This window comes from Calothrix sp. NIES-2100, assembly GCF_963875285.1.
In the GTDB taxonomy this organism is placed as follows: domain Bacteria; phylum Cyanobacteriota; class Cyanobacteriia; order Cyanobacteriales; family Nostocaceae; genus Aulosira.
In genome coordinates this window covers 115,344-173,014 of record NZ_CAWNLA010000001.1, presented here as the reverse complement: position 1 = coordinate 173,014, position 57,671 = coordinate 115,344, and the positions used below count along the sequence as shown (strand labels likewise).

Genomic DNA, 57,671 nt, shown 5'->3' with positions numbered 1-57,671 from the left:
TTGGGACGAATGAGCAGCACCAAAATCATGATTAATAGCGCTACACCTTGTTTATACTGAGAACCTAGCCAAGGGGTGCTGACTTCTTGAGCTATGCCAATGATAAAAGCTGCGGCGATCGCACCATAAGGATTTCCAATTCCCCCCAATATTACGGAAGCAAATAAGGGCAATATCAAAAACCATCCCATATTCGGGCGCACAGCCGTAATTAGCCCGTACATACTGCCCCCTAAGGATGTGAGTGTGCCAGCAATTAGCCAAGTCCAGAAAATCACTTGGTCTACATTAATACCAGAAACTCTTGCTAAATCCAGATCGTCAGCGACGGCTCGCATTGCTTTGCCAATTTTCGTGTTTTGTAAGAGGTAGTGCAGCGCCAAAATAGCCACTACTGCTAAACCCAATACCAACAATTGATTTTGCGGCACTTTTAAACCCAAAACGTCTAAAGCTGGGGTCACAGGGAGATTGTAATTTTGGTTCTTACCACCCCAGATGAGAATAATGCCATTACGTAAGAATAAGGCCAATCCGATAGATATAATAATCAACGTAGTGGAAGTAGCACGAAGATTGCGCATTCTTGACCACAGCAATTTTTCGGATAACAGCATTGTCACTACTGTTCCCAGCGCGGCTAGTATCATTGAAAACCAAATATTTATACCTGTGGTATTCACTAACAGGGTTAGGTAGGCTCCCAAAGTCAGAAAATCACCGTGGGCAAAATTTGACAACCGTAAAATCCCATAGGTAAGGGTAAGTCCGACTGCGGCTAGGGCAATAATACTGCCTACCGCAATGCCATTGATAATCAATTGAGCAATTTGTGTATCCATAAGTCTTAAGTTGATCTTAAGAAATTCCAAGCTGAGTGATTTCGTACATTAAATTGTGGGATCTTCGTCACATTCGACACTATTAGGCACTATAGGTTATGCTTTATAAATAAAAACAAATGTGCGCTAGTATACATGAAATCCTGTTCGCACTCTTGTGCGAAGCTAAACTTGTTCAGCGGTCTAGTTGACCATGCAGCAGTATTCAAGCTTACCAGAACAGAACTGTCAGATAGATGCAACTCCAACACTTTTGACCACAATCCAGCAACTTCGAGCGGAGTTGTGGCTAGAGAGCAGCTTGAACCAGTTGCAAAGCGATTTTAATGATTGCCTGCTTTCTGCTTGTACTACTTTGCCACAGCAAAGAAGCTCAGAAGCAGAAATTTTCCAAATTTTGGTCAACGATCTCAACCATGCTTTGAACAGCAGTAAGGTGGCGATCGCTCTGTTCCAACCACAAGAAATAACTGGTAAAGTCTGTTATGTTTCTCCTTCGCCAGAGAGGCACTCACAACTTCCACACCTAGAAGCTGTCTCCAAAAAAGGCAGAAAGCTTCGCTTGAAATTAGACGAGCCAATAGAGCTTGAAGATTTGCAGCACCTAGAGCATCAAGAAACGCCAAGTGCTTGGCAGTTGAGCGATGATTCTGGTGGGATGATAGCTTGGCTAATTATTGCTACGGCTCCTAAGAGATTGGATGGAGATTCCGCCAAAGGATTAGAAGCGCAAATGAAAACGCAATTAGTAGCACGGGCTGTGAAGTACTGCAATGTCGCCTTAGCAAAGCTCAGACAATTTCAATCTTGCCAGCAAAAGTCCCAATATTTGAGTAGTTCTAATCGGGAACTGGAGCGTACCAATCAACTGAAAAACCAGTTTTTGGCTAATACCAGTCACGAAATCCGCACGCCTTTGAGTTCGATCATCGGTTTTACGCACCTGCTGTTAGCTCAAGGCTACGATCCCACAAAAGACCGTCATCAAGAATATTTAAATATTATTCAATCCAGCGGTAAGCATTTGCTAGCGCTGATCAATGATATTTTGGATCTCTCTAAAATTGAAGCCAATCAGCTAGAAGTAGAGTGGGGAATCGTGAATGTGCCCACACTATGCCGTAATGTGATGGCATTAGTGAAAGAAAAAGCTGCCAATAAGGGTTTAAAACTGCTTTTTGATATCGACCCCAATGTGACAACTCTAGTAGCTGACTCTTTAAGGTTGAAACAAATGCTGTTGAATTTACTCTTCAACGCTCTCAAGTTTACAACTACAGGCAGCGTTGGTTTAAGGGTTGTGGCTAAAGGTAGTTTTGTACATTTTACCGTTTGGGATACTGGCACTGGTATCTCCCAAGCAGACCAGGCTCAACTGTTTCAACCGTACTTCCAAATTGCTAACTCCACAGTGGCTCGTCATGAAGGTACTGGTTTGGGTTTAGCTGTGACGCGCAAACTCGCAGAAATTCACGGTGGTTCTGTGGAAGTTGAATCTGAGGTAAATCGTGGCTCGCGATTTACTATCGTACTTCCCCTAAATCCCGTTGGAGATTTAGAAGGAATTGAAGGTGAAGTTGCTGACTTATCTTCCTTACCGCCTATAGTTCACGCTCCTAGTTCTTTTATAGAAATTTTGCTCGTAGAAAATGACTTAAACAATGCCAAATTGATGCAAATTTATTTAGAAAAATTGGGTTATCAGGTAACTTGGGCGAAGAATGCTGCCGAGATGTGGGAATCTCTGCAAAATATCAACCCAGCAGTGATTTTAATGGATGTGAATTTGCCGGATGATAATGGTCTGAACTTAGTGCGGCAACTGAGAGAAAATCAGCAGTACAGCCAGACTCCAGTAATTGCGCAAACAGCAATGGCGATGAGTGGCGATCGCGAAACTTGTTTAGCTGCTGGTATCAATGACTATATTTCTAAACCGATTGATTTACCTCTGTTAGCTAGTCTGGTGGCAAAATATAGCAACTCTGAGTAATTCGTAATTCGTAATTCGTAATTCGTAATTAATTGCTAATTAACTCGCAATTTGGAGTTGATGCTTTTGCTCAAACAAGGGACTCGGCTGGAGTTGTATTTTCTGCTCTAGAATGAGTTGGGAATTGACATATTCCATAACTAAAGGATGTAGCGAAAATCTAGCCCCCTTGGTTTCAATGAGCGATCGCGCTTGCAATGACTCCAGTACTTCCAATAAGATTTGGGGTGAGATGGAAGATGCTAGTTGCGATCGCAATTCGGCAAATGAAATCGCTTGGCAATGGGATGCTAAGGATTTGAGAATTTCCTGCGCCATATCTGATAAGCATTGCCATTGCTGTTCTAACAAGTTGGACACTTCACCAAAAACAGGGGTTTGTTGCTGCAAAAATTCACTGATATTGCCAGCAAATAAATTTTGAATGGTGGTGGAAGCAAGATTTAAGGACAGGGGATGGCCTGCGTAAGACTCTACTAATTTGTGCCAATCGTCTGGGGTTCCCGCAAAAGCGCCTTTGGCGTGGAAAAGTTCCTGAACATCTGGCATTTGCAAGCCGTTGAGATGAAAGACTCGCACTGGGAGGATTTCACCTTCCAAAGGTATAATCTCTTTCGGCTTCTTACGACTTGTGAGGATGAGACAGCTTTGATGGGCTGTTTCTCCCACCCGCTTAAAAAATTCCCGATACTCTTGATCTCCTTTTTGCGGAAACCAGATGCAACTTTTGCAAGGAGACTTTTGATTTGCACATTCTTGCAACACAGCATCAGCCCCATCTAACACCAGCAGACAACGGTGGCGTTGTAAATAATCAATAAACCATGACATTCTACCATGTAAGTTATCTGGTAAATTGGTGTCTTGTCCGTTGGATAGGAAGGCGATCAGGTCAGATAATAAATCTTTGAGAGGACGACGAGGTGAGAGCGATCGCCAAATCACGAAATCAAACTGATCCTGAAGCTGTTGAGTGAGTTTTACGGAAAACCAGGTTTTACCGATACCACCCATACCCAATAGAGTAAGGAGACGGCATGGTATTGCCTTATTTGTAGGAGACTCATTTAAAATCCACTGTTTCAAAGTTGCCAGTTCTTCAGTGCGTCCACGAAACAGAGAGACATCTGGTGCTTCTCCCCATGAGAGCGAATTTTGGATTTCTCTGTTATTGTTCTGGAGATTGCGATCGGGATGAGCAAATTGATAGTCTTCGGATTCAAGTTGCAGGTTAAATGCGCTGAAACAGTACTTTAGGGTTTGCTTATCTACCCCCGCTTCACAAGCAAATACCTTTGCTACCGTATCTGGATCTAACCTCATGCGAAAGCCCAAGGTTTCACGGCTATAACGGTTACCGAAATTTTCATTATTTTCTGATTGCGATTTTGCATGTTGGAGTTTTTGTAATCCTTGGGGAGTTAGGATTACACCACGTCTCCGGCTCCTTTGTTGGAATTTCATTGGAACACCGATGATAAATGTATTTTTTATGGATAGGCATGATCGTTTGTAATGCATTCCCAAGATGCACCAGCAAACAGCAGATGAGCAACACAAATCAGCAGTAAATAACTCAAGCTACTAAACCTACAAAGTTATCTACCACTCAATAAAGTTTTGATTGTAAAAAATGCACCCATTGAAAGGATTTTTTTAAATAATTTTTCCACAGAACACAGATGCAGCGCACCAATTCAGACTACAAGCACTTCAGAACTTAAAGACTGGATGAAGCAGATTGATCCAGCTAAATTTATGTTACCTGCTTTATTGCCGCATAGACATTAAGTAATTTTACGGAATGTGATTAAGTAGGCGATCGCAAATTGCTCAATTTTTAAGTCAGTTGCATAGCTGAGACTGGTTAAAACCACAGAGAAGTGTGTCACTTTGACTATATGGTTATGGTATTTGTTTTTTCCCATCAGTAGTTCAGGAAAAATCAGGAATATGAAAATTCAGTTAAATTCAGTTAAATTCAGGATACGGAAAAGTTGGGAGCATCCCAAATGTATAAATTGATTTTTTTGTAGTGATGGCTTCCTTGGCGCTTTTTTGAGCTTAGGGAGCAAGATGCTCCCACTACAAATTTATCTGTGTCCGAATGCGATCGCCTTTTTCTGTTGTTGTATTTTCGGAAAACAGCTTGCTCGGCTCAGGTAGACAGACAATCCAGTACCATATATATATTTGCTGCGGGCTACCCCACTGGTGAACAGCCATGTCAGAAACAATCCTACCTGTACCTTTAATTGAACTTCCACCCACCGAAGCAGAACTTCCCTATGATGATGGTGTGCCAATGGAAAGCGCACGGCACAAAACCCAGATGGATTTGCTGATAGATGCCTTAATCCCTTGGTTGTCACAACGAGAAGATGGGTTTGTCGGTGGGAATATGTTTGTCTACTACAGTCTGGCGCAGGTGCGAAACCAAGACTTTAGAGACCCAGACTTTTTTGTAGTGTTGGGTGTCCCCAAAGGTGAACGCAAAAGTTGGGTAGTTTGGGAAGAAGGGAAAGCACCGGATGTGGTGATTGAGTTGCTTTCCGAAAGTACAGCCGCAGCAGATAAAAACGAGAAAAAGCTGATTTATCAAAATCAAATGCGCGTGCCAGAATATTTCTGGTATGACCCGTTTAACCCAGATGATTGGGTAGGTTTTTCGATTCAACAGAGAGTTTATCAACCCCTGGTTGCTAATAAAGGCAATCAATTGGTGAGTGAATCCTTAGGGTTGGCGTTGCAGCGTTGGCAGGGTAATTATAAAGGGATTGAGGCGACTTGGTTACGCTGGGCGACTTTGGACGGAGAATTACTGCCAACCCCTGAAGAACAGGAATATCAACGGGCTGAACAGGAACGCCAACGAGCCGAACAAGAACGCCAACGAGCAGATAGAGCGGAGGCGCAGTTGTTACACACAGCACGTAATTTACTGGCTGGTGGGATGACCGTGGAACAGGTGGCGCGGGTTACAGGTTTGGATGTAGCGGTAGTTGAGCAATTGATTCCAACGTCTGAAGCGTGAATAAAAATGACATTACTGGGCCATCGCTGTTGGTGTAATGGGGGAATTGGGAAGCGATCGCCAATCTGGAGCATTGCTTTGGGGACTTAAATACAAGAAGCTTTGAAGTTATTTCTTAAGTTCGTTAACTTCGGTTGTGAAAACTGGATTCAAATGTATCGGCGATCGCACCATTAATACCAACGTCTGAAGCGTGAATAAAAATGATACTACTGGGCGATCGCAGTTGGTGGGATGTTGGAATTGAGAAGCGATCGCCAATCCGGAGCATTGCTTTGGGAACTTAAAGACAAGAAGCTCTGAAGTTATTTCTTAAGTTCGTTAACTTCGGTTGTGAAAACTGGATTTAAATGTATTGCTGATCGCACCATTAATACCAACTTCTGAAGCGTGAATAAAAATGATATTACTGGGCGATCGCTGTTGATGGGATGGGAGAGTTGGGAAGCGATCGCCAATCACTACCAAACTTACTTCTTTACTTCTTAAGTCCCTAAAATTCGGTTGTCAAAACTCGATTTAAATGTAGAGGCGATCACACCATTGATACCAAAATCTGAGGCGATCGCTGTTAGTGGGATGTTGGAATTGAGAAGCGATCGCCAATCTGGAGCATTGCTTTGGGGATTTAAAGACAAGAAGAGCTTAAGTTAGTTTTTAAGTTCGTTAACTTCGGTTGTGAAAACTGGATTTAAATATATTGGCGATCGCACAACTAATCCTAGTTAGTTCTTAAGTTCGTTAACTTCGGTTGAGTTAGCTGCTTTCAATCAACTATAGTTTATTTTGTAATAGATAGATTAACCCATTTGCAATGAGCTAATCCATTCTTGATTATAAGATGAATTATGAACACGCAACAATCGCAAAAATCGGCAATCAATTACTTTGTTTTAGGAAATGTTCACTGTCAAGCATTCGATGATTTTCGTGATGCTGTCAACATTCAGAAAGGAACTACAATTCATGATCAGATTAGCTTTGACTGCCTAGTTATAGATGTATCATATCATGGTGCTAATTCAATAACACTTGTAAATCAACATCTTGATATAGGTCTACCTATATTATTATGTAATATCAGTGAGCAGCATTGGCGAGAGCTAGGAACACTGACTGGCTTTTTCACACTTGGTGGAAGTCAAGCGTGCTTAATCATTCGGCAAACTGATGAAGCAGAACGACTTCATTACACTTTTATAGATTTGCCAGATTCTTCCAATCCAAAATTACGCCTACAGGCTGCTCCAATAAAGTCTGAAGTTTCTGAAAGCTCACAGGCAAATGTACAAAATTACCATGAATCATCAAGTGACCAAGATCCAGATATTGCCTTTTTCAGTTCAAATTTTCAGTCACCAGAACGTGAGTCCGAAAAAAACCAATCTTTTCAGACTTTAGTTGAAACCAATCTTCTTCGCACCAAAGCTCTTCCATCCAAAGTATCTGATGTTCCACCTGATTTGAAGTTTGTAACCTATACTTTCTCTCAATCAGTTCCACTACATCTTGGAAAACCAAACAACAACAATGGAGATCAAGTAGCCACCACTACTCATTCTTGGATATGGACTGTCTATTACAATAATTATGGTAATGAACTGTTCCAATATATTCATCTTCAGACATCAGCCACAGTTTCTCCTGGTAGTTTAGCTGTCAATAATGATGAAGAGCGTGCCTGGTCACAAAGCTATTTTGCATTGAGTATCAAACCACAAAGCGATCAAATTTTTTGGTTTCAATCCAGTCCTGAAACGATCAACAATTCAACAACTGTAACTGATTCTACTTCATTTACCATAAATTTCGATATTAGCGAGAGTCCATCTGGGGGTGGATCTTTTACCGCAGACAAATCAACAACACGGGACATAACGGATTGGAAAATAGTCGAGACAACTGCTGGCTCATGTGGCGCATGGCAATATTCTCAACAAAATCCGTACGATGCCACACAAAATAACTTGCAAGATCGCTTTACATTTTGGGGGCATGTTAAAGAGCTTCCTAATCTTTCTTTATATACCTTACAGTCACACACACAAATAGTTTGGCGCACTACTTTACCCACTCGTGGTTATGCACGTTTTGATTATAGAGCCGATTGGAAATTTGTTGATTCATGGAGTACAGATTGTGCATTAGGGCTTTGCTCGACTATTCATACTGTTTATGGATGGCATTGGTGGTGGGATGTACCTGGCTACTTTAATATTGACATTGGCAAAGTAATTGATGGAAACAGCCCCAATGTTCCCGACCCAGACGATTTATTTACTGTCGAATTAACCGAGGATGCAGAAGGTGAACCACTAGCGAAAGTATCGCCTCCAAGAGATGCCAAGCGCGGGGCTAAATTTGTCATTGTTGAGGAAGATGAACCACTAAAGAAAGTATCGCCTCCAAGAGATGCCAAGCGCGGGGCTAAATTTGTCATTGTTGAGGAAGATGAACTACTAAAGAAAGTGTCGCCGCCACGAGATGCCAAGCGCGGGGCTAAATTTTAGGACTTACGCACAGCCTCTATTTGTAGTGGACTGTTTCAGCTAAAATAGTGCATTAAAGAATTAACTTTGAGTCCAAAAAATAGAGCTTTTTGCTGATTTTCCATTGCCTCATTTTAGCTGTGTCAGTCCTGTAGCATAACTCACTAGTACCGCTATGTATAGTGCCGCTGCGTAAGTCCTGATTTGTCATTGTTGAGGAAGATGAACCGCTAGCGAAAGTACCGCCTCCACGGGATGGCTTGGGGTAAAGCAAAGTTTTGATGCAGAATTAGGAAGAGCAGGATATACAAGTGATCAGTCTAGATATTTACAAAGATGATCTCGTCGGAAATTGGGTGTTAGAGGGTGCAGAGTGGCATTGTGGTAGGTCTAGGATATCACCCTTCCTGCACCCAGCTTTGGAATATAGGGGTATCACAACCGCTGCTTATTCCGCCTTCTGGGTATGTGAAAGGCTCTCTGAAACTCAGTTATCACCTTCACTCTCTCAAATAGCTACCGTATCTCCAGCGAACTTTCAACAGCAATTAAATTATTTATATGAATGGCCGTTGGAATTTATTCTAATTTTGATTGATCGCCATAGTCAAGAAGTCACTTTAAGAGCTGGTCGCTGGGGAACTGCACCAGTATATATTGTTGCAGCTGATAATAGCCTTCATGTACATTGGAATCCAGTTCACTTATATGGTTTAATCAACCAAAAACTTGACTTGGCTCTAGCCGCACAGTTTCTAGTGAATTGTAGTATTCCATATTGCCATCAAACACTGTTCTCCGGCATCTTTCTTCTGACTGAACGAAGCTGTGCAATTTGGCGACCAAAACAGAGCAAATCTTTCCACTTAATATATCCAGATTCAATACCATCACCGAAGCCAAGACCTGTCAAAGTTGGAGTCGATGTGGTAGAGGCTTTACGTGTCATTTTAAGTTCCTCCATGCGTCGCTGGTTACATACTGGTACACAAAATATGCACGCTGAGTTGAGTGGCGGACTTGATTCTAGTCTTGTGGCTATTGTTGGAACGACTCTTGTTTCTGAAGATGTATATACCTATGGGCTTGAAATACAAGGTGAATTTGCCAAAGGACAAATCCACCGTCGTAATGCACTTGTACAAAAATATCACTTTCAAGATTTTGCAGTACCAGTGGATAATTATTTACCCTTAGCTATGCAGGGAAGTTTTGCACAAGACAAAACCGTTTTTCCATGGCAAGAGTGTTATAGGGAAGGTTTTGGCAAGCTACTCGACAATGTTGTGGCTAAGGGTGGGCATACTGTATTTACCGGGAGTGGTGGAGACGAATTAATGTACCCACACTGGAGAGAGCTTAAACCTCAAGAGCAAGAAGCCTATTACCATCAAGTCAAGCCAACATCTGATTCTTTTCCAACCTATCTAACTCAACAAGCACGAGAAGCTTATTTGGATAAAGTCGATCAGTACTACCAAGCACCAACAGCAGGTGTCCCAGCTTCCTTTTTTACTGCAAATGCTGCTGCTGCTCCACTTTATTTGGAGCGTGGACTTTGGCCTGTTAACCCACTGATGACACCGGAGTTGTATTGGTTCTGTCAAAGCTTACCCTTAAAGTTGAGAGCGAACAGATCGTTGCATCGCTTAGTTCTGACACGATTAGGATGTCCACAACACGTTGCTTATCCTACAGAAACAGAGGATTTCAGTACGGTCTTAAGCAATGCGATGAAATTAGCATCTGAAACTCTGTTTGACACTCTATTTACTGAACCAAGAATTGCGGAACTTGGATTGGTGAAAGCCGATATGCTGCGTACCGAGCAACAAAAATTCATGCACGACATCACGTTCCGTAAATCCAGTATGTTGTACGCTGCTGCGATACTAGAATTGAGTGTTCAGGCAATCCAATCAGCAAAAAGACCGTGATATACTTCTCGACTACACGAAGTTTTACCAATAACCTCAGTAAAATCATCATTCCAGCTAAAATGCTCTGACCAAAGCTGCTGACGAGGATGAAAGAGCACAACCTCTTGTTGGGTTTGTGGATCGCAATGGCTAGTTTTAGTGTGCTTTCGACTATTACAGTCAAAACACGACCAAGCTAAATTTTCTGCGATCGTTTCTCCTGACCGGGTTTGATATGTTCTCGTAGGTGATCGTTCCTTGATTAGCCTCTTTTGAAGTAGTGCGATCGCTTTTGCTAAGTAGCTCAACCTAATTAAACGTCAAATGTCATTACGAGCGGAACGCAGTGAAGCGAAGTAATCGCCAAGACTCTATTTTAAGTTTTTCAATGTTGACCTACTTAGTAGGGCGATAATGAATAGGTGATGTTTTCCTGGTCAGAATGTAGTAGCAATGACTGAGTTACTTGAACGTGCGATCGCCAAGTTGAAAACCCTACCAGCTAGTGAGCAAGACGCGATCGCATTTCTTCTAGTTACTAACTGTCTCTGTTAAAGTGCGATCGCTATTGCTAGTAGAGCGATAATGGATAGATGATGTTTTCCTTGTCAGAGTGTGATAGCAATGACTGAGTTACTTGAACGTGCGATCGCCAAGTTAAAAACCTTACCTGCCAGTGAGCAAGATGCGATCGCGGCGATGATTCTGGAAGAACTTGAAGACGATCAGCGCTGGGATGAATCATTCTCTCGTTCCCCAGATATTTTGGCTAAACTTGCGGCTAATGCAATGGCTGAGTATCACGCAGGCAAAACTCAAGAACTCGATCCAGAAACATTGTGAAGTCACGCACTACAATCGAGTTCCGTAAATTGTTTGCCGATCTACCCGAAGCAGTTCAAGAGCAAACACGGGTGGCATATCGCCAGTTTAAAGAAGATCCAAGTTATCCGAGTCTGCGCTTCAAGAAAGTGCATCCAGAGTTACCAATTTACTCTGCCCGAATTAGCAAAAACTATCGAGCGGTTGGTCAGTTGGATGGAGACACCGTAATCTGGTTTTGGGTTGGTTCACATACAGAATACGATAGGTTGCTAGAACAGTTGTAGCGGCACAGTGGCGATGTCTACGAAAAGCTCGCCTACGCATTTCTTCTCGTTACCAAAAAGGGGAAAAGGGGAAGGGGGAAGGGGGAAAGGAAAGGATAAAGAACTTTTCCCCACAAGGTACAAAGCCCCTATCTTAATTGGGGAGAATAAAAAAGAAGATTTTTAAGACACGTAGTGCGATAAAAATCAGTGCGGAGCCGGAGCCGCTCCGCCTCCGGTCCATATTTGAAACCCCTGCTTTTAAGTATGGGGAACCCTAAGACCCCTTTCCCCTTTCCCCCTTTCCCTTTCTTCATTGACTGTCTTTGTTAAAGTGCGATGGCCATCAAGCGCATCATTTCTCGTGCTTGGCGATCGCGTGCAGCAGGGGCAAAAAATATACTGCATCGACCTGCAATTGAGTTGCATCGACCTGCAATTGAGTTGCATCGCCCTGCAATTGAGTTGCATCGACTTGCAATTGAGTTGCATCGACCTGCAATTGAGTTGCATCGACCTGCAATTGAGTTGCATCGACCTGCAATTGAGTTGCATCAACCTGCAATTGAGTTGCATCAACCTGCAATTGAATCACTCCAATTTCAGTGCGATTGTAGCCAAAATCGCTGTTGATATATCTCAATAAATCCTCCCACTCTCAATTCGTTTATCATCAACTTCTCTAACTTTTTCTCGATTGACAAACTCTTCAAACAAGCTAAAAAAGCGCTCGACAGCACTGCGTTCATCTGCGGAATGGAAAAGCAAAATACTTGCCCATAATTGTCCTGTTTCTACCTGAAACTTCTGGCGTATCCATTGCAAAAACTCTTGAAATTCATTCTCTTGTTCCGTCAACGGTACGCCAAGTTCGCGCCTAGCAAAATAGTATCCATCCAAAAATGCCTGAAGACTAAAAATTGAATGCCTGCCCAAATACATAGCAGGTCTTTTTTTTATCTTTTGTAGCAAATCGTAAAAATTATCCATATCTAACTCGCAATAAGGGAACTCCAAAAAATAAATTATTCCGTTAAAGTCGTTGACTGTTGACTGTTGACTGTTAACCGTGAACCGTCAACCGTTAACTGTGAACAATAGCAATGGAATATTTTTTTACTTGGAAGTCCCTAAGTTAACGCTAAAACATCTTTTCTGTTACCTGAAATTCTTTACCAACTTCCAAAATAGGTGAATAGAGATTTTGCATCCAAAGCGAACGAAGAATTCCTTGTGGGTGAATGTTGTCAACCACAATTTCCTGTCCTTCAATTTCAATTAGAATTCCTTCATTATGTCCAGTCGTGGCAAGTAGTTCACCTACACTATCATCATAAATACGCCCGTATAGCGGATCTTGTGAACCTGTATCCAGCTTGATATGCTTTCCCTGAATTCCTTGTTCTCGTAAAAATTCTTTGATGGCTCTAGCACAGGGAATACAATCAAAAATTCCAAACCCACTGGCGATCCTAACAACTTCTTGAAAGACCGGATCGTTACTACTGAGCATTATCAAAACAATACAAAATTACTGCGATCGCGTAAACACGTATTACAAACAACCGTCACAGATACCCGACAGCGTTGAATTCGAGGATTTCTGCCTCAAATCTTACCACATCATCACATACCGGGATTTGCCGCCGTGCGATCCTGAATTGCCATGACTGTATCCAGCCTAACAGGTGAACTATGAGCATAGGTAGTGTGCGATCGCTCATCAGATATACTCATATTGAACTGAAAAAATAAGCCCCTCAACCCTCTCGCACCATCCAGACGAGAAAGCCCAAAATCTGGTCAACTGGAGGGAGTGCATAATCCATTAAATCGATTGTTACCGTTGACTCTTCCAATTTCAAAAACCGCCATTGGGTTCCATTACTAACCGCTCCATAAATTGTGGGAATATTCACCTGATTAGCTTGGTTGAATAATTGAGCCGCGATCATTTCCGCAATACATTGTCCCAAGCCTTCATTGAGGTTATCTCGTTTCGCTTCGCCCACAATCACAACAGGCGCTTCAATCTCTAGTTGTTCTGGAGAACGGCTGATGAGATAATCTATGTAGCCAGTCAAGCCTTTGTCTGCATCTACTGTAAAATCTCGCCCAGAAAACAAACTCACCTGGTTATTAACAATCCGTCTCACCTCTTGCAGAATCGGGTAAATAATTCCCTCAGACTTTGCTTTTTCCGAACCAACCGCGATCGCCCAAGGTAAATCTTCCAACATCACTTGTAAGCGAGAACTAGGTACCATCGCTTCTATCGCCGGTAAAAACCGTCCGGTTTCAACTGTGGTTAAACCAAACTCTTTTTTGACCTTCGCTAAGGTAAAACTACTGTATGGCATAGTTGTCACTGGTCATTTGTGATTTATTATTCCTCATTTAAGAGCGTCTTCCTCAAACTTCATTCCTAATTCTCTATCAATAGGCTACTCGCTTGTAAATTGTTACCAATGACTAAAATAGAATTTGTTGGGTGCTATAGGATTGCGGTAGGACTGGAAAATGACACAGAAAGAAAAACTTGAGCAACTAAAAGCTATCTTCGCCGAAATGGAGCAAGCGCTAATTGCTTACTCTGGGGGTGTGGATAGTACATTGGTTGCCAAGATTGCTTATGATGTTTTAGGCGATCGCGCTTTGGCTGTGACGGCTGTTTCACCGTCGCTATTGCCGGAAGAATTGGAAGATGCGAAAATTCAAGCGGCAACGATTGGGATTCCTCATCAAATTGTCCAGACAAACGAAATGGACAATCCCAATTACACTTCTAACCCTGTGAACCGCTGCTATTTTTGCAAAAGCGAATTACACGACACTCTCAAACCTTTAGCGAGAGAGTTGGGTTATCCCTATGTGGTGGATGGAGTTAACGCCGATGATTTACACGATTATCGCCCAGGAATTCAAGCCGCAAAAGAAAGAGGTGCGCGATCGCCTTTAGCGGAAGTCGGTGTGAGTAAAATGGAAGTGCGCCAACTTTCACAAGAACTGAGTTTACCTTGGTGGGATAAACCAGCTCAACCTTGTCTGAGTTCCCGCTTTCCCTATGGTGAAGAGATTACTGTTGCTAAGTTACAACGTGTCGGTAGGGCAGAAATTTACCTGCGAAAGCTGGGTTTAAAGAATTTGCGGGTGCGTTCCGAAGGCGATACAGCACGGATTGAATTACCGCCCGAACAAATCAAAGAGTTTGTGTTGACGACGGATTTACCGCAAGTAGTATCTGCTTTTCAAGAGTTTGGCTTTATATATGTAACATTAGATCTGGAAGGTTATCGTAGTGGCAAATTGAATCAGGTTTTATCGCCACAAGCCTTAAGCGTGAAAGCATAGATTTTGCTTTTGACTTCTTTTACTAAGTAAGCCGAAGATGACACTTGAAACTCTTACAAATGACAAATGACAAATGACAAACCCCGCCAGTAGTTTCAGTGCTTCGCCCTACTTAATTAATTTCCGCCTCCACAGGAATCAGAACGCACCCGTTAATCTTCCAGGTGGTATCAAGCTGCTTTTCCATGAGATACAATGCCCTGACAGGAACCCCATCAGGGCCAAGCAGCAGTACTAGTTGAGTGATCTTTCCGTGGATGGTTGTGATTTTCTCAAAGAAGACAGAACGCGGACGATACACGGACGGATAACCCAGCCGCACCATCTGCATAAAGTTGTCTGGGTTGCGGAATTGTGCTTGGATTTCCGGGCTGGCAAGGGCAAAAGCACCTGCGGTATCATCTTTTTGAAAGGCTTCTAATTGACTTTCGATTGTCTGACGTATGGCGATGGTATCACTATCAGTGATTTTCATAAATCTAAAATGGCGATCGCGATCGCTCAATTATGGCGCTGAGTCAACTTTAATTCTATTTCCTCTAGTGCTGCTCCCCAAACTTCATACCCTTCTGCCGACAAATGTAACCCATCTGTAGTTAACTCTAGGCGCAAATTGCCTTCAAAGTCTGTAAACCACTTATACATATTTATATAAGTAACTTTTTCTTGTTTGGCAATCAGTGCCAGTTGTGTGTTAAGATGACGAATTCTCTGGTTAGAAATTGTTGGTAGGCGAGTAGGCAATATTGACTGGACAATTATTTGCGAATTCGGGTGATTCTGGCGTAAGTTGCGCATAATTCGCCGATGATTGCGCAAAATTACTTCATCACTAGCACCCTTTCTTAAGTCGTTAATCCCAGCCATGAGATATATCACATCTGGTCGCGTTTGGGAAAATGCTGCCAATCTTTTTAAAACACCAGTGGAAGTATCTCCCGATATTCCCTGATTTAACCACACTTTACCAGCCGGCAGTTGTTCTTTAGGAAACCACATGCTTAAAGAATCACCGACTAAAATTCCCAGATGATTTGGGCTTTTGCTTTGGGCGATGGCTTTGGCTTCCAATGCTAATAAACGCTTCCAATCTTCATAAGTTAGTTGACGTTTCTTCGCTGACTCCAATGATTGCAAGCTATCTTGAAAAAGACGTTGATTAATTTGACCTGTTTTCAGAGCTGCTACTCTTTGATCATAAAGTTGACTTCCTGATACCAAAGTCCGATTAGCTTCTGGATAGGTAGAATTTAGTGATGGCTCTACTGGTGCTGCTAAATCCTGACTCGTAGCTTTTGATACAGCTAGCCCCAAGTTGGGGATGATTTTTTCCCCGACTACTGGCGGTGAAACATCTAAAGTTTGCAAAGCTTGGCTAGTAAATTTTGGTAAGGAGATATCAACACTGGGGATGGTTTGATTCCTGATTATTGGCTGCGAACCCTGTTGTAAATCCCAATGAAATCTCAAATTTTCTGGCAGTATAATCGACATCTGTGGAAGAGCCGATGCTGGTATTGCCAATACTGTTAACAAGCTTGCTGCCAACAGATAAGGGTCCCTCATCGTTTTTTCTCTCCTATACTCATTATTTTTACTTATAACTGTAATAACTGGCTAAATTAAGGAAATTTTATTTCGGTGTAATTTCTTATTTTGAATGACTCTGTCTATTTCTGTAAAGCAGGTAATGGGGTTCAATTTAACAATTTACAATCTCTTTAAACCGAATTTTTACCTTTCTCCAGCAAATTCTATCTGCGGGAATACTTTCATTACAAACAGATATTTTACTGAATCCTAGTGCTTTAGTGTTCTCTTGGCTCTCAAAGAAAGCCCAAAGGATATTATTATAGTAATTTATAGCACTTGTGTTATCAGTATTTATTCTAGTGATGATGGGTGAATGATTCTTTGACTTTCTCATCAAGGAAGCGGTTAGCTTTGATGTTGCTAGCATGAGAAATATCTAAGTCATCGCCGAAGGGAACTCTCAACAGTTTTCTCCATTCCCGCAACCCAATCCAGGAGTCAGAAACCCCCACTTCGCATTTGTGGTAAGTTGTGCTTTGGTGTACTGTCCAAAAATCCCTGTTTCCTTGTTCATGTGTCAAAGATTCGAGAACTAGCACAAGAGAAGGGATGGACGCCCTCAAGAGGATTGCGATCGCTAGCAGCGTAATTTACAGTACAGTGAGCAGCTATGCTCGCCGTGCGGGGATGACAATAGTCGATTTTATGGCTATCCCCAAATTGGCGCGGACATTTGATGTCAGGATTGAAGAGAAGAGTGGAAATTAGGGATAAATAGGCGATTTTTGAGAATATTATAACTAGAGGAATAGGAAAATTAGCTAATTTTCTGCTACTAGGATTTTGTCAGCAGCGCTATTAATGCATTATCTGCAAACTATGTATTTGAGAAATTCAAATCGATTATTATAGTTATATAGAATAAGCGGATGGGAAATGCTAAGATTTAGGCGAAGTCATTAATATTTACCTGTTATTTCGTGGCCAGAGCTAGTACTGCGATCGGTGTCAGTCCGATTATTAAGGAGATTGTGCAAAAACAGGCACATTCAACACGTTTGACTCTGAAAGAGGTGATACTTATGGGGATGTTAGCAATTGATAAACTCGATGATCAAAGTCGTCAGGAGCTAGCAGACGAAGTTCATAAAATGCAGGTTAACGGTGAGATCTGAATCTGCTTTTCAAAGTCAAGAATTAAAAGCCCAAAGTGAATATTTTAAATATTCAAAAAGTTTGAAGTGAAAATTCAGACTGCAAATAAATTATCATGTAGAATTGGTCATTGCTTGCTGACTGTTGATTAAAGAAGTGTGTCGTTAAAAGGATGAATGATGAAGTAAACACTCTGTAAATGCTAAATATTGTTCAATTTTCATACTCCATCCCCCTCTGGGTGGGGTAATTTCATCCTTAATACTTCATGCTTCATCTTTTACTTGATGAAAACGGTAACGACTTCCGTTGACATAATCCTGATTAATTTCAAAAGCCAGCCATCGGCGTTGCAAATTATCAGCCACAAATCCTGTAGTATTAGAACCAGCAAACGGGTCTAATACTATATCACCTTCATTAGTCAAAAATTTAATAAAGAACTCTGCGAAAGCTTGAGGAAATCTTGCTGGATGGGGTTTGATTCCTGCGGCTTTACAGCGTCGCAAATAAGCGCTATTTGATTCAGTATTGGCGATTTCTAGCAAATTCGGTGGAATTGCACCTTGATTATCCTTTTGGAATTTCTCAGAGATATCATGTCCGCTAGGACGGATTTTGGGTTGATAGCCATTTTTGAGTAATTGTTTCATACTTTGGCTATAGGGTTTTAAAATTTTTCTATTGTCTGCTTGAGGATTGGGTGTTTTTGATAACCACCAAACTACATTTACTGAATCTTTGACGCGAATTCGCCTGATTGTTACCCATTCAGCTGGGGTAGGTAATCTTGCTGGATTATAGTGATAGAATTCTTGGGCAAGAAAAAAGCCAACTTCTTTGCACAATCTCACTAAAAGTTCATATTGGTAAATACTGCGCACAGGATTACCAGGGAGATAAGCACCGCCTAAATCTAAAACAAATGAGCCATTCTCAGCCAGTACTCTTTTAAATTCGTAGGCGAAAGGTAAAAACCATTCTATATATTTTTCTGCGCTTTCATTACCATATTCTTTTTTGCGTGTCAAAGCAAATGGCGGTGAAGTGAGAATTAAATTAATACTGTTATCATCAATAAATTTAATCAGTTCTAGACTATCACCTAAATATACTGCCCCATTATTTTGGGTATAATAAGGGCTAAAATTACTAGATTTCTCTGTATTGTTTATTTTTGCTGTCAATATTAGCTATTTTTTCTACTTATATATTTTCTGTCCCAAAACTGAAAGCCTACCATTTTTTGTAGGGGAGAAATTTTCCAGACATAATAATTTTTACGCGATCGCCTTTGGGATCTTCTTCTTTTTCGATATCCAAAGTAAAATCAATTGCACTCATAATCCCATCACCAAATTTCTCCTGAATTACATCTTTAATTGGCAAGCCGTATACTTGCATAATCTCGTAGAACCGATAAATTAAAGGATCGGTTGGTACAACTGGGCCTAATCCTTTGACAGGATATTCGGTCAAATCTTTCATATAGATAGGGCCTAATTCCAATGTTTCCAGCAGCAACTTAGCCTCTGCTTCAGAAGCACTTGTTTGACGGTAGAATACAGCCGCAATCCAGACTTCATCCCGTCCGAGAATTTTTTCTAAATCAGCAAAGGTTAGTCCTTTCTGTTTCTTTGCTGATAATAGCGTTTGCGTAATTTCGGGAAGAGACATTTGGTAGTTATGTCAGTAAATTAAATTTGCTAGAGTCAGATTTTACCATGTTATCGGCTTGATTAAGTAAAAGAGGCGATCGCTCAATATTACCTACCACTGATAATACTCTTGTACCTATAATGTGTGGTTTACCATGACAGGTTTGAAGATTCATACTAATGTGTTCTTCTTGCCAGTTAGTCATGGTTTTGAGTGTTGTTGGTTAAGTTTGTTGATAAGCGATCGCTTTTTGCTGACTAGGATGTCAATTCAAACGCTTGCAGCATCAGTAAATTCAAGTGCTGAATTTGATTTACTCCTAATTTACCTATACGTCTGGTAATTAATCTACGCTCAATTGTAACAATTCGAGAAACTCTTACTTTAGAAATAACTTTTAATCCAGTATTAGCAAACTCGGTATCTGAAGGGTCTAAAATAAATTCTTCGTTAGTCAAATTAGTGACATTTTGAGAGGAAATAAAACACAGAGTTATATCATTCCCTACCTGATTTACCCATAAAATTTACTCAGGGCGCAATTTTACTCCAGTTAAATCTGTAAATGGGAATGGAACTAAGACAATATCTCCCTTTTGTAAAGGCATTAAATAGCCTCCCCGTCTTCTAAGGTATATAAATCTGGTTCATCATATAAAAAATCAAATACTTTATTTATCTGTGCACATTCCATAATGTCGCGTGTAGATGGATAGGAAGAATCGAAAAATAGCTTTTCTTCCAAAAGGGATCTTTCTTCTTCAGATAGAGACAAGATAACTTGTATTAGAGATTCTACGAGTTTAGTGTTCATTATTAATAAATAAACATTTTTACATTTCGTGTATAAAAAATCCCCCACCTTGCGGCAGGGGATTTTGGTTAATTACCTACAAAACTCGCAGTCGGATCAACCGAACTTACCAGCAGTTGAAGCAATTAGGAATGCTGCGTAGGTGAGAACATAGCCCACAGCGAAGTGAGTTAGACCAACCAAACGAGCTTGAACGATGGAGAGAGCAACGGGCTTATCTTTCCAGCGAACCAAGTTAGCTAGAGGAGTACGCTCGTGTGCCCAAACAAGGGTTTCAATCAACTCTTGCCAGTAACCTCTCCAGGAGATGAGGAACATGAAGCCTGTTGCCCAAACTAAGTGTCCGAATAGGAACATCCAAGCCCAAACAGACAAGTTATTCACGCCGTAAGGGTTGTAACCGTTAATCAACTGAGCGGAGTTAGCCCAGAGGTAGTCACGGAACCAGCCCATGAGGTATGTGGAGTTTTCGTTGAACTGAGCAACGTTACCTTGCCAAATACCCAGGTGTTTCCAGTGCCAGTAGAAGGTTAACCAACCGACTGTGTTCAATGCCCAGAACAGAGCTAGATAGAAGGAGTCCCAAGCGGAGATGTCGCAAGTACCGCCACGACCAGGACCGTCGCAAGGGAATGCATAACCGAAGTCCTTTTTATCGGGCATCAGCTTGGAGCCACGGGCATCCAAAGCACCTTTAACGAGAATCAAGGTGGTGGTGTGCAGACCTAGAGCGATCGCATGGTGTACCAGGAAGTCGCCAGGGCCAATTGTTAAGAACAGGGAGTTAGTGCCAGAGTTGATGGCATCTAACCAACCAGGTAACCAAACGTTACCGTAGTTGGGGTAAGCTGTGTAGGCTACGCTATCGGGGTTAGACAACAAGGTGTCTAAGCCGTAGAGTACTTTACCGTGAGCAGCTTGGATAAATTGAGCAAATACTGGCTCAATCAGGATTTGCTTTTCTGGAGTACCGAAAGCAACTACTACGTCGTTGTGAACGTATAAGCCTAGGGTGTGGAAGCCTAAGAAGAGAGATACCCAGCTGAGGTGGGAAATAATCGCTTCTTTGTGCTTGAGAACACGCTCTAGGACGTTGCCTTTGTTTTGTTCGGGGTCGTAGTCCCGAACCCAGAAGATAGCGCCGTGAGCGAAAGCACCAACCATCAAAAAGATGGCGATGTATTGGTGGTGGGTGTACAACGCTGCCTGTGTTGTGTAGTCCTTAGCGATAAACGCATAGGAAGGCAGGGAGTACATGTGCTGCGCTACCCAAGAGGTAAGAACACCCAAACAAGCTAGGTGCCAACCTAATTGGAAGTGCAGGGAGTTGTTGTAGGTGTCATATATACCTTGGTGAGGCATATTGAACGGGCCTTCAACAGGTTTGCCAAAGAAAGTTTTGGCATTCATCATTTCTTTGATGCTGTGACCAATACCAAAGTTGGTACGGTACATGTGACCAGCAACAATGAATAATACAGCGATCGCCAAGTGGTGGTGAGCGATGTCAGTCAACCACAGAGCTTCTGTTTGGGGATGGAAACCACCTAAGAAAGTCAGGATTGCAGTACCTGCACCTTGGGATGTGCCAAAAACATGACCTGCTGTGTCAGGGTTTTGGGCGTAAACACCCCAGTTACCTGTAAAGAATGGTTGTAAGCCTGCTGGGTGGGGTGGGGTACTTAAGAAGTTGTCCCAACCTACGTGCTGTCCGCGAGATTCGGGGATAGCAACGTGAATTATGTGACCAGCCCAAGCCAGAGAACTCACACCGAACAAACCAGCTAAGTGGTGGTTCAGGCGAGATTCAGCATTCTTAAACCAAGCTAGACTGGGACGATACTTGGGTTGCAAGTGCAACCAACCAGCAAACAGTAACACCGCTGCGAACAACAACAGGAAGATTGAACCTGAGTACAGGTCAGCGTTTGTCCGCATCCCTTGGGTGTACCACCAATGGTAAACACCTGAGTAGGCAATGTTTACTGGACCGTCAGCGCCAGCTTGGGTGAAAGCTTCGATCGCTGGTTTACCAAAGTGGGGGTCCCAAATTGCATGAGCAATAGGACGGATGTGAAGGGGATCTTTGATCCACTGTTCAAAGTTACCTTGCCAGGCTACGTGAAACAGGAGGCTGGAAGCCCACAGGAAGATAATTGCCAAGTGACCGAAGTGAGTTGCGAAAATCTTTTGGTAAAGATTTTCTTCCGTCATGCCATCATGGCTTTCAAAGTCGTTGCCTGTAGCGATCGCATACCATATCCGACGCGTAGTCGGGTCCTGTGCGAGATCCTGGCTAAATTTTGGAAATTTTGTTGCCATAGGTTTGATAATTCCTCTGACCTTTAGCCATCAGGTTTCAGTTTCTAGAGTACTGAGTATTGAGTTCTGAGTTTTTTTAGGGACTCAGCACCCAGCACCCAGCACTCCATATAGCTGGTTGCTAGCCTACTGAAAGAATGTGTGCGTGGAAGAATGCCCAGGTAGTAGCAATTCCTCCTAGGAGGTAGTGAGCTACACCTACTGCCCGACCTTGAGTGATGCTCAAAGCGCGAGGCTGAATTGCTGGTGCTACCTTCAGTTTATTATGCGCCCAAACGATGGACTCAATCAGTTCTTGCCAGTAGCCACGACCACTGAACAGGAACATCAAGCTGAATGCCCATACAAAGTGAGCGCCTAAGAACATCAGTCCGTAAGCAGACAGCGCACTTCCGTAGGAGTTGATTACCTGTGAAGCTTGCGCCCACAAGAAGTCACGCAACCAACCGTTGATTGTGATGGCACTTTGGGCAAAGTTACCACCAGTAATGTGAGTTACATTACCTGCTGCATCTACTGTTCCCCAAACATCAGATTGCATTTTCCAGCTGAAGTGGAAAAGTACAATTGAGAGGGAGTTGTACATCCAGAATAGTCCAAGGAATACATGGTCCCAACCAGAAACTTGGCAGGTACCACCACGACCAGGACCGTCACAGGGGAAGCGGAAGCCCAAGTTTGCCTTGTCTGGAATCAGACGAGAACTCCGAGCAAACAGCACACCCTTGAGCAGGATGAGGACGGTTACGTGAATGGTAAAGGCATGAATGTGGTGAATTAAGAAGTCTGCTGTACCCAAAGCAATGGGAGCAGCTGCTACTTTGCCGCCTACAGCCAAAATACCACCACCAAAGACATAGCTAACCGGTTCTAAGGCATTGGGTGCAGTTGTTCCAGGCGCTAAGGCGTGGATATTTTGTACCCACTGTGCAAACACTGGCTGCAACTGAATTGCCGTATCGGAGAACATATCTTGGGGACGACCCAATGCACGCATTGTGTCGTTGTGGATGTAAAGTCCAAAGCTATGGAAGCCAAGGAAAATAGACACCCAGTTTAAGTGTGAGATAATCGCATCCCGGTGACGAATCACTCGATCCAGTACGTTGTTTTGATTCACAACTGGATCGTAATCCCGAACCATGAAGATAGCTGCGTGAGCAGCGCCCCCAACGATTAGGAAGCCACCGATCCAAATATGGTGAGTGAAGATACACAACTGTGTTGCGTAATCAGTTGCCAAATATGGATAGGGAGGCATTGCGTACATGTGGTGCGCAATGATGATGGTCAAGGAACCCAAGAAGGCTAGGTTAGTGCCTAACTGAGCGTGCCAAGATGTAGTCAGGTTTTCGTAAAGACCTTTGTGGCCTTCACCAGTGAAGGGACCTTTATGGTTTTCGAGGATCTCTTTAATGCTGTGACCGATACCCCAGTTGGTGCGGTATTGGTGACCAGCAATGATAAACAGTACAGCGATCGCTAAGTGGTGATGAGAAATATCGGTCAGCCACAAGCCGCCTGTTACTGGGTTGAGACCACCCTTAAAGGTGAGGAAGTCAGCGTACTGACCCCAGTTCAAGGTGAAGAAAGGTGCTATGCCATTAGCAAAGCTTGGATAAAGCTCGGTCAACAAGTCTTTGTTCAGGATGAACTCGTGGGGCAAGGGGATATCTTTGACAGCTACCCCTGCATCCAACAGCTTGTTAGTTGGTGCGGACACATGAATTAAGTGTCCAGCCCATCCCAAGGAACCACAGCCTAGCAATACTTGTAGGTGGTGATTCAGCATTGACTCCACGTTCTGGAACCATTCCAGTTTGGGAGCTTTTTTGTGGTAATGGAACCAACCGGCAAACAGGAACAAGCCTGCTAATACCAAGCCGCCAATGGCAGTTACGTAGAGCTGGAAGGAATTGGTAATACCCCAGCCACGCCATACTTGGAACAAGCCAGAGGTGATTTGAATACCGTGGAAGCCACCGCCAACATCACCATTTAAAATGTCTTGTCCAACTATGGGCCAAACGACTTGCGCACTAGGCTTTACGTTTAGAGGATCGCTCAGCCAAGCTTCGTAGTTGGAAAACTTAGCGCCGTGGAATATCATCCCGCTCAGCCAAATCGTCACTACAGCTAAGTGGCCGAAGTGGGCTGCGAATATCTTGCGGGAGATGTCTTCGAGATCGCTGGTATGTGTATCAAAATCGTGGGCGAGGGCATGTAGGTTCCAAATCCATGTGGTGGTTTTGGGACCTCTGGCTAAAGTTCTGTCGAAGTGTCCTGGTTGTGCCCATCTCTCAAAAGAGGTAGGTACCGGATCGTTATCGACTATTACTCTTGCCTTTTTTTCCCCTCGCTCCGGAGGACTAATCGTCATTCGACCTCCTCTCTAGATAAGGAATGAGGAATCAGGAAACCACAAAGTTAACCATTATCGCACCCACCAGAATTTTCTGTGGGGGGCGATTCAGACCCGATGTGGAAGTTTGTTTCTGTTGAATTATAAAGTCTTAACTTGTACATTGTTGGCGATAATTTAACAATAATTCAAAATCACCAGAATAACTGTCCAATCTGCCTTTTAACTTCAAACTAATGGACAAAAAGTCAATAGATTATTCATTTAATTTACAAACGAACACAATTCGTAAAAATTATGGATTTCTACAGTACAGCAAGCATTTTGGCTGTTGCGGTTGTTACTGTCGGGTTTAAATTACGATTAGCAAAAAACTGTCAAACAAATGACATCTTCATGATATGTCTCCAAAAAGTTCGGATCGAAGTCAAGCCAGCGCAGCAGAGAAGGAACTTTCTGCAAATCTCTCCCTTGGCTACTTGGGAGTTCTGCAAAAACATTTTCCTGCGCTCAAAACGCTGTTACTGAGTACAAATGACACGAGTATGGCGTTAAAAATTCTTTAGGGTGAAGCAGATTTCACCTTTTGGGCTATAGTTCCCTATGGACAGTTTGAGCCAAAATAATTTGGCAGTTGTTAAAGACGATCGCTCGGTGGAAGGCATGAACTCTTGGCAGAAAAAAGTTTTAGAGAATCTCCTCCCCAGGAGGTTCGCTGTTGTGAGATGGCTAATGACATTGTTAATAGTCTTGAGTTTGACAAGCTGTGGCGGGAAAGCTGTCAGTCAAGATGTGTCTGTTGGTTATACAGATAAGCCACAACAGATAGCTAAAGAGTTTGCAGAAGTTTCCCCACCTGCTACGATTCAAGAACTACGCTCAGCATTGGAAATTTATCAGCCACAGGTGGCGATCGCTACACCTCAACCCGATCAAGTCCTGCTAGATAACAAAGTTACAGTCCGCTTTCAGGTTAAGGATCTACCAATATTTAAGAACCTGCAACTGGAACTAGGGCCTCATCTCCACGTAATTCTGGATAATCAACCTTATATAGCTGTTTACGACTTAAATCAGCCCCTGGTATTCTCAGATTTGGCTCCAGGTACTCACACTTTGCGTGTCTTTGCCTCACGCCCTTGGCATGAAAGTTTCAAAAATGAAGGTGCTTACGCCCAGACAAAATTTCACATTGTCACCAAAACCGAAGATAACAACCCAGATCCATCTCTACCTTTGCTCACCTACAGCCGTCCTAAAGGCGACTACGGCGCAGAACCGATACTACTGGACTTTTACTTAACAAATGCTCCCTTGCACCTCGTAGCTCAAGACAACCCCAAAGACAATATCAGTGATTGGCGGATTCGTTGCACGATTAATGGTGAAAGCTTCGTTTTAGACCGTTGGCAAGCAATTTACCTCAAAGGCTTCAAACCTGGTAAAAATTGGGTGAAACTGGAATTTCTCGATAACCAGGGTAATCCTGTCAAAAATGTCTTTAATACCACAGTTGGACTGATTAATTACCAGCCTAACGGTAAAGATACGCTTGCGAGAATTGTCAGAGGAGAACTTACAGCAGATGAGGTACGTGGCATTGTAGACCCGAACTATACCGCCAAAATACCACCTACGGAACCGACACCTACCCCTACAGCTACGCCCCAAACACAGCCAACTCCAGAAATTGAGGTTCCAGAAACACCGATAACACAGCCAACTGAATCGAAGCAACCAGAACAGCCAGCTGTACCATCACCAGAACCGACAGTAGAACCACAAACAAAGGTAACGCCAACCCCTGAAGCTACTCAGTTACCAGAAAAACCAACATCTGGCGGATATTTCCAGCGCCGTCCTCGTCCTGTGGCTACACCTTCTCCTAGTTTGTCGCCAAAGCTACCAGAGATTATTGAATCACCTCAACCAGAGGTAACACCAACACCGACTGTCACCGAATCACCTCAACTAGAAGTAACACCGACACCGACTGTCACCGAATCACCTCAACCAGAGGTAACACCAACACCGACCGTCACCGAATCACCTCAACCAGAGGTAACACCGACACCGACTGTCACCGAATCACCTCAACCAGAGGTAAAACAGCCTGCAAAGACGGGATTCAGCAGATATTTCCAGCGTCGTCCACGTCCTACGCCCCAAGCATCGCCCAGTGTACCGCCTAAACTACCAGAAATTGTTGAGTCTCCTGCACCTCAATCAATTACGCCGTCACCAGAGGCTACGCCCACACCTGAACCGCAGGTAAACCAAGCTGAAGAAAAATCGCCCAACTTGTTGCTTACCCAATAGCGTCAGAGAAATTATATTTTTTGCGCAAGTTGAAAAGCACTGAGGTAGGAAATCTGAATCTTACCTCCAAATTTTTTGTTTATCAGTTCGCTAATATCTGTAAACAAAGCATCTCTCGTCTGGGGTTCTAGCGCTAAGTAGGGGGAGTAAGTACTTAAAAGAGTTAGGTAATCTTTAGTATTTAAAGTGACTTCACACCCCCTATGTTCGCATATCAAGTTTTTGAATAAACCCGAATCTATGATATTCTGTCCAAAACCTCTGACTATTTCTGCCTGAGTTGCTCTATCTTCATATTGCGCTAGTGATGGGGCGTGTTGTTGATAAATCTCATGTAATGCTTGATAGATTTCATAGGGAGGCTGAGGTGTCATGTTCCATAACAAAATTAGATGACCAGCATCTTTTAAAGCATCAGCTGCTTTTTGATACCCAATATCAGGTTTTATCCAATGAAAAGCTGTTGCTGCTAAAACAGCATCAAATTTACTAGTTTCTAGCTCCCACTCTTCAAAGAAAGTATTATGAAACTGTAGAGATGAATACTGCGAACAGTTCTGTTTTGCTAAGCGACACATTTCCTGGTTTGGTTCAAGGCAAACTATGGAAAATCCTAGTTGAGCAAAGGCGACAGTTGCAATTCCTGTCCCGCAACCTATTTCAAGAATAATGCCATTACTGGGAAGATGGGCTAACTCGAGAGTACGACAAATTATATCTTGGGGATAGCGTGGTCTGGCTTGATTGTAGGCATCTGCTACTTTTGTATACCAGTTTTTTCTTTGTGTCGCATCTCTAGCATAATAATCGGGTTTTGGGGACAAATTTTTCATGATCAAGTTACCAACTGTGAAATCAGATCGCTCATCATCCAAAAATACTCAACTCTAGGTGTTGTGCTAAAGTTTCGACAAAAGCCAAACCTGCTACCGGATTACCCACTGTATCTAAAGCAGGGCTGTAACAAGCGATCGCTCCTTGGCCTGGTACTATTGCTAACAGTCCACCACCTATGCCTGATTTCATGGGTAACCCAATTCTGACGGCAAACTCGGCAGATGCTTCATACAATCCACAGGTTAACATGACAGCATTAACAATCTGGCGGTGTTTTGCTGATACTAAACCATCTCCAAAAGCTAAGAGTTTACCAATCAAAGCTAAATCTTCTACTTTTCCTGACAGACAGCATATTTGCTCGTAAGTGTCAAGAGCTATCTCCGGATTATCTAGATATTGGGTTTTGGTAAGATAATTAGCGATCGCCTGATTAGCTGGGGAACGAGTTAATCGAACGGAAGCTAGCATTAATTCATCTAACTTGAGCTGACAGCCTGCTAATTGGTTTAGCCATTGACAAAATTGTTGAGTGCGATCGCTAGGATTTTCTCCTGGTAATTTATCTGCTAGGGTAATCGCCCCACTGTTAATCATCGGATTGCGGGGGTATCCGCGATCGGCAATTAGTTGATCTAGAGAATTAAATGGTGCTTGTGATGGTTCAACGCCTACCCATTGCAAAACCCTCTCTGCACCGAAATTTTCTAGCAGATAGAGTAGTGAAAAAGCTTTGATTACACTCATTAGTGGGAACACACAAGCAGTATCACCAACACTGTAAGTTTGTCCCGTTACACAACAGATGTGAAGCGCAAACCAATAAGGATTAGCCATATTCAATCGCGGAGTGCGATCGGCTACTCGTCCACGATCAACATGGGATTTGGCTTGTTCTACCCAAGTTGATAATTCCGTCGGGGTGATTGCTGGAAGACTTTTCAAAATTGGTACAGATCTGAGTTTATGCTATGGCGAAGTTAGATTCAGTTTCTACTTCAGGTTCATAACCATGAGTCAGTTGTTCAATTGCGCGATCAATTAAATCTAAACCTTGACTAACAGTTTCCACTAAACTTAACTGTCCGCGCAAATCAGCAGCGCCGACAAAGCCTTTAGCATACCAAGTCATGTGCTTACGGGCTTGACGGACACCGCGATCGCCTTTATATTCCCATAAAGCTTGTAAATGTTCTCTAGCGCATTCCAACCGCTGAATGGGTGTAGGTGGCGGTAACAGTTCCCCAGTCTTCAAAAAGCGATCGACTTCTCCCACCAAAAACGGGTAACCCAAAGTTCCGCGAGAACACATTACCCCATCAGCGCCAGTTTGTTCTAAACATTTCACCGCCGCTTCTACTGAGAAAATATCGCCATTCCCAATCACTGGAATAGAAAGTACTTCCTTAACACGACCAATCCATTCCCAGCGAGCATTACCATTGTACCCTTGGGCACGAGTGCGTCCATGTACGGTGATCATTTTTGCCCCAGCATCTTCCATCCGCTTGGCAAAATCAAGAATGGTAATTTCTTGATCATTCCAACCAATACGAGTTTTAACTGTTACTGGTACATCAACAGCCTTCACCACCTCCCGCACAATTGCTTCTGCAACTTCTGGTTGACGTAACAGCGAAGAACCACCACCATTTTTGGTAATTTTATTAACTGGACAACCCATATTAATATCAACAGTATCAGCACCCTCTGCCACTGCTTTCATTGCTGCTTCTGCCAAAAAATCTGGACGACAGTCAAATAACTGGATACTAATTGGTCGTTCGTTAGGGTCTACCTCCATGATTTTGGGTAACTGTTTGACATAGTGCAACCCTGTAGCATTCACCATTTCCGTGTACATCATCGAATCCGGTGCATAGCGACGTACCAGACGGCGAAATACCATATCCGTCACCCCAGATAAAGGCGACTGCAAAACCCGGCTATTAACTGCAAGCGATCCAATTTTCAGGGGTTGGGAAAGTCTAGCTTGGAGACTAGGAGATAGAGTAAGCATAAAAATAAATCAAAATGCAAAATTAATGATATTTTTTAATCAAGATGCTTCTTTATTGAATTTAGCTTTAATTGAAGCGATCAGCCTTTGGCATAGCTTCTCTACGAGAGGCTGCGCCGTTTTCATGCCCGTTCGCGTAGCGTCTCCGACAGGAGAAGGGCTGTACGCTTACCGCCAAATATAACCCAATATAATTTTCGCCAAATCAAACCTAGTCCTGGTATGGGAATAATTCCTACCTGTTGCATTAAGCCTAGCAAGTCACTTTGACCCCAGTGTTCCCCAAGTTTACCATCGACAATGCGATCGATATGAAAAAATGGGATGGTGATTTGCTTACCTGTGGGCGGAATGCCTTGTAATTCTCCCCGATGAGTACCGCTAAAAGTGCCGCGTGTCACAACTTTATCACCTTCGGCAATGACATCTTCAAATTGGTGAATGCCATCAGGAAACGCAGAACGAAAAGCCATCAATACAGAATGCATGAATGCTTCGCGATTTAAAGGTTCGGTAGCACCAGGTATATGAGCCACAAAATTTGGTGCAAGCAATTCCTGGACTTTCTCTAAATTACCTTGGTCGAAGGACTTGTACATTTGCAGTACAATTAACTTGTTTTGTTCATCTGGAATGGACATTGCGGGATAACATTAAATAGTTCAACTTAATCAGATTTTGAATCTCCTCTCAATTCGTCATTTTGATAGTTTTGCTTGTGTGCAGATTGCTCAACTTGTGCAGCTTCCAAATTTAACACCTGTGCAATTTGTTCGACTGTCAACCCTAACATTAACATTCCAGATATAGCTTTTAAATTCGCTTCCTCTATACCTTCTTGCTTAGCTTCTTGATAAACTCGTGTCTGCTTCAACTCACTTAAACCGAACATACCTTTTATCTCCTCTCGACTCATAGCCGGAATTTGATTGTGAATGAGGGTAGTTTGAAATTTGGCGGTAAGCGTACAGCCCTTCTCCTGTCGGAGACGCTACGCGTAGCTTGCTTCCCCGTAGGGGTACGGGCATGAAAACGGCGCAGCCTCTCGTAGAGAAGCTATGCCAAAGGCTGATCGCATCCCATCTACCTAAACACCCCTTAATTACTCGCTGGCACTAATTCTACATCTGCACATGAGCCACCTGTCAGGCGATAATCATCTACCTGAACCCAACTATCCTGACCTAATGCCCAAAATCCGGTGAAAATATTGTACTCAGTTTGACTGCCTGTTCTAAATCCCAGTGTCAAAGGTGTGTAGCGAGGTAAGTTACCAAACTTGATTTCTGAAAATACTTTTTGCTGACTATCTCGCACACCAAAATAACCATCTGTAACATTTCCTGATGTCCGCACATAGACTGTCAACTGATACTGAGTGTTAGGCTGAAGTCTCACGCGCTGACGGATACCGTTCCATCCGGAAACATTTCGCATCCAAGCGTTATTTTTACCCCCATTGCTGTATCCCAATCCGCGATCAATACCAACTCTACCTTCAGGAACCCAAGGACTGGTAACCCTTTGGCTAGTCTGTCCTTCAAAATCTCCAGAAGAGAGGGGAGAGGCGCAGGAAGCTTGAGCTTGAATAGAAGATAAACTGAGGGTAAGGAGAGTGCTAATAACTACTGTAATTTTGCCGATCGCGAACTGTTTGCCAATCATTGAGGATAATTCCAAAAGCCTACGAGTAAACAATATGTTCGCATCATCATTTTTATGCAAATTTTAGTTAGATAATCCAGCGTTGCCCGTAGGAGTTGTCGGAGACATCTTGCGCAATCTCAATTACCAAGTAAAAAAGGTGGAAATAAACCATGTTCAAACTATCCCCTAAATTCTCTGTTGTACTGGTGATTATTACAGCGTTAATACTGATATGTTTGCAGATTTTTGAGGCAAAGCCTGTTTTATCTGAAAACTTAGATATACACTCTCTTAAGCAACCAACAATTATTGCAACTGCACCCCTTCCTCCTAGTCTTGTACCTGCCGTACTCGGAGGCAAACAAGTTTATGTTCTGTATGTTACTCGAACTCAAGATACTGTCTTAGTGCGTTGTTATCCAGGCTATGAGCCAACGATCGCAGTTCGAGCAATGGGCAGTAATCCCAATGCTAAAACACAGAAAGAAGGGGTGATGACCTGTCGTCCTTCGGCGTAGAAGTTGCGCGATCGCATTTTAATCCCAAAGTTTGCCTAATTCTGCCAGTTGATCGCGGTATTCAATGCGAATTACCCAATCTTCCGGCCAAGCCGCCATTCCTAAATAAGCGCCTGCAAATGCACCAGTCAAACAAGCAATTGAGTCAGAATCACCAGATGTGAGTGCAGCCCGACGCAGCGCTGCTAATGGTTCTTCGGGAAACAGCAAAAAGCACAATAGACCTGTGGCGAATGCTTCTTCTGCAACCCAACCATCGCCCGTTGCTAAACAAGGGTCAACTTCGCGGTTGGGGTTGGCTAATGCGGTGTTGAGACGGTCAAGCACAGCTAAACATTCATCCCACCCACAACTAATAAATTCTTCTGGTGTATTGATGTAGGGGCGTTGCCAAAGGGAACCTAGCCAATCGCTATGGTAAATTGAGCGCTGGCTTTGGGCATAGTTGTAAAGACGGGAAGGTAATTCTTGTAAATCGCCTCCTTGAGCAAGATCAGCGATCGCAGCTGCGGTTAAATCAGAAGCAGCTAATGCTGTAGGATGACCGTGTGTTAGGGCTGCTTGAAACTGAGCAATAGCAGCACGAGTTTTTGCGTCTAATGGCAACAAACCCACAGGCGCAACACGCATATTTGCACCACAACCTTTGGAGTTTGCCCTAGTTGCTTGCTGCCAAGGTATCCCAGTTTCTAAAGCTTTACAAGCCCCTAAGCAAGTCATACCAGGGGCACGATTATTATCTGGACTGTTCAGCCACTCAATAAAAGCACGTCTTAACGCTATTTCTAAACTAGCTAAATTGCAATTTGCTGATGAAGCCTCAATTAATGCCTGTGCCACAGATAAAGTCATTTGCGTATCGTCAGTCACGAGTGCTGGATGACCTACGGGTTATTGCGGCCCATTGGGTGGAAAACGACAACCAATTTCCGCAACCGTTAAAAATTCTGTCTCAGCACCCAAAGCATCACCAAGGGCAAGTCCAAATAAACATCCAGAAGCACGACACATAAAAATTTTTCCCTGCAAAGTAGAAGTAATTAAGTTGTGAGTATTTAGTTATGACTGGAAAGGGGGATGAGGGAAGGAAGACAAGGGAGACAAGGAGGACAAATGCCTAATGCCCAATAACTAATGACAAATGACAAATGACCAACGACAAATATTATAAAGACGGCAAACCCCACATTGATGTTACGGTTCACCCCAATTCCTGAAAGTATTAATTCTCATACATTAGTACAGTGTGCAATCGAATTAATCCATGAGCCGACTCAATACATCTTCAAGTTTAACCGTCCCTGATCAGGTTCGGGAAACCCCCTTTAACGAACTGACTACATAAGCTCAGTATATATATCAGCATAGTCTGGGATCTCATATCCCAAAAAACCCGACCAAAGGTATTCATGCTGAACTGGCTGCTTTAACTAACACAGTTGGTTCAAAAATTTAGTCCTTAATAAATCTCATTCATTTGTAGTTATACGGAGCCAGCACTTAAAATGGCAAAGGTAGTTGGAATAGACTTAGGTACAACAAACTCTTGCGTAGCAGTCATGGAAGGTGGTAAACCCACGGTTATTGCTAATGCTGAGGGTTTTCGGACAACACCATCGGTTGTAGCATTTGCGAAAAATGGCGATACTTTGGTAGGGCAAATCGCTAAGCGTCAAGCGGTGATGAACCCAGAAAACACTTTCTACTCTGTTAAGCGCTTTATCGGTCGTCGCTACGACGAAGTAACAAACGAAGCTACAGAAGTTTCCTATAAAGTGTTGAGCAGCAGCGGTAACGTTAAGGTAGACTCTCCTGGGGCTGGGAAACAATTTGCTCCCGAAGAAATTTCTGCTAAGGTTCTCCGCAAACTAGTAGAAGATGCTAGTAAATATCTGGGTGAAACTGTTACCCAAGCTGTAATTACTGTTCCAGCTTACTTTAACGACTCCCAGCGCCAAGCTACAAAAGACGCTGGTAAAATTGCTGGTATTGAAGTCCTGCGGATTATCAACGAACCTACCGCCGCTTCTCTAGCATACGGATTTGATAAGAAGAGTAACGAAACTATCCTGGTATTTGACCTTGGTGGTGGTACTTTCGACGTATCTGTATTAGAAGTTGGTGATGGCGTATTTGAAGTACTCGCCACATCTGGTGATACTCACCTTGGTGGTGACGACTTTGATAAGAAAATTGTTGATTACTTAGCTGAACAGTTCCGCAAAGCCGAAGGTATTGATTTACGCAAAGATAGGCAAGCCTTACAGCGTTTAACTGAAGCTGCTGAAAAAGCCAAGATTGAGCTTTCTAGCGTTACCCAAGCGGAAATTAACCTGCCATTTATCACCGCTACCCAGGATGGGCCTAAACACCTGGATACAACTTTAACCCGCGCTCAGTTTGAAGAACTCTGTTCTGACTTAATCGACCGTTCCCGCATCCCTGTAGAAAACGCTCTCAGAGATGCCAAGCTAACCAAAGACAATATTGATGAAGTGGTACTCGTGGGCGGTTCTACCCGGATTCCTGCAGTGCAACAGTTGGTTAAGAGATTGTTAGGTAAAGATCCTAACCAAACTGTTAACCCTGATGAAGTGGTAGCTGTTGGTGCAGCTATTCAAGCTGGGGTATTAGCTGGTGATGTTACTGGCATCTTGTTGTTAGATGTAACACCATTGTCTCTGGGTGTAGAAACCTTGGGTGGTGTGATGACCAAGATTATTCCTCGTAACACCACAATTCCTACCAAGAAATCCGAAGTCTTCTCCACAGCAGTAGACGGTCAAAGTAATGTGGAAATTCACGTTCTCCAAGGTGAGAGGGAATTTGCTAACGATAACAAGAGTTTGGGAACCTTCCGCCTAGATGGTATTCCTTCTGCACCACGCGGCGTCCCCCAAATCGAAGTTATCTTTGACATCGACGCTAACGGTATCCTCAACGTTACGGCGAAGGACAAAGGTACTGGTAAGGAACAATCCATCAGCATTACTGGTGCTTCCACTTTGGATAAAACAGATGTTGACCGGATGGTGAGAGAAGCTGAACAAAACGCTTCTTCTGACAAAGAACGTCGTGAGAAAATTGAACGCAAAAACCAAGCTGATTCCTTGGCTTACCAAGCAGAGAAGCAGTTGCAAGAATTAGGTGATAAAGTTCCGGCGGCTGACAAAACCAAAGTTGAAGGTTTGGTGAAAGACCTCCGCGAAGCTGTAGCCAAAGAAGACGATGAGCAAATTCAGAAGCTGACACCAGAATTGCAACAAGCACTATTCGCAGTTGGTAGCAACATCTATCAACAAGCTGGCGGTGCTGCGCCTGGTGGCCCTGGACCTGGTGATGGTGGCCCCACTCCTCCTCCTTCTGGCGGCGGTGATGATGTAATTGATGCTGACTTTACTGAAAGCAAGTAATTTTGATAGTGGTTGGGGATGCATCAGCATCCTTACCCTCCTTTTACCCATCCAAGCATTAGCCTGGGTGGGGATTTTTTTTGTTTGATGAATTGCTAACAAGTAATAATACCAATTTGAAAAAAGAATGCGACAAATGGTAGGGGCACGGCACTGCCGTGCCCTCTAGAATATATTGATGTGTCGCAAACATTATTTGAATTGGTATAAGCGGAGAATTTAAATCAAAAATTCCCAATCCAAAATCTAAAATCCAAAATCCAAAATTGATATATGTCTTATCCACAAGCACCTTGGAAACTGCAAGGCTACGCTATGCAAACGCTGCATTTGGTGAATATTAACCGAGTGCGTTCGTTAGTTCCTTTAGAGTTAGATATTATCTCTGTCTGGCCTGGTAAAACTGTGGCGAGTGTTTATTTATCTTATTATGGGTCAGGTTCCGAACTGGAGTACAGCGAATTAATTGTTGTTCCTGCTATTGTAGGTTATCAAGGAAAATTTGGTGCTTGGGTTTCTCACATTTATGTAGACCATGTGGATTCGATGGCTGGTGGTCGAGATATTTGGGGATTACCAAAGGAATTAGCTAATTTTGATTGGGAACAAGGACAGCGAATTACTGTTCGTCAGGGAAATCGCAAGCTGTGTACTCTCAATTATGGACAACAAGGTATGGCGTGGCGACAAAAGTTAGGCGCATCTAGTTTTAGTGCAATCGGTGCAAATTTAGTGATATTTCCGGCAGAGTTTGAATCACGCTTGGGTTTAATTAGTTCGCAGTTAGAAGTTCCTGCGGAAAGTCCCTTTTATGAGATAGGTTGCGGTCAGCCGTTTTTAACTACGCGTTATGAGGATTTGAATTTACAAATTGGTGCGCCGGAAGTGGTGGGACAGAGGAAGGTTGAAGTTGGTAGTTATCGGTAGGATTTAAAAATTATTTTCAGATAGTCGATTTGTTGCAGGGATAATTTTTTCTCACGCAGAGGAGGACACTTCCGTGGGCAGGTTTCCCGACTTGAGGAAAGTGTCCGTCACGCACAGACGCACAGAGGAATGCAGGAGTTTAGGTTAGTAGCGATCGCACTTTCTCCCATTCCCATCCCCAAAATCGTCTAAACTCAAAATGTCCGCTATCAGCCAACATCCCATGTCTCGCTGGTTTAACACCGCTGGTCCGTGCCAAGAAGATATCCACTATATGCTATCTCCAACAACACGATTGCCAGATTTGGAGGAGCTAATCCAACAACGTAGTTATTTTGTCGTTCACGCACCGCGACAAACAGGTAAAACAACCGCAATGCTAGCACTAGGGCAACAACTTACCGCAAGTGGACGTTATACCGCAGTTATGGTATCGGCAGAAGTGGGAAGCGCATTTAATCATGACCCCAGTGCCGCAGAATTAGCGATTTTGGGAAGTTGGCGTGATACAACTTCGATCCGCTTACCGCAGGATTTACAACCTCCAACATGGGTTTATGAGGAACCGGGACAGAGAATTAAAGCTAGTTTACAAGCTTGGGCACAGGTTTCCCCTAGACCTTTGGTAATATTGATCGATGAAATTGATTCTCTAGAAGACCAAACCCTAATTTCGGTGTTGCGACAGTTAAGGGATGGTTATCCCAATCGTCCAGAAAATTTTCCCTCGTCTGTTGGTTTGATTGGCTTGCGCGATGTCCGGGATTACAAGGTTGCATCCGGTGGTAGTGACAGATTAAATACAGCTAGCCCTTTTAATATTAAAGTCAGTTCCATCACCCTGAGAAATTTTTACGCCGCAGAGGTAGAAGAACTATACCAGCAACATACCCAAGAAACTGGACAAATTTTCACCCCCCAAGCAACAGCAACAGCCTTTGATTTGACTCAGGGACAACCTTGGTTAGTTAATGCTCTGGCTAAGGAAGTTGTGGAAAAACTGGTTAAGGATAGAAGTATTACTATTACCAAAGAGCATATTTTACAAGCCAAAGAAATATTAATTGCCCGTCAAGATACTCATCTCGATTCTCTAGCAGAAAAACTCAGAGAAAAACGAGTCAAAAACATCATTGAACCAATGTTAGCTGGACTTGCATTAGGGGATACTCCAGCCGATGACCGCCAATATTTAATCGATTTAGGATTATTGCGACGCGACCCTGCGGGGGGACTGGTTATTTCTAACCCGATTTACCGCGAAGTCATTCCCCGCGTCTTAGTGCAAGGAACTCAGGATAGTTTACCTCACATTAGCCCCAGTTGGTTAGCCCAGTCAGGAGAATTAAATACAGATGCGTTGTTAGAAGCGTTTCTTAAATTTTGGCGACAACATGGAGAACCATTACTTGGTAGTGCTGTTTACCATGAAATCGCACCTCATTTAGTATTAATGGCTTTCTTACATCGTGTTGTTAATGGTGGTGGAACTCTGGAGCGGGAATATGCGATTGGTAGTGACAGAATGGATTTATGTTTGCAATATAGAAGCGTTACTCTAGGTATAGAGTTAAAAGTATGGCGCGAGAAAAAGCGTGATCCTCAAACTGAGGGGATAGAGCAATTAGAATCTTATTTAGCACGTTTGGGATTGAATGAAGGTTGGTTATTGATATTTGATAGACGGAAAAATGCATTACCAATTGAAGAGCGGTTGTCAACGCAGGTTGTTGTGACGGAAAATCAGCGTTCTATTACTGTGATTCGTGCGTGACTATTTTACTCAATATCACACAAAGCGCGAGCGATCGCTTCTTCTGTTGTTATTGCTTCGACTCTAAAGTTGGGAAACTTAAAGATAGATGCAGCAAACTGACCATTTTTGAGGGTTGCTACTAGGAGTGTCACCTTCAGGTTTATGGCTGACTGGGATTGCGTTACATTCACATTTATAACCATATTTAAAACACTTTGAGTGTTTTTCTGATTCTACCGTACTCAATAGCTAATCAAGGCGATCGCTATTTTTTGTTGGGAGCGATCGCTGTTTTTGATATATGGATTTTTTTAAACAAATTATGAGTGCGATCGCCACAGCAAACCAGCCTATCCAGCGGGTATATTAGCGTAATACCAATTTGAAAAAAGAATGCGACAGATGGTAGGGGCACGGCAGTGCCCATTGGTGTCAACTTAAGCTAAAAGCTATATAGGGCAGGCGTTGTGCAAAACCCTCTCGCCCTCATCCCCTAACCCCTTCTCCCCAGGGAGAAGGGGAATTGGATCTCTAGCTCCCCTCTCCCCTGGGGAGAGGGGCTGGGGGTGAGGGCGAAACCTTGTCACCAAGCGGGTTTCACGTTAAGTTGACACGTATGGGCAGTGCCGTGCCCTCTAGAATATATTGATGTGTCGCAAACATTATTTGAATTGGTATAAGATTGTGGGGATTGGCTTTCTCGAAAAAGCGATCGCGCTACCCAAAATAAAATAAGCTCTTTTTTTAAAGTCTTTTCTGGAAGTGAACAGCTAAATCTTGATGGGGCTTACTTGTATACTGTTGCGATGTTTGAATAAGATTCAGTAGTTTTTTCTCGATACTGGCGGTTGGACGTTCTGAAGAAGGTACAATCCAGACATCTTGATAATTTTGAATATTACGCTGTAGCTTTTCGAGATTACTGTTTTTACTTAAAACAACAATCATTGTTTCCGGTGCTAGTTCGTAAATTACTGCACCTGGATGGCCACGACCAAAACCATTCCCAACTACTACTACATGAGACGATGAAGAAGCTTTTATGGTTCTAGCTAGGCTGCGGAAATTGCTTCCTGTCTGACTAGGAATTGTTTCTAAACCCCAATTAACACCAGTTAACTGGATACATAAAAGAATTGGTAATAGATAGCGTATCCACACTTTCTGGGAGAAAATAGGTTTGGTGATTCCATATGTGATTAGTACAGATAAAGCAGGTACAGCAAAGAAGAAATATCGATAACCATGAAGGTTTTTCTTCGATATAAAATCTAATAAAAAGATTCCTATTGATGGTGCAACAGCTAGACCTATAAAAAGCAACAATAGTTTTCGATTCGTTTGTGAATAATAACGTTGGATAGCAGCTATACTCAGCCCTATGAGGATAAGTACTACCACTATAAATAGTAGCATAAGCACTAACTTTAGTTCTTTATTTGTAAATGCTGGTGTCCATATAATAAACAAGTTCCTACTAATAATTTTGGCTATTTCTCGAAAAAAACCGAGAAAGCCTGTACTTTGATCGGGTCTTGCATTTAGTTGTGTTAGCCAAGTTTGAAGTCCAGTCAGGCAGATTGATATAGCCATTAAAGGAGATAAAATTGCCAGTAGCCTTGCGCCAAACCAAAGATTTATCGTAAACCATAAAAGTATGATGCCGATCGGAAAAAGACTTAGGTAGTTTGTTAAGAAGGCTAATCCACAGCATAGTGCCATAGCTGTGGAGTAAACTACGAGGCGGGTTTTATTTCGGTTTTTTGCTTCAGTAGCAAGATATGCAAAAAGAGTACCCATCCCTATTAACAGGGAAGCTAATGCATAGGGACGTGTGTCGTGTCCAGCAAAGATGGCAGATGAAGAGATTGCAAATACAAGACAAGGAATCAGGGGACGCTCAATTTGTCCAGCCTGTAATACCAGATAAAGTACTAATACATTTCCCAAAGAACAGACTACTGAAAAGATTCGAGAGGTTTCAATAGAAAAGCCTAGCCAGCGTCTCCACAGGCTTAGGAGCCAAAAGTAAAATGGTGGATGTACATCTGTCTGGCGTAGATATTCAGCAATTTTGCTGAGAGTTGGAGTACCTTTAAATTGTTTTTGAACCTCGCTAGCAGGTACAGGCTGGTATGGCCAGGAGGGTGGCACGTTACCTGCTGTTTCAAGTAGTGTAATTGCTTCATCGTAACTGATGGCACGGCTATACAGACCAGGTAGCCTGACTCCTAATGCAATAATCAATAGAATCACCAAAAGCCAAGTTTTCTGATGTTTCACACGCGAAATAATATTCATACTCTCAGATTGACTGCTTTCAAAAGTTGCGACCTAAACACAAAACTATTAATTAGATGACGAGAATAGTTTTGCGGCAAATTTTATGAGATTAGCAAGGATAAACAAAGATAACTTTGTCCTGTTAGTTTTTTTGTACCTGAATGATATTTTGGGCTGGTTGATTAAAAGATTCAGAACTGAAGCCATAGCATTCTCGTACTAAATAAAGTGGGCGTCCCTTTACCTGCTCATAGACACGACCAAGATATTCACCAATAATGCCAAGACTAAGTAGTTGCACTCCTCCTAAAAAGAGTACAGTCACCATTAAAGAAGCATAACCAGGAATATCAATTCCTAAAATTAAAGTTCTAATTATGAGAAAACTAGCGTATAAAAATGAAAGCAAAGATAAAGTCAGTCCAAAGTAGCTCCAGACTTTCAAGGGTACAAAACTAAATGAAGTAATACCGTCAAGAGCAAAATTCCAAAGTCGCCAATAATTCCATTTAGTCACCCCCCTGTAACGTTGAGGGCGATCATACAAAATCGAAGTTTGATTAAATCCCACCCAAGCAAACAAACCTTTCATAAAACGATTATGTTCTGGCAATTGCTTGAGAGTATCAACAACACGTCGGTCAAGCAAACGGAAATCCCCCGTATTGCGAGGAATTGGCACAGGACTCATACGCTCTATAGTTTGGTAGAACATTTTAGCTGTCAGGCGTTTGAGCCAACTTTCTCCTTGACGTGAACGACGAGTTGCATAGACTACATCATAACCTTCACGCCATTTAGCAATTAGTTCCGCAATTAATTCCGGTGGATCTTGCAGATCAGCATCTATTGGTATCACTGCTGCGCCTATTGCGTAATCAATACCAGCTGTGAGAGCTATTTCCTTACCAAAGTTACGAGATAAGTTAACTACTTTAATTGCAGGGTTACGGCGATGATGCTCAATCAAACACTTCAGAGTATTATCTTTACTACCATCATTCACACAAACAATTTCGTATTTTATTTTTAAAGGATTTAGTGCGGCGATTAATCGCTCAAACAAGTAATCTATATTTTGTTCCTCATTGTACATGGGAACGATCACAGAAAGCTCTACATCATCTTGGTCTACGAGCATATATCAGACCTCATAGTTCACTAAATATTCAAACGGATATTTACAATTTCGGTGCTTATGCTTGAGAAAAGAATTATTTTTCTTGATTTTCCGAGTCTGTTTTATCTAATGTTTTTGATGACTTATAAACTTCAACGCTTTTTTGGGGAAAGGAGCGACGATGGCGATACCAGGTAGCGGCTGCTAATAGTATTCCTGTTAGCGATAAAGCTCCTATTAATGGTAAGAAATCTCCTGTTTTCAGCGCCTTTAAACCGTAACTGCCTAGCAAGACAAAGGGTAAGACACCAGGAACAGTTCCTAAGGTTGTACCGAGAACATAATCTTTTGAGCTAACCGACGTTAGCCCGGCGACGAAATTCACCAAACCATAGGGCATGATTGCTATCAAGCGAATAGCAAACATGTAGAAAAGTCCCCCTCGTCGCACCTCAGCATCCATAGCTTGCCATTGTCCAGCTAGTCTTTTGGCGACTGCGACACGTCCAACTGTGCGAGTAAACGCAAATGTGACAATGGCTGCAATAATTGCCCCCAGGCTAGCCCAGACAGTACCAAGCACTGGCCCAAATATTGCACCGCCAGTTAAGTTAAGTGCCGTTGAAGGCAAAATCAGAACTGTTGCGACAATATACAAAGCAATATATATAACTGGTGCCCAGATACCAGCCGACTTGAGCCAAGCTTGAATTATGTCTGAATTCACACCTCCAAGCAGATATACTGCTAGACCAGTTGCCAGAATGCAGATAACTGTAAGGATGAAAATACCTGTCTTCATTTTAAAAAAGAATTAATCGCCATCATTTTTTAGTACTTCGTGGCAATTCGCAGTTACTATAGCGGTTCCCACTCGGTTGCACTACAGAAATTTGCTCCGAGGAAAATATTTATCTCTGACTTTTTTCCGGAAAAATCCATGAATCTATCATCGGATTAAGAAAGTTAAATTTCTTCCTATGCCGATGTGGTAGATATACTTTGACTTATATATCTATCTTTGCAAGTTTAAAGATGCACTGAATTTTGATTGAAAACCGCGAAAATTTTATTTTGTTTTGAATCTGCCTATCAATATGGCAGATGAGAGACTTCTGGTAGTAAACACCACAAATTATCCTAATTAAATAGGATCAGCCCAATATGGAAAGTCTTAAATATTGCGTCAGTATTTTAAAATACTACGATAAAGCTTTGCCTCTATTAATAATTACTACAGGATTATTGTTCAAGTCAATCTATCTGAGGATATAAATTATGTAATTTTATAGAGTAAATTCATTGTATAGAACTTACGCACTTATGACGAAAAAGTAAGCTTTTGCAATTACTACGCTGTGCTGGTAATGACGTAAAATCGTAGTCCGGGCGTAAGTCCTGTTGTCTTGAGGAAATGTCAAGTAATTTAAAAATTTAACTTTAATAAAGTAGCGATAGTAGCGATCGCCCGCCTCAATAGTTTACCAAGAATTTTCTTTAAGAAAAGATAATACTCCACATTTTTGAGTGACTAAATTGCGATCGCCAAACCAATATAGCCTGAAAATGCTAGCCTTATCAAGGGTACGTTTAATTTGTGCAGCTCGATGCAATTTAATTGCAGGTCGATGCATTAATATAACAAGGCGATGTTATGGCATAACATGGCGACGTATTGATATAACAGACCGATGTTATGGCATAACGTGGCGACGTATTAACATAACAGGGCGATGTTATGGCATAACATGGCGACGTATTAATATAACAAGGCGATGTTTTGGCATCACAGCAGGATTGCACTAATCTATTAAGCCATGTTCAGTACTTTCCGTAATAGTACTTGGTCTTCTAACTTGGCTTTTAAGCGCCCGTTTTCGATGTCGCGAATCCAGCTTTGGCTTTTACCTGTCAACTTTGCTAATTCTCTCTGAGAGAGATTGAGATTTTTTCGCGCTGCTAAAATCTGTTCGCCTAGTAAATCGCCTGTGGTTTTGGGCTTCCTTCTCGTTTTATTCACAGTGCGCCGCTGTTTTTTGTCTGAGTCTGCGGTTTGTGGCTCCCATTCTGTTGGTAAGTTAAAGGATAAAATCCGCGCATTCATCAGCAAATTCCACTTACCACGGGGGCCTGTATCTGTTAATCTGGTATCGCCACCACCGTCATTTGTCCAAAATTCTAAGGCGGCTTCTGGATCTTCGGGGATATCAGCTAGTTTTGCCCATAAAGGTTGAATGGCTATAGGATAAGTAACTGGATCAAATATAGGTTTAATTCCATAATGATTGAGCATTTCTAAATCGCTTTCAAATGTCCGTAGCAGACGTTTGCGTTCTTCTCTTTGTCTAGCGGCGATGGTGACTTTTTCTTCACCGTAAGCAACACGTAATAAGGTAGGAACTGTAATGCGTTGTTCTCTGCCCATTTTGGTTTTAAACAGCAACCACAGCATGAGTCTGGCTGCGCCTTCATGTTGCTGCCAAATACTCATAATAGTAGTTAATAGTGTTCTCGGTAAAATACCATATTGATAAAATGCTGTGCGTTCTTTACATGCTTGTTTATTTAAGAAATGCTGCGCCCAAAGTCCGGCTTTGACTTTAAAAGTTAATCCTATTAAGTATTTGCATCCTTGATCGTCTTCTTGAAAGTGGTGTTCGATGTTTACTAAATGCCACAAGCGAGTTCCAGCAATTGAAAATCCGTTGACTCTTCCTTGTGGGGGCCAGTCAATGGAAATTATTAATGAACAAGCTTGTTGGACAATATTTTTCATTAAAGCTAGTTTGGCATTTTTGCTTAGGTCTTTGCGTTTTTCTAAGCCTAAATATTTCTCTAGCTGACGTTCATCAATGGCAAATTCTTGCTCCCAAGGTTGTTCTAAAGCAGTTGCATGAGCTGCAAAAATTAAATGGATGCAAGCAGCTCTAATATCTAGGGCTTCAATTGCGGCTATTTCTGTTGTCCGAGTGCTAATCTTGCATGGATCTTGGATATGAAATGCGATCGCACCTTTTCCCTGATTAACTTGTCGGCTATAGGATAAATACCCAGCTTCATCGATTTCCCAATGTAAAGAAGTGCGCTGTGCTAGTACGTTACAAGCTTCCCAAATCACAATCGCTGAAGCAAAGGGGTTGTTCTTCCCATTAGAAAATAAATCTGGGCTGGTAGCATCTCTCGGTTCTACTTTACATCTTCCTTTTTTCGCTTGCCACGGAATTGGTGATTTTGTCGGACAGGCGACTACACATTGCGGTTCGGAATAATAACCTTCGCAATTGTTACAAAGACAAGGATCGATCCAATATTCATTGTTTTCGATTTTAATTGCACCCGTCGGACATTGGGGACGACAATTGTCACATCCAACGCAACTGTTGTTAGGAATTGTATACGGCATAATGCACTTCTAACTATACTCGTTGAGATGTTTGGCTCAAATCTCCCCTGGATGTGTCCTCTGTATTCATAACATCCACGACTCACTACCACTTGATTTTGCTAACAAGAAAGATTTTTCTTGTTTGAGAATCTGCTCATATTCAGAAGGAGGACATTGCATCCACTTGGAAGCTACTTAAGGCTTATCGCTTGAGCCTCATATTACTTCTTTATTAACTATACATTTCATAATCATTGTGATCAGTTTGTTCACAATGAGCCTGGGGAGCTTTCTTAAGGATTTTATTTCCAGAGATTCAAAGAATATTTTTTTTAGACCTTAAAACCTTAACCAAAGTGTTTTTGGCGAACACCAAAGCCTATCATTAATAGTATTCAACTTGTTTATTAATACTTTTAATATTTTACATTAGTTTATATTCTGCCATAAGTATTACAGTTTTTCAATTAGCCAAGTTATGATTTATTATTTGCTGTAATGTGCAAAAATAACATTTGCTTTTTATGGGTTTGTATCAAGAATTAACTTAAAATTAGTGAGGCAATAATTTGCATACTAATTATTTGCTTGCTAAAGGCGATCGCGCTGAATTTAAAAATCATCTGTATATCTAAATACTGTTCCATAAGCCTGGATTCAACAAGCAAAAAAATATTTATTTGACAAGAGCATCAATTGTATAAAAATAGATTTTTTTACTCATGCCCTCTTCATGTAATTGATTTTTACTGCTAGCAGTTGCAGTTGTTAATCCTAAAATAAAGAATGTCTGATTATCGCAGATAAAGCGGCAATATATGTTAAGTAGGCATGACTTAAACAATATTTGAACATAATTATTGCCAAAAGCTTTCAATTAACAGTGTCAATAAATAAATAAGTGGTACATGCTAAAAAGTCAGAAAATTTTGATGATAGACAAATAATGCTTTAATAGCACAAATAAACTATTAAGATTAGGTTAGGATGATGATTAAAGCACCAACATATTTTTAGGCATAATTGCCGAGGATTTATCATGGCACAACTAACAGGATTAACCTTTGGAGGTAAAACTTGGACACCAAAATTTGCCCAAGCAATTGATAAAGATAAATGTATCGGCTGTGGCAGATGCATGAAAGTATGCGGGTATAATGTGCTAGATCTCAAAGCTCTCAACGAAGAAGGCGAATTTGTTGAGGATGAAGATGATGAAGAAATCGAACGCAAAGTAATGGTGGTTGCTACCCCAGATAATTGTATTGGTTGTGAAGCTTGCTCACGGATTTGTCCTAAGAATTGCTACACCCATGCTGAATTAAACAACTAAGATTGTTTGGCATTAGTCAATTTTTTTACCTGTTCCAGGAGAGGCTAAAAAGCAAGGTAATTTGAGGGGAAGTTTAAAAGGCAGATGGCAGCACTTCGACTGCGCTCAGTGACCTGGCAGATGGCAGAAGGTAAGCTTTATCACCTTTTTTATCTGTGTAGTTATTTTTGCTGTATTGTACTAAATGTTTACTCGAAACTGGCAAAAAGTTCGTGGTAAACAAATGCGTAAATCTTAAAGTGTTATCTATTAACAAATCCATACTTGCGGCTCATCTAGCTAAATTAATATTAAAGCTAAAAGTCCTCTCCTGAACTAGGTCTTCGTCAAAAGACGAGATATTTTGTCATCAGAAGTAAGATATAAATCAAAATATTTTTGGGGGAAAGATGTGAAAAGATCTGGAAAATTCCCCCATTTTTTATAGGGGTAAGTTAGAAAAAGAGAAAGAAAACAAAAACGCTGCCCTGTAGATGAAGGGAAGAGGGGCAGGGGGGCAGGGGGGACAAGGGAGATGAGGAGGATGAGGGAGACATAGAGACGCGGGGACGCGGGGAAATGCCCGATGCCCAATGCCCAATGCCCAATGCCCAATACCCAATACCCCTTGGGCTGAGCGAAGCCGAAGCCAATTCCTTTTGACGGCGTTTTACAGAGCAGGTGGTATGTATGGAACAAATTCCCGTTTCACTATGGACTTTGGTTGCTGGGATATTAATTTCCGCAATCAGTATTTGGATTGGTCAACATCACAATCTACTGCCAGAGCAGGCGTCATTACAAGCGCCGATGGTAGATGGATTTTTTAATGTCATGTTTACCATTGCGATCGCTCTTTTCTTGGTAGTGGAAGGAACGATTGTCATCTTCTTGTTTAAGTACCGTCGCCGTCGGGGAGATAATACCGATGGTGTGCGGGTTGAAGGTAACGTTCCCCTAGAAATTTTCTGGACAGCAATCCCCACATTGATTGTCTTCTGTTTAGGCATCTACAGCGTAGATGTTTTTAACCGTATGGGCGGTTTAGATCCAGCCGGTCATCCTCATGGTGGGGCGCATGTGGCGCACATGAAGGGTAGTGCAATTGCTGCAACTTTGGATCATCCTTCAGAATCTCAAGCTGCACCTAACATTGGGATTGGTGCAACATCCACAACCCAAGACAAAGCAGCCGATTTGGTTGTTGATGTACAAGGGATGCAGTACGCTTGGATATTTAATTATCCCGAAAGTGGCATTACTACTGGGGAATTGCATGTTCCCGTTGGTGCTGATGTTCAGCTTAATCTTTCAGCCCAAGATGTAATTCACTCATTCTGGGTTCCGAACTTTCGCCTCAAGCAAGATGCAATTCCTGGTATTGCTACCCAATTGCGATTTGTCGCCACCAAACCTGGTACATATCCTGTAGTTTGCGCTGAACTGTGTGGTGGTTATCACGGTTCCATGCGATCGCAGGTAATTGTCCACACACCAGAAGAGTATGAAACCTGGCTGACAGAAAACCAAATTGCCCAAAAGCAAGATTTGCATCAAGCGATCGCCCTTAACCCAGCTGATTTATCAACATCAGAGTTTCTTGCACCTCATGTTCACGATATGGGAGTGAGTGCAGCAACTCTAGAGTCAATGGTCAAGAGTCATTAGTCAATGGTCATTGGTCATTGGTCATTGGTCATTAGTCATTGGTCATTAGTCATTGGTTATCGGATCAAGGACAAAGGACAAAGCACGAATGACAAACCACAAATGACAAAGGACAAACCACAAATGACAAACCACAAATGACAAATGACAAAGGACAAAGGACAAAAAGATGACAAAAGTAGAATTTCCTCGGAATACTCCACCAGATAAGGATAAAGGCAAAAATCTGGTGGTTGCTCACACTGCGCACCCCACGGCGTGGAAATGGCAGGATTACTTCACATTTAATGTTGATCACAAGGTAATTGGGATTCAATACCTAGTGACAGCATTTGTTTTCTATATCATTGGTGGCTTGATGGCGATGGCGATCCGGGTTGAATTATCAACACCGGCAGCAGATTTCCTCGACCCCAATCTTTACAATGCTTTCATGACTAACCACGGGACGATCATGATCTTCCTGTGGATTGTCCCCAGTGCGATCGGGGGATTTGGTAACTTCCTAGTACCGCTGATGGTTGGTGCTAGGGATATGGCTTTCCCCAAATTGAATGCAGTCGCTTTTTGGTTAAACCCACCCGCAGGTTTACTGCTGCTTGGTAGTTTTATCTTTGGCGGTTCTCAATCTGGTTGGACAGCTTACCCACCTTTAAGTTTAGTCACAGCACCCATCGCTCAAACCATGTGGATTTTGGCGATTGTGTTGGTGGGTACTTCCTCAATTTTGGGTTCGCTGAACTTTGTCATCACCATTTTGATGATGAAGGTTCCGAGCATGAAATGGGATCAATTACCTTTGTTTTGTTGGGCAATTTTAGCAACTTCCGTGCTAGCACTATTATCTACACCTGTGTTAGCAGCTGGTTTGGTGCTGTTATTGTTTGACCTCAACTTTGGTACTTCCTTCTTTAAACCAGATGCAGGCGGTAACGTTGTACTTTATCAACACTTGTTCTGGTTCTATTCTCACCCGGCAGTATATTTAATGATTCTGCCTATCTTCGGCATTATGTCCGAAGTTATTCCCGTTCACGCTCGTAAGCCAATTTTCGGATATAAAGCGATCGCTTATTCCAGTTTGGCTATTTGCGTTGTCGGGTTGTTCGTTTGGGTTCACCACATGTTTACCAGTGGTACACCCGGTTGGATGCGGATGTTCTTCACCATCTCCACCTTACTGGTTGCAGTTCCCACCGGCGTGAAGATTTTCGGTTGGGTTGCCACATTATGGGGTGGTAAGATTCGCTTTACCAGCGCCATGTTGTTTGCGATCGGTTTGTTGTCCATGTTTGTCATGGGTGGTTTAAGCGGCGTGACAATGGGTACAGCTCCCTTTGATGTTCACGTTCACGACACATATTATGTAGTGGGACATTTCCACTACGTTCTGTTTGGCGGTTCAGTATTTGGGATTTACGCAGGTATTTATCACTGGTTCCCCAAAATGACTGGACGCATGTTGAATGAAACTTGGGGACGGATTCACTTTGCTCTTACTTTCGTCGGTACAAACCTCACCTTCTTACCTATGCACGAATTAGGTTTGCAAGGAATGCCCCGTCGAGTAGCAATGTACGATCCTCAGTTTATTAATCTTAATCAGGTTTGTACCTTTGGTTCAATCATTTTGGGAATTTCCGTGATTCCCTTTGCCATCAACATCATTCAAAGCTGGATGAAAGGGTCTTTGGCAGGTGATAATCCTTGGGAAGCTTTGACCTTAGAATGGACAACCAGCTCACCCCCAGCAATTGAAAACTGGGAAGTATTACCCGTTGTCACCCACGGCCCTTACGACTATGGTCACGATCACAGTAAGGACGTTCAGCTATCTGCAACACCGGAAGTCGGCACTTAATTAGTCAAGTGGAAGCTTCTATTCCTGTCAAGGTAAATGCAAATGCTGTTGATTTGAGTTTGGAACTCGGAACTTCAAGCTAAGAACTCGGAACTTCGAGATGAGAACTCGAAACTTCAAGCTTGGAACTCGGAACTTCAAGTTCATAACACGAAACTTCAAGCTTGGAATTCGGAACTTTAAGTTCAGAACACGAAACTTCGAGTTCAGAACACGGAACTTCAAGTTCAGAACACGAAACTTCAAGTTCAGAACACGGAACTTCGAGTTTGGAACACGAAACTTCGAGTTTGGTAATGGTACAGCTACATTTTTCTCACCAGCTTCCAGCTTCACCTAGACAAGACTAGCAGCACGCACATCACAGATGCAGGATTTTGGATGAGGAATAGAAATTTTACCGCTTCAAACCTCATCCTTGATTCCTTTATTCAAACTTCCAGCACCAACGTAGCAGAGATATTGCCCATAAATTTATGACCATAGCGACAACAACAAGCGAACAGCACCAAGAACATCATCCAGATTTACGAGTCTGGGGATTGTTAACCTTCCTGATTTCTGAATCCCTGATGTTTGGGGGATTTTTTGCCACTTACTTGTATTTGAGAGGTGGTACAGAAGTTTGGCCTCCCGAAGGAACTGAGGTAGAGTTATTTTTGCCGACGATTAACACCATTATTCTGGTGTCCAGCAGTTTCGTCATTCACTTTGGTGATAAGGCGATTAAAAAGAATAACGTCAAGGGTATGCGGTTTTGGTACATCCTCACCGCAATCATGGGCGCAATCTTCTTAGGTGGTCAAGTTTATGAGTACGCCACATTAGGATATGGCTTGACTACCAACGTCTTCGCCAACTGCTTTTACCTAATGACAGGGTTCCACGGTTTACACGTTTTTGTGGGACTGTTATTAATCTTAGGTGTGTTGTGGCGATCGCGCCACGAAGGCCATTATTCTGCTACCAAACACACTGGTATTGAAATGGCAGAAATTTACTGGCACTTTGTAGACATCATCTGGATTATTCTCTTCACTCTAGTGTACATTCTCACCTTGTTTTAAATGAGGGGGTAGAGGCTAGGGGCTAAGGGCTAGGGGCTAGGGGCTAGGGACTAGAGACAAGGGACAAGGGACTAGGGAAGGGGAAAATAGCAATATAGCGTTTGCTAATCAAATGAGGTATATCATAGCCCCCTCCTTGCTTGCGGGGAGGGGGTTGGGGGTGGGGTTCTTGTACCTCACTCAATTGAGAAACGCTATAGCAATCTCTAATCTAATCCCCCATCCCAGTACCCAATCCCCTAGCCTCTAGCCTCTAGCCCCTACAAAAGGAGATTATTATGCAAGTAGATGCGAATAAATTTTCATGGTTCCAAGTTCCTGAGGACATCAAAAAGCTATTAATTTTAGCTACACAGACTTGGGAAAACACTGCCGAATCTGAGAAATATATGCAACAGGCTATTGCTAAAACAGGCGATTATACAGATGTTTTAGTAGCAGCATATAGGTACTTTTATTACAAAAATAATTATTCATTAGCGCTGCAAACAACAAGGCAATTATTAGATAAAATTAAATCAGCAGAAAAATTTCCTGATGAGTGGGAACAACTCCAACCGATTTTAGTTAGTCGGAAAGAAGACCCACAAATTAGGCTATATTTGAATGCTTATGCTGCTTCGGGATTAGTATTAGCCAAGCTTGGAGATATCGAGCAAGCTAAAATAATCAGTAGTAGAGTCAAAGAGATAGACCAAAATAACGATTTTGGCGCAGGAATTCTGCTGGATATCCTTACCCGTCCGCCGGAAGAAGAGGATTGACAATTGCTAATTATTGTGTCAAAAACTATGAGCCATTTTTTATCCCATAACTTTCTTAGCTTATCTGCCATAAATCCGCCGACATTGATTCCTGCTCCTATCGTGATCATTCAGCCTCTACCGATTATTAGTCCGATTAATCCTCCCGCACCTGTTATCCCGCAAAATTATTTTCGATTCATGGTTTAAAATTTATGCAAGGTAGGGATTTTCTGGTAACTGGCGATGGCAAGTTACAACTGTGTAAATCTGCGAGAGCATGGGATTTACTGCGAGAGAATTATCGTCTTTATCGGTTTTTGACTGAAGTGGAAGATGTTCTTAATGATGTTGATGATGAATCCAGTCGTTTACCAGAATTGAGAATGCTGGTGAGGCGTTTAATTGTCAATTCCTACTGGGTAAATAGTCAATATTTAGAACCTGATGCAAAAACTGGAACCTCAGTTTTACTCATGTATGATGAATTAGGTTTTCCCTTAACCGTGCAAACAGTCACATTTGCACCAGGGACAGCATCGACAATTCATAATCATGGAACCTGGGGAATTGTTGCTGTGTTAAAAGGTGAAGAAAAGAACACATTTTGGCGGCGAAATCCTAGCCCAGATGCAGAAAATAAAATTGCAGCAACGGGAGAAGTTCACCTCTTACCAGGAGATATTATTAGTTTTACTCCCGATGCAATTCATTGTGTGCAAGCAGTAGGTGATGAACCAACTGTGACTTTTAACGTCTATGGCGAAACCGATCCCAAAGAAAGATTTGAGTTTAATCCGGTGACTCATATCGCGAAAAAGTTTTAGGTTGATACCAAGATAAATGAACCGCCCTTCGGGTGACGCTCCTTCGTCGCTAACGCTGCGCTAACAGCAGTTCCTCATGGGGGAAACCCCCAAGACCGGACTGCTTCACCAAGTGCGCCAAGTACGCCAAGGAACAGAGAGTTGATATTAGTACAGGAATTTCAAGTTCTTGATGAAGAGAATCAAAAACTCTGCATACCTCTGCGTTTAAAATTACCAACCTTATAGATATAACTAGGAGATGACCCAATGGCTAGAGTAATTTTTTATGAAAAACCAGGCTGTAAAGGTGGTACTCGGCAGAAAGTGTTATTAACAGCCGCAGGACATGAAGTCGTAGCCCAAAGCTTACTAGCAGAACCTTGGACAGCGGAAAGATTGCGCTCATTTTTTGGCGATCGCCCCGTTGCCGAATGGTTTAATCCGAGTGCGCCCAGGGTAAAATCTGGTGAGGTGGTTCCTGAAAAACTGGATGCAAACACCGCCTTATCGTTAATGCTGCAAGATCCGCTATTAATTCGCCGTCCCTTAATTCAAGTAGGCGATCGCCGTGAGGTAGGATTTGAGGTAGATAAAATTGACGCTTGGATTGGTTTACAGCCTGTGGATGAGTCCTTCCGGGAAATGGCTGAAAACCTCATGAGCAAAGATTTACAAGGCTGCGCCCACGGTGGAAATCATGAACACCACCATCACGAAGGCGGTTGTAAAGGTCATGGTCATGAACAGCACCATCAGCAAGGTAGCTGTAAACATTAGAAATCGCGGCTATACAAAAATAATGTAGGGGCACGGCACCAGTAAAATTATTGCACACACCGCAAGATTCTGGATGCCGTGCCCTTTGTTCATCTTTTAACAAGTTGGCATCACAGGAGCATCTCGCTTGGGAAAGTTTAGAAAGCGCAAATTTTCATAGTGATTAATCCCCACCACAATCGCCCAATTCCTACCCATCTTCAACTACCAATCATTTCCGCTTAAATTTAAAAGTCATCGCTCCTTTTCCTCCGGCTTTACCACCACCAAGCCCAAATAAGCTGACTTGTCCTTCGCCATTGATTTCTACTGAAAGTTCAACTTCATCTAACTGCATTTTGGAATTGGGTTCTTCTGCTTCATCAAGCATTTCCCGCATTGCTTGCAGAAATCCTTTCATTTCTTGCTTGAGTTTAGTTACCTCTACTTTGCGTCTAGTAATTACTAGTTCGCCTTTTTGTTGGCTGATAACTATTTCTTCCTTGGTTTGAACACCGCCGATTAGTGGGCCTATATCGTTAGTACCGCTTCTGTCTCCACCTCTGGTGATGGTATCCGTGTAGGTTTCAGTGGTGGTATTTGAAGTTTCCGCTACTTCTTCCGTAATAATCCAGATAGCTTTTGGAGTAGGATTTTCTGCTGACATAATTTTAATTAATTATTGAAATTATTTGTGATTTAACTAGCTGTTGGCTGAGCGTGTTGGCTTCGACTTCGCTCAGCCAACACTGTGCCCTGAGCGAAGTCGTTCGCGTTAGCGTCTCCGAAGGAGAAGGGCACAATCAGGATTGATACAATATTTTCTAGAAATCTCCTTACCATTATTCAGTAGTAACACCTAAACTGACAAATAAGACGAGCATACCAAGGCAGAATGGCTAAAAATTGGGCGATCGCGATCGGCATTAATCAATACAATAATCTCCAGCACCTCAACTACGCCAAACTAGATGCTCAAGCTATGGGCGATTGGTTTGGGAAGGAAGCCAGATTTGACCAAGTTTTCCTCTTTACTGACGATTCTCCCCCAATTCCCACCAATCCACCTATACCTACTCAGCCGACTTACGGTAACTTGCGGCGATTTTTACGGGCAAACTTTGAAAAGCCATTATTGTCACCAGGGGATAATCTCTGGTTTTTCTTTGCTGGTCATGGTTGTCGAGAAGCTGACCGAGACTATCTTATGCTGATAGATAGCGACCCAGGCGACGTAGAACATACAGCAATTCCTGTTGATTATGTAACCCAAAGATTGCGCCGCAGTGGAGCTGATAATGTAGTGTTATTTTTAGATGCTTGCCGCGATGAAGGCAGCAGGCTGGGAAAGGGTATTGGTGAAGAACATCAGGGAGTAGTCACCTTTTACTCTTGCAGTCCCAGTCAAAAAGCTTATGAAATTGAGCAGTTGCAACATGGCTCATTCACCCAAGCTTTGTTAGAAGGGTTGAGGATAGCAGGTGAAGGAAACTGCGCCACAGTGGAAAGATTGGACAGATATTTAAAATCAAGAGTACCCACAATTAATCAAACACACCGGAAAATTCTGCAAAATCCATATGCTATAGCTGAACCTGCGACAAAATTACACCTAATTTTGTTACCTGACTACGCGACGCTGAATGATATTAACCAATTGAAACTAGATGCTTATCAAGCAGAAGTTAAAGGAGATTGGGAATTAGCCAGACAATTATGGTTGCGGGTGAATGTGGCTGCTAGGGGGTCAGATATCCAGGTAATTGAAGCATTTATCAGAATTGCCAATAAACAGGGAGTTTCTTCAGTACCCCCAACCCCTGAGCCTGTTACTTCATCCAGGGGAGAAAGGTCAGTAACTCCTGAAAACCCAACATTTAACTTCGATGTGGTGACGGTAAATGCTAAAGGTGAGGAAGTTAAACGAGAAAAACGTCAAGCTGAATATTTTACAGAAGACTTAGGTAATGGTGTAACTCTAGAAATGGTTGCAATTCCCAGTGGCAAATTCCTCATGGGTTCACCATCAGGGGAAGGACTTGATGATGAAAAACCTCAGCATCAAGTAACGGTTGAATCATTTTTAATGGGTAAATATCCAGTCACCCAAGCGCAATGGAGAAAAGTAGCCGCATTACCTAAAGTTAACCATGACCTGCAAGCAGAACCATCTAATTTTAAAGGAGACAACCGACCAGTAGAGCAAGTGTCTTGGTATCATGCAGTTGAGTTTTGCTCCCGCCTTTCAAAACATACAAACAAGCAATATCGCCTACCTAGTGAAGCAGAATGGGAATACGCCTGTCGAGCAGGAACAACAACACCATTTCACTTCGGTGAGACAATTACAACTGAGTTAGCCAATTACGATGGCGATTACACTTATGCTTCTGAGCCAAAGGGCAAAGAACGTGAAGAAACAACAGCAGTAGGAAGTTTTCCACCCAATGGCTTTGGATTATACGATATGCACGGGAACGTTTTAGAGTGGTGTCAAGATGATTGGCATAGCAGCTATCAAGAAGCACCAACAGATAGTAGTGCGTGGTTTGATAATGAAAATAACCTTTCTCAAAAACAAGGAATAGCCGTGGTGCGGGGCGGTTCCTGGAACAACACTCCTGAAAACTGTCGTTCCGCGTCTCGCTATGAGAATCTTGAGGCGGAGCGAGACCTCGACATTCTTGACTTTATTAGTTTTCGTGTTGTCTGCGCGTTCGGGAGGATTCTTCAGTAGCCCTTTATGCTTTAGTCCTTTTTCCCTTTACGCTTGTTCTTTTTTCCTTTTAGAGTGTGGCGGAACGATCGCATTTTTTTAATTGGTATAGCATTTGCGACTTGTAAACTAGCATTTGCGACTTTTAAACTAGCATTTGCGACTTTTAAACTAGCATTTGCGACTTTCAAACTAGCATTTGCGACTTTCAAACTAGCATTTACGACTTTCAAACTAGCATTTACGACTTTCAAACTAGCATTTGTGACTTTTAAACTAGCATTTGCGACTTTTAAACTAGCATTTGTGATTCACAAACTAGCATTTGTGATTCGCAAACTAGCTTCACGAGTGATAAACCTGCTAATCTAGACGAATTATCTTAAAAATAAGCGTAAATACCCTGTTTGCTCCTTACTGTGCCTTAAAGGTTATTTTAGCTTCTAAGTAAGTCGGTGAGAAAAATTCAATGTATATGAAAAAATATAAATTATCCGTAGGCTGGAATGTCGCTTAATTAAGCAAAAGTTGAGGCTCAGATCCCCGACTTTTTCAAGAAGTTGGGGATCTGAGCCTCAGTAAGTGCCATTCAAGCGTAGCCTAACGCACTACAGCCGGTTCCACAGTCAAATCTTGAAACATCAACGTACTGAGGTAACGTTCGCCAAAGGAAGGCTGAATCATGACGATGAGCTTTCCGGCATTTTCGGGACGTTTAGCTACCTGAAGCGCCGCACATAAAGCCGCACCGGAGGATATCCCCGATAACAAACCTTCTTCCTTCGCCAACCGTCGCCCAAATACCATCGCCTGTTCATCGCTGACGCGAATCACCTCGTCAACCAATTCCAGCTTGAGAACATCAGGAACAAAGCCAGCGCCAATCCCTTGAATTTTATGTGGCCCAGCTTCCCCACCTGATAATACAGGACTATTGCTCGGTTCAACTGCGATCGCCTGAAAAGTTGGCTTACGTTGTTTGAGTACTTCGGCAATCCCTGTAATTGTCCCACCAGTACCTACCCCAGCAATCACAATATCCACTTCCCCATCCGTATCCGCCCAAATTTCTTCGGCGGTGGTTTCTCGGTGAATTTTGGGATTAGCTGCATTGCGGAACTGTTGCAACATATATGCATTGGGAGTGTTAGCCACAATTTCTTCAGCTTTACGAATTGCTCCCCGCATTCCTTCGGGGCCTGGTGTTAACTCCAAAGTTGCACCATAAGCCCGTAACATCGCCCGTCTTTCGTTGCTCATGGTTTCCGGCATTGTTAAAATCAGACGATAGCCCCGTGCAGCTGCTACCATCGCTAAAGCAATACCTGTATTGCCTGAAGTTGGCTCGACTAAAATAGTTTTTCCTGGCTCGATGAAACCATCAGCTTCCGCCGAAAGTACCATACTCAAGCCAATTCGGTCTTTAACTGAAGCCGCTGGGTTCATTCCTTCGAGTTTGACAACTATCCTCGCTTGTGCGCCTTCGGCTTGGGGAATCTTATTGAGTTCAACTAAAGGAGTTCTTCCAATAAGTTCTGTTACATCTTTAGCAATCCGCATTAATTAACTCCTAAAATTCTAAATCCGGTACAACCCTAGATATTTTTTACTTATAACAGCAAGCTTGGATGTATTTTATTAATAGTTGAGTCTCAGTGAGTGCATGAGGTATGTACTATTACTAAACCACAAAATGGTAACTATGTGAGATAGCTATTGAGAAAATATTCAGATTAATTCAATTCCCAATTCATCGCTTCCCTAATTGGGAATTGAATATTCGGGAATTGCTGACCATGCAGTTTTTAGCAAAAAATCTCGCCATCAGGTTGTATAGAACTCCTAAATGATTTGAATTGTGTATACAGGTTTGTTAACCGTTGACAGTCAACAGTCAACAGTCAACAGCCAAAACCGATATTTTTCACAACTGAAATAGGATTGCTATATTTG

The 57,671-nt window shown here is 42.5% G+C and carries 58 protein-coding genes and 1 pseudogene (1 of these 59 only partly in view); 23 read left to right on the top strand and 36 right to left on the bottom strand.

Translation table 11 applies throughout. The annotated features are described in order from the left end of the window. Positions 1 to 842, bottom strand: the 5' portion of a protein-coding gene (locus tag AACU32_RS00800; RefSeq protein WP_096596942.1) for a branched-chain amino acid ABC transporter permease. It extends 25 nt beyond the left edge of the window; 842 of the gene's 867 nt are visible here — the first part of the coding sequence; its start codon is at positions 840 to 842; its stop codon lies off the left edge, out of view. 193 nt (positions 843 to 1,035) lie between these two features. On the opposite strand from AACU32_RS00800, the gene hrmK reads away from it, so the two are divergent. Then, a complete protein-coding gene (gene hrmK / locus AACU32_RS00795) occupies positions 1,036 to 2,835 on the top strand; it encodes a hybrid histidine kinase/response regulator HrmK (RefSeq protein ID WP_096596940.1) in 1,800 nt (599 codons plus the stop codon). Positions 2,836 to 2,874: 39 nt separating this feature from the next. Here hrmK and AACU32_RS00790 read toward each other — a convergent pair whose 3' ends face one another. The 3 genes from AACU32_RS00790 to AACU32_RS00780 form a co-directional block, all read right to left on the bottom strand. Further along, positions 2,875 to 4,299: an NB-ARC domain-containing protein gene (locus tag AACU32_RS00790; RefSeq protein WP_339377384.1), complete on the bottom strand. Its 1,425-nt coding sequence runs from the start codon at positions 4,297 to 4,299 to the stop codon at positions 2,875 to 2,877. Positions 4,300 to 4,622: 323 nt separating this feature from the next. Beyond that, a complete protein-coding gene (locus tag AACU32_RS00785; protein WP_339377383.1) occupies positions 4,623 to 4,763 on the bottom strand; it encodes a hypothetical protein in 141 nt (46 codons plus the stop codon). A 157-nt stretch (positions 4,764 to 4,920) separates the two neighbouring features. Then, positions 4,921 to 5,061: a hypothetical protein gene (locus tag AACU32_RS00780; RefSeq protein ID WP_339377382.1), complete on the bottom strand. Its 141-nt coding sequence runs from the start codon at positions 5,059 to 5,061 to the stop codon at positions 4,921 to 4,923. On the opposite strand from AACU32_RS00780, the gene AACU32_RS00775 reads away from it, so the two are divergent. Next, the gene (locus tag AACU32_RS00775) at positions 5,060 to 5,869 is read left to right on the top strand and encodes a Uma2 family endonuclease (protein ID WP_096596936.1); all 810 of its coding nucleotides are present in this window, start codon (positions 5,060 to 5,062) and stop codon (positions 5,867 to 5,869) included. The genes AACU32_RS00780 and AACU32_RS00775 overlap by 2 nt on opposite strands. A gap of 124 nt (positions 5,870 to 5,993) precedes the next feature. On the opposite strand, the gene AACU32_RS00770 is transcribed toward AACU32_RS00775, so the two are convergent. Then, a complete protein-coding gene (locus AACU32_RS00770; protein WP_339377381.1) occupies positions 5,994 to 6,140 on the bottom strand; it encodes a hypothetical protein in 147 nt (48 codons plus the stop codon). Between the two features lie 214 nt (positions 6,141 to 6,354). After that, entirely contained in the window at positions 6,355 to 6,507 is a 153-nt protein-coding gene (locus tag AACU32_RS00765; protein WP_339377380.1) for a hypothetical protein, read from the bottom strand. A gap of 210 nt (positions 6,508 to 6,717) precedes the next feature. On the opposite strand from AACU32_RS00765, the gene AACU32_RS00760 reads away from it, so the two are divergent. Beyond that, on the top strand, positions 6,718 to 8,379 hold the full coding sequence (locus AACU32_RS00760; protein ID WP_096596933.1) for a hypothetical protein: 1,662 nt from the start codon (positions 6,718 to 6,720) through the stop codon (positions 8,377 to 8,379). Between the two features lie 290 nt (positions 8,380 to 8,669). Then, complete coding sequence (locus AACU32_RS00755; protein ID WP_096596931.1) at positions 8,670 to 10,295, top strand: hypothetical protein; 1,626 nt, start codon at positions 8,670 to 8,672, stop codon at positions 10,293 to 10,295. Here AACU32_RS00755 and AACU32_RS00750 read toward each other — a convergent pair. Next, a complete protein-coding gene (locus AACU32_RS00750; protein WP_339377379.1) occupies positions 10,265 to 10,585 on the bottom strand; it encodes a hypothetical protein in 321 nt (106 codons plus the stop codon). The two genes, AACU32_RS00755 and AACU32_RS00750, sit on opposite strands and share 31 nt — an antisense overlap. 316 nt (positions 10,586 to 10,901) lie before the next feature. Here AACU32_RS00750 and AACU32_RS00745 point away from each other — a divergent pair, with 316 nt between their 5' ends. Further along, on the top strand, positions 10,902 to 11,120 hold the full coding sequence (locus tag AACU32_RS00745) for a hypothetical protein (protein ID WP_096596929.1): 219 nt from the start codon (positions 10,902 to 10,904) through the stop codon (positions 11,118 to 11,120). Next, positions 11,117 to 11,386: a ParE family toxin-like protein gene (locus tag AACU32_RS00740; protein WP_096596927.1), complete on the top strand. Its 270-nt coding sequence runs from the start codon at positions 11,117 to 11,119 to the stop codon at positions 11,384 to 11,386. The genes AACU32_RS00745 and AACU32_RS00740 overlap by 4 nt, the downstream gene beginning before the upstream one ends. A 334-nt stretch (positions 11,387 to 11,720) precedes the next feature. Here AACU32_RS00740 and AACU32_RS00735 read toward each other — a convergent pair whose 3' ends face one another. From AACU32_RS00735 to AACU32_RS00720, 4 genes are all read right to left on the bottom strand, one after another. Beyond that, the gene (locus AACU32_RS00735; protein WP_096596925.1) at positions 11,721 to 12,008 is read right to left on the bottom strand and encodes a hypothetical protein; all 288 of its coding nucleotides are present in this window, start codon (positions 12,006 to 12,008) and stop codon (positions 11,721 to 11,723) included. Continuing rightward, positions 12,005 to 12,355, bottom strand: a complete 351-nt coding sequence (locus tag AACU32_RS00730; protein WP_096596922.1) for a hypothetical protein — start codon at positions 12,353 to 12,355, stop codon at positions 12,005 to 12,007. The genes AACU32_RS00735 and AACU32_RS00730 overlap by 4 nt, the downstream gene beginning before the upstream one ends. 151 nt (positions 12,356 to 12,506) lie before the next feature. Then, complete coding sequence (locus tag AACU32_RS00725; protein WP_096596919.1) at positions 12,507 to 12,878, bottom strand: papain fold toxin domain-containing protein; 372 nt, start codon at positions 12,876 to 12,878, stop codon at positions 12,507 to 12,509. Positions 12,879 to 13,125: 247 nt separating this feature from the next. After that, positions 13,126 to 13,725, bottom strand: coding sequence for a hypothetical protein (locus AACU32_RS00720; protein WP_096596916.1), 600 nt, complete (start codon positions 13,723 to 13,725; stop codon positions 13,126 to 13,128). A gap of 160 nt (positions 13,726 to 13,885) precedes the next feature. Here AACU32_RS00720 and larE point away from each other — a divergent pair, with 160 nt between their 5' ends. Then, positions 13,886 to 14,716 carry an ATP-dependent sacrificial sulfur transferase LarE gene (larE, locus tag AACU32_RS00715; RefSeq protein ID WP_096596914.1) on the top strand — a complete coding sequence of 277 codons (831 nt, stop codon included), beginning with the start codon at positions 13,886 to 13,888 and terminating at the stop codon, positions 14,714 to 14,716. 112 nt (positions 14,717 to 14,828) lie between these two features. Here larE and AACU32_RS00710 read toward each other — a convergent pair whose 3' ends face one another. From AACU32_RS00710 to AACU32_RS00700, 3 genes are all read right to left on the bottom strand, one after another. After that, on the bottom strand, positions 14,829 to 15,191 hold the full coding sequence (locus AACU32_RS00710) for a DUF4864 domain-containing protein (RefSeq protein WP_096596911.1): 363 nt from the start codon (positions 15,189 to 15,191) through the stop codon (positions 14,829 to 14,831). 26 nt (positions 15,192 to 15,217) lie between these two features. Then, entirely contained in the window at positions 15,218 to 16,282 is a 1,065-nt protein-coding gene (locus tag AACU32_RS00705) for an SGNH/GDSL hydrolase family protein (RefSeq protein ID WP_096596908.1), read from the bottom strand. Positions 16,283 to 16,605: 323 nt separating this feature from the next. After that, positions 16,606 to 16,848 carry a hypothetical protein gene (locus AACU32_RS00700; RefSeq protein ID WP_339377377.1) on the bottom strand — a complete coding sequence of 81 codons (243 nt, stop codon included), beginning with the start codon at positions 16,846 to 16,848 and terminating at the stop codon, positions 16,606 to 16,608. Between the two features lie 10 nt (positions 16,849 to 16,858). On the opposite strand from AACU32_RS00700, the gene AACU32_RS00695 reads away from it, so the two are divergent. Next, positions 16,859 to 17,017 carry a hypothetical protein gene (locus AACU32_RS00695; protein WP_339377376.1) on the top strand — a complete coding sequence of 53 codons (159 nt, stop codon included), beginning with the start codon at positions 16,859 to 16,861 and terminating at the stop codon, positions 17,015 to 17,017. A 212-nt stretch (positions 17,018 to 17,229) separates the two neighbouring features. Continuing rightward, positions 17,230 to 17,424 (top strand): hypothetical protein, encoded by a 195-nt coding sequence (locus tag AACU32_RS00690; protein ID WP_015130880.1) that lies wholly within the window; start codon positions 17,230 to 17,232, stop codon positions 17,422 to 17,424. Positions 17,425 to 17,670: 246 nt separating this feature from the next. Here AACU32_RS00690 and AACU32_RS00685 read toward each other — a convergent pair whose 3' ends face one another. The 7 genes from AACU32_RS00685 to psaA all read right to left on the bottom strand — a co-directional run bounded on the left by AACU32_RS00685 (position 17,671) and on the right by psaA (position 24,579). Next, positions 17,671 to 18,591, bottom strand: a complete 921-nt coding sequence (locus AACU32_RS00685; protein WP_096596904.1) for a DNA-methyltransferase — start codon at positions 18,589 to 18,591, stop codon at positions 17,671 to 17,673. Positions 18,592 to 18,640: 49 nt separating this feature from the next. Further along, entirely contained in the window at positions 18,641 to 19,081 is a 441-nt protein-coding gene (gene cynS / locus AACU32_RS00680; protein ID WP_096596901.1) for a cyanase, read from the bottom strand. A gap of 7 nt (positions 19,082 to 19,088) precedes the next feature. After that, positions 19,089 to 19,268, bottom strand: coding sequence for a hypothetical protein (locus AACU32_RS00675; RefSeq protein ID WP_339377374.1), 180 nt, complete (start codon positions 19,266 to 19,268; stop codon positions 19,089 to 19,091). Between the two features lie 52 nt (positions 19,269 to 19,320). Continuing rightward, positions 19,321 to 19,590 (bottom strand): type II toxin-antitoxin system PemK/MazF family toxin, encoded by a 270-nt coding sequence (locus tag AACU32_RS00670; RefSeq protein WP_339378663.1) that lies wholly within the window; start codon positions 19,588 to 19,590, stop codon positions 19,321 to 19,323. A gap of 80 nt (positions 19,591 to 19,670) precedes the next feature. Further along, entirely contained in the window at positions 19,671 to 19,877 is a 207-nt protein-coding gene (locus AACU32_RS00665) for a hypothetical protein (protein ID WP_096596898.1), read from the bottom strand. Between the two features lie 96 nt (positions 19,878 to 19,973). Beyond that, positions 19,974 to 22,199 (bottom strand): photosystem I core protein PsaB, encoded by a 2,226-nt coding sequence (psaB, locus tag AACU32_RS00660; RefSeq protein ID WP_096596895.1) that lies wholly within the window; start codon positions 22,197 to 22,199, stop codon positions 19,974 to 19,976. Positions 22,200 to 22,320: 121 nt separating this feature from the next. After that, entirely contained in the window at positions 22,321 to 24,579 is a 2,259-nt protein-coding gene (gene psaA, locus AACU32_RS00655; RefSeq protein ID WP_096596893.1) for a photosystem I core protein PsaA, read from the bottom strand. Positions 24,580 to 25,224: 645 nt separating this feature from the next. On the opposite strand from psaA, the gene AACU32_RS00650 reads away from it, so the two are divergent. Beyond that, entirely contained in the window at positions 25,225 to 26,880 is a 1,656-nt protein-coding gene (locus AACU32_RS00650) for a hypothetical protein (RefSeq protein ID WP_339378662.1), read from the top strand. 11 nt (positions 26,881 to 26,891) lie between these two features. Here AACU32_RS00650 and AACU32_RS00645 read toward each other — a convergent pair whose 3' ends face one another. The 6 genes from AACU32_RS00645 to AACU32_RS00620 form a co-directional block, all read right to left on the bottom strand. Continuing rightward, positions 26,892 to 27,713, bottom strand: coding sequence for a methyltransferase domain-containing protein (locus AACU32_RS00645; protein ID WP_096607802.1), 822 nt, complete (start codon positions 27,711 to 27,713; stop codon positions 26,892 to 26,894). Positions 27,714 to 27,747: 34 nt separating this feature from the next. Beyond that, entirely contained in the window at positions 27,748 to 28,662 is a 915-nt protein-coding gene (gene glsA, locus AACU32_RS00640; protein ID WP_096596891.1) for a glutaminase A, read from the bottom strand. 19 nt (positions 28,663 to 28,681) lie between these two features. After that, positions 28,682 to 29,737 carry a tRNA dihydrouridine synthase DusB gene (gene dusB, locus AACU32_RS00635; RefSeq protein ID WP_096596889.1) on the bottom strand — a complete coding sequence of 352 codons (1,056 nt, stop codon included), beginning with the start codon at positions 29,735 to 29,737 and terminating at the stop codon, positions 28,682 to 28,684. Positions 29,738 to 29,859: 122 nt separating this feature from the next. Then, complete coding sequence (locus tag AACU32_RS00630) at positions 29,860 to 30,378, bottom strand: ester cyclase (protein WP_339377373.1); 519 nt, start codon at positions 30,376 to 30,378, stop codon at positions 29,860 to 29,862. A 26-nt stretch (positions 30,379 to 30,404) separates the two neighbouring features. Next, positions 30,405 to 30,629 (bottom strand): hypothetical protein, encoded by a 225-nt coding sequence (locus AACU32_RS00625; RefSeq protein WP_339377372.1) that lies wholly within the window; start codon positions 30,627 to 30,629, stop codon positions 30,405 to 30,407. A 206-nt stretch (positions 30,630 to 30,835) separates the two neighbouring features. Next, complete coding sequence (locus tag AACU32_RS00620) at positions 30,836 to 31,402, bottom strand: hypothetical protein (protein WP_096596885.1); 567 nt, start codon at positions 31,400 to 31,402, stop codon at positions 30,836 to 30,838. A 152-nt stretch (positions 31,403 to 31,554) separates the two neighbouring features. Here AACU32_RS00620 and AACU32_RS00615 point away from each other — a divergent pair, with 152 nt between their 5' ends. Then, positions 31,555 to 31,902, top strand: coding sequence for a hypothetical protein (locus AACU32_RS00615; RefSeq protein WP_096596883.1), 348 nt, complete (start codon positions 31,555 to 31,557; stop codon positions 31,900 to 31,902). Between the two features lie 18 nt (positions 31,903 to 31,920). Here the strand turns inward: AACU32_RS00615 and AACU32_RS00610 are convergent. Continuing rightward, positions 31,921 to 32,913, bottom strand: a pseudogene (locus AACU32_RS00610) (ADP-ribosylglycohydrolase family protein). Between the two features lie 494 nt (positions 32,914 to 33,407). On the opposite strand from AACU32_RS00610, the gene dnaK reads away from it, so the two are divergent. The 3 genes from dnaK (at position 33,408) to AACU32_RS00595 (ending at position 38,016) form a co-directional block, all read left to right on the top strand. Beyond that, positions 33,408 to 35,315, top strand: a complete 1,908-nt coding sequence (gene dnaK / locus AACU32_RS00605; protein ID WP_096596881.1) for a molecular chaperone DnaK — start codon at positions 33,408 to 33,410, stop codon at positions 35,313 to 35,315. Between the two features lie 273 nt (positions 35,316 to 35,588). Next, positions 35,589 to 36,242 carry an acetoacetate decarboxylase family protein gene (locus AACU32_RS00600; protein WP_096596879.1) on the top strand — a complete coding sequence of 218 codons (654 nt, stop codon included), beginning with the start codon at positions 35,589 to 35,591 and terminating at the stop codon, positions 36,240 to 36,242. Between the two features lie 223 nt (positions 36,243 to 36,465). Continuing rightward, positions 36,466 to 38,016, top strand: a complete 1,551-nt coding sequence (locus AACU32_RS00595; protein ID WP_096596877.1) for an AAA family ATPase — start codon at positions 36,466 to 36,468, stop codon at positions 38,014 to 38,016. Positions 38,017 to 38,021: 5 nt separating this feature from the next. Here AACU32_RS00595 and AACU32_RS00590 read toward each other — a convergent pair whose 3' ends face one another. The 5 genes from AACU32_RS00590 to AACU32_RS00570 form a co-directional block, all read right to left on the bottom strand. Next, positions 38,022 to 38,201, bottom strand: a complete 180-nt coding sequence (locus tag AACU32_RS00590; protein WP_096596875.1) for a hypothetical protein — start codon at positions 38,199 to 38,201, stop codon at positions 38,022 to 38,024. A gap of 541 nt (positions 38,202 to 38,742) precedes the next feature. After that, positions 38,743 to 40,299 carry a glycosyltransferase family 39 protein gene (locus tag AACU32_RS00585; protein WP_096596873.1) on the bottom strand — a complete coding sequence of 519 codons (1,557 nt, stop codon included), beginning with the start codon at positions 40,297 to 40,299 and terminating at the stop codon, positions 38,743 to 38,745. 124 nt (positions 40,300 to 40,423) lie between these two features. Further along, positions 40,424 to 41,422, bottom strand: a complete 999-nt coding sequence (locus AACU32_RS00580) for a glycosyltransferase family 2 protein (protein WP_096596871.1) — start codon at positions 41,420 to 41,422, stop codon at positions 40,424 to 40,426. 73 nt (positions 41,423 to 41,495) lie between these two features. Next, a complete protein-coding gene (locus tag AACU32_RS00575; protein WP_096596869.1) occupies positions 41,496 to 42,203 on the bottom strand; it encodes a TVP38/TMEM64 family protein in 708 nt (235 codons plus the stop codon). A 1,008-nt stretch (positions 42,204 to 43,211) separates the two neighbouring features. Further along, the gene (locus AACU32_RS00570; RefSeq protein ID WP_096596867.1) at positions 43,212 to 44,804 is read right to left on the bottom strand and encodes a helix-turn-helix domain-containing protein; all 1,593 of its coding nucleotides are present in this window, start codon (positions 44,802 to 44,804) and stop codon (positions 43,212 to 43,214) included. A 1,021-nt stretch (positions 44,805 to 45,825) separates the two neighbouring features. On the opposite strand from AACU32_RS00570, the gene fdxB reads away from it, so the two are divergent. The 8 genes from fdxB to AACU32_RS00530 all read left to right on the top strand — a co-directional run bounded on the left by fdxB (position 45,826) and on the right by AACU32_RS00530 (position 53,023). After that, positions 45,826 to 46,119 (top strand): ferredoxin III, nif-specific, encoded by a 294-nt coding sequence (gene fdxB, locus AACU32_RS00565; RefSeq protein ID WP_096596865.1) that lies wholly within the window; start codon positions 45,826 to 45,828, stop codon positions 46,117 to 46,119. 669 nt (positions 46,120 to 46,788) lie between these two features. Next, complete coding sequence (locus AACU32_RS00560) at positions 46,789 to 47,766, top strand: cytochrome c oxidase subunit II (protein WP_096596861.1); 978 nt, start codon at positions 46,789 to 46,791, stop codon at positions 47,764 to 47,766. A 169-nt stretch (positions 47,767 to 47,935) separates the two neighbouring features. Beyond that, positions 47,936 to 49,627, top strand: coding sequence for a cytochrome c oxidase subunit I (ctaD, locus tag AACU32_RS00555; protein WP_096596859.1), 1,692 nt, complete (start codon positions 47,936 to 47,938; stop codon positions 49,625 to 49,627). 476 nt (positions 49,628 to 50,103) lie between these two features. Beyond that, positions 50,104 to 50,694 carry a cytochrome c oxidase subunit 3 gene (locus AACU32_RS00550; RefSeq protein WP_096596857.1) on the top strand — a complete coding sequence of 197 codons (591 nt, stop codon included), beginning with the start codon at positions 50,104 to 50,106 and terminating at the stop codon, positions 50,692 to 50,694. Positions 50,695 to 50,972: 278 nt separating this feature from the next. Next, on the top strand, positions 50,973 to 51,458 hold the full coding sequence (locus AACU32_RS00545) for a hypothetical protein (RefSeq protein ID WP_096596855.1): 486 nt from the start codon (positions 50,973 to 50,975) through the stop codon (positions 51,456 to 51,458). 27 nt (positions 51,459 to 51,485) lie between these two features. After that, complete coding sequence (locus tag AACU32_RS00540; protein ID WP_339377370.1) at positions 51,486 to 51,647, top strand: hypothetical protein; 162 nt, start codon at positions 51,486 to 51,488, stop codon at positions 51,645 to 51,647. Positions 51,648 to 51,652: 5 nt separating this feature from the next. Then, entirely contained in the window at positions 51,653 to 52,264 is a 612-nt protein-coding gene (locus AACU32_RS00535; protein ID WP_096596853.1) for a cysteine dioxygenase family protein, read from the top strand. Between the two features lie 249 nt (positions 52,265 to 52,513). Next, positions 52,514 to 53,023 carry an ArsC/Spx/MgsR family protein gene (locus AACU32_RS00530; protein ID WP_096596851.1) on the top strand — a complete coding sequence of 170 codons (510 nt, stop codon included), beginning with the start codon at positions 52,514 to 52,516 and terminating at the stop codon, positions 53,021 to 53,023. A gap of 211 nt (positions 53,024 to 53,234) precedes the next feature. On the opposite strand, the gene AACU32_RS00525 is transcribed toward AACU32_RS00530, so the two are convergent. Next, on the bottom strand, positions 53,235 to 53,669 hold the full coding sequence (locus AACU32_RS00525) for a Pepco domain-containing protein (RefSeq protein WP_096596849.1): 435 nt from the start codon (positions 53,667 to 53,669) through the stop codon (positions 53,235 to 53,237). A gap of 228 nt (positions 53,670 to 53,897) precedes the next feature. Here AACU32_RS00525 and AACU32_RS00520 point away from each other — a divergent pair, with 228 nt between their 5' ends. After that, the gene (locus AACU32_RS00520; RefSeq protein WP_096596847.1) at positions 53,898 to 55,739 is read left to right on the top strand and encodes an SUMF1/EgtB/PvdO family nonheme iron enzyme; all 1,842 of its coding nucleotides are present in this window, start codon (positions 53,898 to 53,900) and stop codon (positions 55,737 to 55,739) included. A gap of 11 nt (positions 55,740 to 55,750) precedes the next feature. On the opposite strand, the gene AACU32_RS00515 is transcribed toward AACU32_RS00520, so the two are convergent. Together AACU32_RS00515 and cysK are read right to left on the bottom strand one after the other, a co-directional pair. Then, entirely contained in the window at positions 55,751 to 55,972 is a 222-nt protein-coding gene (locus tag AACU32_RS00515) for a hypothetical protein (RefSeq protein WP_339377369.1), read from the bottom strand. Positions 55,973 to 56,318: 346 nt separating this feature from the next. Beyond that, entirely contained in the window at positions 56,319 to 57,278 is a 960-nt protein-coding gene (gene cysK, locus AACU32_RS00510) for a cysteine synthase A (RefSeq protein WP_096596843.1), read from the bottom strand. Between the last annotated feature and the right edge of the window lie 393 nt (positions 57,279 to 57,671).

What these genes read in the sequence shown, in the direction of transcription:
- hrmK (WP_096596940.1), top strand. Translation starts at nt 1,036, where the DNA reads ATGCAGCAGTATTCAAGCTTACCAGAACAGAACTGTCAGATAGATGCA.
- AACU32_RS00790 (WP_339377384.1), bottom strand. Translation starts at nt 4,299, where the DNA reads ATGAAATTCCAACAAAGGAGCCGGAGACGTGGTGTAATCCTAACTCCC.
- AACU32_RS00785 (WP_339377383.1), bottom strand. Translation starts at nt 4,763, where the DNA reads ATGGGAAAAAACAAATACCATAACCATATAGTCAAAGTGACACACTTC.
- AACU32_RS00775 (WP_096596936.1), top strand. Translation starts at nt 5,060, where the DNA reads ATGTCAGAAACAATCCTACCTGTACCTTTAATTGAACTTCCACCCACC.
- AACU32_RS00780 (WP_339377382.1), bottom strand. Translation starts at nt 5,061, where the DNA reads ATGGCTGTTCACCAGTGGGGTAGCCCGCAGCAAATATATATATGGTAC.
- AACU32_RS00770 (WP_339377381.1), bottom strand. Translation starts at nt 6,140, where the DNA reads ATGCTCCGGATTGGCGATCGCTTCTCAATTCCAACATCCCACCAACTG.
- AACU32_RS00760 (WP_096596933.1), top strand. Translation starts at nt 6,718, where the DNA reads ATGAACACGCAACAATCGCAAAAATCGGCAATCAATTACTTTGTTTTA.
- AACU32_RS00745 (WP_096596929.1), top strand. Translation starts at nt 10,902, where the DNA reads ATGACTGAGTTACTTGAACGTGCGATCGCCAAGTTAAAAACCTTACCT.
- AACU32_RS00730 (WP_096596922.1), bottom strand. Translation starts at nt 12,355, where the DNA reads ATGGATAATTTTTACGATTTGCTACAAAAGATAAAAAAAAGACCTGCT.
- AACU32_RS00725 (WP_096596919.1), bottom strand. Translation starts at nt 12,878, where the DNA reads ATGCTCAGTAGTAACGATCCGGTCTTTCAAGAAGTTGTTAGGATCGCC.
- AACU32_RS00720 (WP_096596916.1), bottom strand. Translation starts at nt 13,725, where the DNA reads ATGCCATACAGTAGTTTTACCTTAGCGAAGGTCAAAAAAGAGTTTGGT.
- larE (WP_096596914.1), top strand. Translation starts at nt 13,886, where the DNA reads ATGACACAGAAAGAAAAACTTGAGCAACTAAAAGCTATCTTCGCCGAA.
- AACU32_RS00710 (WP_096596911.1), bottom strand. Translation starts at nt 15,191, where the DNA reads ATGAAAATCACTGATAGTGATACCATCGCCATACGTCAGACAATCGAA.
- AACU32_RS00705 (WP_096596908.1), bottom strand. Translation starts at nt 16,282, where the DNA reads ATGAGGGACCCTTATCTGTTGGCAGCAAGCTTGTTAACAGTATTGGCA.
- AACU32_RS00695 (WP_339377376.1), top strand. Translation starts at nt 16,859, where the DNA reads ATGGACGCCCTCAAGAGGATTGCGATCGCTAGCAGCGTAATTTACAGT.
- cynS (WP_096596901.1), bottom strand. Translation starts at nt 19,081, where the DNA reads ATGTCTCTTCCCGAAATTACGCAAACGCTATTATCAGCAAAGAAACAG.
- AACU32_RS00675 (WP_339377374.1), bottom strand. Translation starts at nt 19,268, where the DNA reads ATGACTAACTGGCAAGAAGAACACATTAGTATGAATCTTCAAACCTGT.
- AACU32_RS00665 (WP_096596898.1), bottom strand. Translation starts at nt 19,877, where the DNA reads ATGAACACTAAACTCGTAGAATCTCTAATACAAGTTATCTTGTCTCTA.
- psaB (WP_096596895.1), bottom strand. Translation starts at nt 22,199, where the DNA reads ATGGCAACAAAATTTCCAAAATTTAGCCAGGATCTCGCACAGGACCCG.
- psaA (WP_096596893.1), bottom strand. Translation starts at nt 24,579, where the DNA reads ATGACGATTAGTCCTCCGGAGCGAGGGGAAAAAAAGGCAAGAGTAATA.
- AACU32_RS00650 (WP_339378662.1), top strand. Translation starts at nt 25,225, where the DNA reads ATGAACTCTTGGCAGAAAAAAGTTTTAGAGAATCTCCTCCCCAGGAGG.
- AACU32_RS00645 (WP_096607802.1), bottom strand. Translation starts at nt 27,713, where the DNA reads ATGAAAAATTTGTCCCCAAAACCCGATTATTATGCTAGAGATGCGACA.
- dusB (WP_096596889.1), bottom strand. Translation starts at nt 29,737, where the DNA reads ATGCTTACTCTATCTCCTAGTCTCCAAGCTAGACTTTCCCAACCCCTG.
- AACU32_RS00630 (WP_339377373.1), bottom strand. Translation starts at nt 30,378, where the DNA reads ATGTCCATTCCAGATGAACAAAACAAGTTAATTGTACTGCAAATGTAC.
- AACU32_RS00625 (WP_339377372.1), bottom strand. Translation starts at nt 30,629, where the DNA reads ATGTTCGGTTTAAGTGAGTTGAAGCAGACACGAGTTTATCAAGAAGCT.
- AACU32_RS00620 (WP_096596885.1), bottom strand. Translation starts at nt 31,402, where the DNA reads ATGATTGGCAAACAGTTCGCGATCGGCAAAATTACAGTAGTTATTAGC.
- AACU32_RS00615 (WP_096596883.1), top strand. Translation starts at nt 31,555, where the DNA reads ATGTTCAAACTATCCCCTAAATTCTCTGTTGTACTGGTGATTATTACA.
- dnaK (WP_096596881.1), top strand. Translation starts at nt 33,408, where the DNA reads ATGGCAAAGGTAGTTGGAATAGACTTAGGTACAACAAACTCTTGCGTA.
- AACU32_RS00600 (WP_096596879.1), top strand. Translation starts at nt 35,589, where the DNA reads ATGTCTTATCCACAAGCACCTTGGAAACTGCAAGGCTACGCTATGCAA.
- AACU32_RS00595 (WP_096596877.1), top strand. Translation starts at nt 36,466, where the DNA reads ATGTCTCGCTGGTTTAACACCGCTGGTCCGTGCCAAGAAGATATCCAC.
- AACU32_RS00590 (WP_096596875.1), bottom strand. Translation starts at nt 38,201, where the DNA reads ATGGTTATAAATGTGAATGTAACGCAATCCCAGTCAGCCATAAACCTG.
- AACU32_RS00585 (WP_096596873.1), bottom strand. Translation starts at nt 40,299, where the DNA reads ATGAATATTATTTCGCGTGTGAAACATCAGAAAACTTGGCTTTTGGTG.
- AACU32_RS00580 (WP_096596871.1), bottom strand. Translation starts at nt 41,422, where the DNA reads ATGCTCGTAGACCAAGATGATGTAGAGCTTTCTGTGATCGTTCCCATG.
- AACU32_RS00575 (WP_096596869.1), bottom strand. Translation starts at nt 42,203, where the DNA reads ATGAAGACAGGTATTTTCATCCTTACAGTTATCTGCATTCTGGCAACT.
- AACU32_RS00570 (WP_096596867.1), bottom strand. Translation starts at nt 44,804, where the DNA reads ATGCCGTATACAATTCCTAACAACAGTTGCGTTGGATGTGACAATTGT.
- fdxB (WP_096596865.1), top strand. Translation starts at nt 45,826, where the DNA reads ATGGCACAACTAACAGGATTAACCTTTGGAGGTAAAACTTGGACACCA.
- AACU32_RS00560 (WP_096596861.1), top strand. Translation starts at nt 46,789, where the DNA reads ATGGAACAAATTCCCGTTTCACTATGGACTTTGGTTGCTGGGATATTA.
- ctaD (WP_096596859.1), top strand. Translation starts at nt 47,936, where the DNA reads ATGACAAAAGTAGAATTTCCTCGGAATACTCCACCAGATAAGGATAAA.
- AACU32_RS00550 (WP_096596857.1), top strand. Translation starts at nt 50,104, where the DNA reads ATGACCATAGCGACAACAACAAGCGAACAGCACCAAGAACATCATCCA.
- AACU32_RS00545 (WP_096596855.1), top strand. Translation starts at nt 50,973, where the DNA reads ATGCAAGTAGATGCGAATAAATTTTCATGGTTCCAAGTTCCTGAGGAC.
- AACU32_RS00540 (WP_339377370.1), top strand. Translation starts at nt 51,486, where the DNA reads ATGAGCCATTTTTTATCCCATAACTTTCTTAGCTTATCTGCCATAAAT.
- AACU32_RS00535 (WP_096596853.1), top strand. Translation starts at nt 51,653, where the DNA reads ATGCAAGGTAGGGATTTTCTGGTAACTGGCGATGGCAAGTTACAACTG.
- AACU32_RS00530 (WP_096596851.1), top strand. Translation starts at nt 52,514, where the DNA reads ATGGCTAGAGTAATTTTTTATGAAAAACCAGGCTGTAAAGGTGGTACT.
- AACU32_RS00525 (WP_096596849.1), bottom strand. Translation starts at nt 53,669, where the DNA reads ATGTCAGCAGAAAATCCTACTCCAAAAGCTATCTGGATTATTACGGAA.
- AACU32_RS00520 (WP_096596847.1), top strand. Translation starts at nt 53,898, where the DNA reads ATGGCTAAAAATTGGGCGATCGCGATCGGCATTAATCAATACAATAAT.
- cysK (WP_096596843.1), bottom strand. Translation starts at nt 57,278, where the DNA reads ATGCGGATTGCTAAAGATGTAACAGAACTTATTGGAAGAACTCCTTTA.